We start from the raw sequence: 55,075 nt of genomic DNA on the forward strand, positions 1-55,075 counted from the left end.
CCAAGCCGACCATGCGGTCCACGTCGATGCCTTCCTGACGCAACTTGAACTCGATCTCCCGCGCGTCCTCGAACATGGGATGGACCTCGTTCATCAGACCCGCCGCGACCTGGGACCGGATGGTCGCCAACATCTCCAGTTCGACCTGCTGATCGATCGGCAGGTACTGGTAGGGATTGTCGATGGGCGGGCCTTGGGGAATCAGGTCTTCCCAGGTCAACACCTTGGGCGTTTCCGCCGCCGACAACGGCCCGGCCACGACCAGCAACAGGAACAGCGGCGAGACCAGATGGAACAGGCGCGGCATGGCAACCCTCAAACTGCGGAACATTCGCCGCACCTTAGACGCGCCCCCCGACCGCCGCAATCGGCGACATGCGGAATTTTGATGCAGAACCTGATGGCGTTCAGGAAATTGCGCGCACCCGCGTCGGCGGGAAGCGGACGGTCACCGTCGTGCCCCGGTTTTCGACGCTTTCAAGGCCGAGCGACGCCTGATGCATGTCGGCCAGAATGCGCACCAGGGACAGGCCCAGGCCCGACCCTTGCTGACCCTTGAGCAGATGATTGCCGCGGATCTGGATATAGGGCTCGAACACGTCGTCGAGGGCGTCCTGCGGAATGCCGATGCCCGTGTCCGACACGCGGATGACGATGCCGCCGACCCGGTCCGTGCGCGCCGCCAGGGTGATATGGCCGCGCTTGGGCGTGAACTTGACGGCGTTGGACAACAGGTTGACGACGATCTGGCGGACCCGGCCGGGATCGCAGTAAAGCCCCGGCAGATCCGGCGGCGTTTCGATCACGATATCGACGCCGTTGGCGTCCGCCTGGCCCTGGATCAGGCGCCGGCAGTCGTCCAGGATCACCGGCACGGAGGTCCAGGATTCCCGCATGTCGATCTGCCCGGCCTCAATCTTGGCGACATCCAACAGGTCGTTGACGATGTCGAGCATGTGCGCGCTGGTGGCGCGGATGTCGGTCAGGTATTCGGTATATTTGGGGCTGCCCAGTTCGCCATAAGGTTCCTCGCGCACCAGATCGGCGAAGCCGACCACGGCGTTCAGCGGCGTGCGCAGTTCATGCGTCACCCGGGCGAGAAATTCGGTCTTGCGCTGATCATTGATTTCCGCCCGTTCCTTACCCTTCAACAGTTCCATGTTGACGGCGCGCAGCCCGGCGAGTTCGCGCCGAAGCTGCAGGATTTCCATTTGCAGCTTGGTCTTATCCTTGTCGCGGCGGCGCTTGAAGCCGCGCACCACCCACAGCACGGGCAGAATCGGAAGAAGAAGCAGGCCTTTTAGCGTCGGTTTGACGGGTGCCCCATACCCGGGGACCATCGGCCGACCGGCACCGTAGGGCAAATCTGAATAGTTCTGGGCCATGGTGACTGTCATCTTTCGTTCAAAACGCCGCAGTCCGGTCCCCGAATCATTTTTAATTGCGTCACCTATAACTTTCGTATTAATTGAATCGAACATCAATATTTTTTATTTAAAGTAGTTTTTGTTCAAATTAGTCTAAAATTTTACCAATCCAGGATTTTCGCGCTTTTCCGCCCGCCGCCGTCCGCATCGCGGAATGAAATGGCGTTTCTTGACGGGATGGGCTTCCTCCTTTAAATCCAGCGGATCATCTCTCGCAGTGCAGCAATCAAGGCCGGAGGTCCGCCTGGACCTCACGAGCGGCCGAATAAGAAGGTTTAGCCATGAAAATCCTGGTCGGCGTCAAGCGCGTGATCGACGCCTATGTGAAGGTTCGCGTCAAATCGGACCACACGGGTGTCGAAACCCAGAACGTGAAAATGTCCATGAACCCGTTCGACGAAATCGCCGTCGAGGAAGGTGTGCGCCTGCGCGAAGCCGGCACCGCGGACGAACTGATCGCCGTGTCCATCGGCCCGGATCAGGCCCAGGAAACCATCCGCACGGCGCTGGCCATGGGGGCCGATCGGGGCATCCACGTGGTCGCCGACGGCCGGGTGGAGCCGCTGGCCATCGCCAAGATCTTCAAGGAATTGATCGCCCGCGAAAACCCGGACGTGGTGATCCTGGGCAAGCAGGCCATCGACGACGACAACAACCAGGTCGGCCAGATGCTGGCCGCCCTCATGGGCTGGTCGCAGGGCACCTTCGCGTCCAAGATCGAACTCGGCGCCGGGCAGGCCAAGGTCACCCGTGAAATCGACGGCGGCCTGCAGACCCTGGACCTCAAGCTGCCAGCCGTGCTGACCACGGACCTGCGGTTGAACGAGCCGCGCTATGCCTCCCTGCCCAACATCATGAAGGCCAAGAAGAAAGAGATCGCCAAGCTGACGGCGGATGAACTGGGCGTCGACGTTTCGCCCAGGGTCGAAATCCTGAAAGTGACCGAGCCGCCCGCCCGTCAGGCCGGCGTGAAGGTCGAAAGCGCGGCCGAGCTTGTCCAGAAACTCAAAAACGAAGCGAAGGTGATCTGATCATGGCTGTCCTGGTTTACGCGGAACACGACAACGCGGTCCTGAAGCCGGCGACGCTCAACGCCGTCGCCGCCGCCAAGCAACTGGGCGACGTCACCGTCCTGGTCGCCGGATCGGGCTGCCGCGCGGTCGCCGAGGCCGCCGCCAAGATCGACGGCGTGGCCAAGGTGCTGATCGCCGACGACGCGGCCTACGCCAACGAAATCGCCGAGAACGCCGCCCCCCTGATCGCCAAGCTGGCGGCCGGCTTCGACCATATCCTGGCCGCCGCCACCACCAGCGGCAAAAACGTCATGCCCCGGGTCGCGGCCTTGCTCGACGTGCAGCAGATTTCCGACATCTCCGCCATCGAAGGCCCCGATACCTTCATCCGCCCGATCTACGCCGGCAATGCGCTGGCGACCGTCAAGACGTCGGACGCCAAGAAGGTCCTGACCGTGCGCGCCACGGGCTTCGACGCGGCCAACGCCGAGGGCGGTTCCGCCGCCATCGAGGACGTCGCGGGCGAAGGGGCCAGCGATCTCGCGACCTTCGCGGGACAGGAACTGACCAAGTCCGAACGCCCGGAACTGACCAGCGCCAAGGTCATCATCTCGGGCGGGCGCGGCATGCAGTCGGGTGACAACTTCCACCTGCTGGAAGAGGTCGCGGACATCCTGGGCGCCGCCGTGGGCGCGTCCCGCGCCGCCGTCGATGCGGGCTTCGTGCCCAACGACTATCAGGTCGGCCAGACCGGCAAGGTTGTGGCGCCGGAGCTGTACATCGCCGTCGGCATTTCCGGGGCCATCCAGCACCTGGCGGGGATGAAGGATTCCAAGGTCATCGTCGCCATCAACAAGGACGAGGAAGCGCCGATCTTCCAGGTCGCCGATTACGGCCTGGTGGCGGACCTGTTCACCGCCGTCCCGGAACTGAAGGCCGCCCTGTCTGACTGACGCCGCCCACCCCCCTTTGGCCGACACGTCCCGGCGTTCGCTGGCGCTGGGCATCCTGTGCATGGCGGGGTCGGTCGGGGCGCTGGCGGCCATGCAGATGTTCGTCAAGCTGGCGGGCCCCGAGTATTCGCCGTTCCAGGCCGTGTTCTTCCGCAACGCCATCGCCGCGATGATGGTGGTGCCCCTGATGTTCTACGCCGCCGGGCCGACGTCGTTTCGCACGACGCGGCCCGTCGGCCACTTCGTCCGCGCCCTGTTCGGCGTCGCCGGCAACGCCAGCTTCTATTACGCCTATTCGACGATCCCCATGAGCGACGGCATGTCCATCGCCATGTCCGTGCCCATCTTCACGACCCTGCTGGCCATTCCGTTCCTCGGCGAAAAGGTCGGCCTGCGCCGTTGGATCGCCATCGCCATCGGCTTCGCCGGGGTGATGATCGCCCTCGACCCCACGGGGGATTTTCAGGTCGGGGCCCTCTATGCCCTGTTCGGAACCCTGTGCTGGGCCGCCAGCCTTATCCTGATCAAGCAATTGTCGGCCACGGAAACGCCCTATCTGATCGTGTTCTATTACATGATCACGGGCGTCGCCGTGTCGCTGTTGATCCTGCCCTTCGTCTGGATCACGCCGACGACCGAACACCTGATCTTCTATATCTGCGCCGGGCTGGTCGGCGGACTCGGCCAGATTCTCATGACCTTCGCCATGAAGTTCGCGCCGGCCGCCGTGGTCACGCCCTTCGAATACACGGCGATCTGCTGGGCCGTGCTGTTCGATCTGTTGATCTGGAACGTCCTGCCCGACCTGACCACCGTCCTGGGGGCCGGTATCGTCATCGCCACGGGCCTGTACATCTGGCACCGGGAGACCCGCGTCCGGCCGGCAACATGATATTCATATATTTGAATGTGTTTTGCGACGAACAGCCATGATAAACCTGTCCCATGAACGCCTTTGACCCCATCTCCGCCCTCGCCGGCGGCGCCCTGATCGGCCTGGGCGCGGTGATCCTGGCCTTGTTCAACGGCCGGGTCGCGGGCATCAGCGGCATCCTGGGCGGCCTGTTGGACGGCGAGCGCGCGAACCTGACTTGGCGTGCGGCCTTCGTCGCCGGGTTGATCGGCGCCGGGTTCCTCGGCCTGAAGCTGGTTTCCCCCGACGTCATGATCGCCGCCGACTGGCCCACCCTGGTCATCGGGGGGGTGCTGGTCGGTATCGGCACGCGGCTCGGCAGCGGCTGCACCAGCGGCCATGGCGTCTGCGGCATGGCGCGGGGTTCCATCCGGTCCATCGCCGCGACGGCGGTCTATATCACCGTGGCCGTGACGACCGTGTTCGTCACCCGCCACCTGATCGGAGGTTGAGGGCGATGGCGCGCCTGCTCGTCAGCCTGATCGCCGGGGGATTGTTCGGTGCCGGCCTGATTATCTCGCAAATGGTCAACCCGGCCCGTGTGCTGGGTTTTCTTGATATCGCGGGGACTTGGGATCCGACCCTCGCGTTCGTCCTGGCCGGGGCTCTCGCCGTTTCCGTTCCCGGCCACTGGCTGGCCCGTCGCCTGGGGACACCCGTCCTCGACAGCAAAAGCCACCTGCCCCCGCCGGGCCGCCTGGACGGGCGCCTGATCCTGGGCGCCGTGCTGTTCGGGATCGGCTGGGGGCTTGTCGGGTTCTGCCCCGGCCCCGCCCTGGCCGCCCTCGGCACGGGCGATAACAAGGCCCTCGCCTTCCTCGCCGCCATGGCCGCCGGCATGTGGCTTTACGGGCGCATCGCCCGGCGGTGAGGTAAACTCCCCGCCATGACCGATGCTGTTCTCCTTCTTCCCTCCATCACCGACGTTGACGTGGGCCACCGCGGGCAAGTCGTCGTCTCGGGCTCTCACGGCGGGCTTTATCCGGGATACCTGGCCGCCAAGGCGGGCCTCCGGGCCGTCGTTCTGAACGACGCCGGCGGCGGGCTGGACGGCGCCGGGGTTGCCGGCATCCATGCCCTCGACCAGAGCGGCATGGCCGCCGCCGCCGTGTCCCACCTGTCGGCCCGCATCGGCGATGCCGGCGACATGCTGGCGCGGGGCGTCATCTCCACCATGAACGCCACCGCCGCGGATTTGGGCGTCACCGCCGGGATGACCTGCGCCGAGGCCGCCGAACGTCTGACCCAGGCAATCATTCCGGCCGCCGGCCTGCCCCCGGTCGACGAAGGCCGCCGCGTCATCGCCCGGAACGGCGGCGCCGATGTGGTGCTCGCCGACTCGGCGTCTCTGGTCGGGGCCGAGGATGTCGGCCGGATCGTCATCACCGGCTCCCACGGCGGGCTGGTCGGCGGCGACCCGGCCCGCGCCCTGAAGACGGCGGCATCCCTGGCTGTTTTCAACGACGCCGGCGGCGGCATCGAAGATGCGGGCGTGACCCGCCTGCCCGCCCTCGACGCCCGCGCCATTCCGGCGGTGACCGTCGCCCATGTCTCGGCACGGATCGGTGACGCCGTATCGGCCTGGGAAACGGGCGTGATATCCCACGCCAACGCCGCGGCGACGGCCCTGGGCGCGCGGCCGGGGGTATCGCTTCGGGATTGGGTCGGCGTGGCTTTCCCCGCGCGGCCTTGAAGAATTTCATGTCCGCGCCGTCCGGGCCTTACCTTGACGGCGAAACATCTGCTAGGTTCCCTGGTCCAATCAAGCCATCAAGGGGCAAGGCAGAATTTCATGGCCCTGGAACATTCCTTCCGGAACCTTACCGACGACGAACGCGAGACCCTGATGCAGGTCGCGGCCAGCCATACCTATGGCAGCGGCGACACGGTGATCGGCCAGGGCGACCGGGTTGAAAACCTGATGGTGGTGGCGCGCGGGATGCTGCGCGTGACCCATGTGTTCGAAGGCGGGCATTTGAGCGAATTCGTCGGCCCGCTGGGCCCCGGCGACGTGGTCGGCGAGATGTCGTTCGTCGACGGCCAGGGCGCCAGCGCCACCCTGATCGCCGACGGCGACACGGAAGTCCTGACCATTCCCCGCAATGCCATCGACGCGCTGATGTCGGGAAATTCAACCTTTACCGGGCGATTGTACAAGGACCTGCTGCTGCACCTGTCCCGGCGTCTGCGCGCAACCAACCTCAGGGCCGACCCGGGCCCGGCCGCGACGGGCTGACCGGCCCCCCGCCGGCCCCCGCCGCCCGTCCTCCGATGAACCAAGCCAGCTTCAATCGCCGCGTCTGGGCGCTCGCCCTGCCGATCATCGCGACCAACGTCACCGTGCCGTTCCTCGGCCTTGTCGACACGGCCGTGGTCGGCCGCCTGCCGGGGGCCGAATACATGGGGGCGGTCGCCATCGGCGCCGTCATCATGAACGTGATCTATTCGTCCCTGAACTTCCTGCGCATGGGCACCACGGGCCTGACGGCGCAGTCCTTCGGGGCCGGGGACGCGGATCAGATGCGCTCCTGGCTGGCCCGGGCGTGCCTGCTGTCCGCCGTCCTGGGCCTGGGCCTGATCGCCCTGCAACTGCCGATCCTCGGCATATCGCACTGGCTGATGGGGGCAAGCGACGCCGTCTGGCCGCTCACCGAAAGCTATTTCCAGATCCGCATCTGGGGGGCGCCGGCGGCGCTGTTGAACTTCGCGCTTCTGGGCTGGTTCTTCGGCGTGCAGAACATGCGGGCGGCCCTGTTCTCTCAGGTCTTTCTCAACGGGCTGAACATCGTGCTCGACGTGTGGTTCGTGCTGGGCCTCGGCTGGGGCGTCGACGGGGTCGCCTGGGCGACCATCATTTCCGAATACTCGGCCGGGGCGCTGGGCCTGTGGCTGGCCGTCCGCCAACTGGCCAAACTGGGCGGGCGCTGGCGCTGGGAGCGCATCCGCGACACCTCGCGCATCCGCCGCATGCTGGGCGTCAACCGCGACATCTTCATCCGCTCCATGTGCCTGCAGGCGGCCTTCGTCGTGTTCACCTCGGCCGGCACGCGCATGGGCGACGAGGTCCTGGCCGCCAACGCATTGCTGCTGCAATTCTCCATGTTCACGGCCTATGCGCTCGACGGGTTCGCCAACGCGGCCGAAGCCATGGTCGGCCAGGCCGTGGGCGCCCACGACCGCACCCTGTTCCGCCAGGCGGTGAAGATCACGACCGGCTGGGGCGTGATGTTCGCGCTGCTGTTCATGGTCGCCTATTGGCTGTTCGGTTATGCCATCATCGATACGCTGTCGACCGTGTCAGGGGTCCGCGAAACGGCTTATGCCTACCTGCCCTGGATGGTGGCGTTGCCGGTCATCGCGGTCTGGAGCTTTCAGTTCGACGGCATCTTCATCGGCGCCACCTGGACCCGCGAGATGCGCAACAGCATGGCGATTTCCTTCGCCGTGTTCGCCGCCGCCGTGCCCTTCGTCACGGCAACCTGGGGCAATCACGGCCTGTGGGCGGCCTTCACCGTATTCATGAGCCTGCGCGGCCTGACCATGGGTCTGATGCTGCCGAAGCTGGCGCGCCGCGTCGGTGTCGGCCCCCGGCCCGACGGTTCCGGCGACGGTCCTTGACCTTCGCCCCGGAAGCGCCGATTTTGTGCCCATATTCCCGACAATAGATACAGACCCATAACCCTATGACCGACCTCCGCAGCCGTCCGCTCATCGAAAAGCTCGTGGGCTTCGACACCACCAGCCATTATTCAAACCTGGAACTCATGGCCTTCGTTCAGGACTACCTGAAGGGCCACGGCGTCGCGAGCCAGCTGGTGCCCGACGCCACGGGGACCAAGGCCAATCTTTACGCCACACTGGGGCCGATCGACCGGGGCGGGATCATGCTGTCCGGCCATACGGACGTGGTGCCCGTGGATGGCCAGGACTGGGCCACGGACCCGTTCAAGGTGACGGAAAAGGACGGCAAACTGTACGGGCGCGGCACGTCGGACATGAAAAGCTTCATCGCCATCGCCCTGGCCTATGTGCCCGAATTCCTCAAGCGCGGCCTGTCGACCCCCATTCATCTCGCCTTTTCCCATGACGAGGAAGTGGGCTGCATCGGCGTGCGCTCGCTGATCAAGATGATGAACGAACAGCCGATCCGCCCCATCATGGGCATCATCGGCGAGCCGACCAGCATGCAGGTCTGCGTCGGGCACAAGGGCAAGCGCAGCTTCCGCGCCATCTTCAAGGGCAAGGAGGCGCATTCGTCGCTCACCCCCATGGGCGTCAACGCCATCGACTACGCCGCCCGTCTGGCCGTGTTTCTGCGCGGCATGGCCGACCGCATCGCCGGCGACGGCCCGTTCGACGAACTGTACGACGTCGCCTATACCACCGTGCACACGGGCGTCATGAAGGGCGGCGAGCAATTGAACATCGTGCCCGGCCATTGCCGCATGGATTTCGAATTCCGCCACCTGCCCAAGCATGACCCGGACGCCCTGCAAGCGGAAATCATGGCGATGGTCGGCGAACTGGAGGCCGAGATGAAGGCCCATTCGCCGGAAACGGGCATCGAGGTCGAGGAACTGTCGGGCATTCCGGCCCTCGATACCGACCCCACGGAAGAGGTCGTGACCCTGGCCAAGCAACTGGCCGGGCGCAACGACCACGCCGCCGTCGCCTTCGGCACCGAAGCCGGCCTGTTCCAGCAGTCCGCCGGGGTGCCCTGCGTCATCATCGGCCCGGGGTCGATCAACGAAGCCCACAAACCCAACGAATTCATCACCCTGGACCAGGTTGCCAAGGGCGAGACCTTCATGGCCCGTCTGGCCGACAAGGTCTGCGCCAGCTGATACACGCATCCTAGCCCCCTCACCCCGACCCTCTCCCCCAAGGGGAGAGGGAGAATTTATGGTGTCCTTTCTCCACAACGGGGAGCGGAAGATTGGCGCGCCGAGAGTCCCCTCGCCCCGGCACGGGGAGAGGGACAGGGTGAGGGGCCTTGGGCCGTGATCCGTGGCGTCAGGGTTCCTGCTGCCGCTGCGCCGGCGGCCGCCGGAGAGACCGCACCAGCATGCGCGCCGGATGCAGGGCCGTGGCGACCTCGCGGTCCACAGGGCTGGGCGCCCCCGCCATCAGGGACGCCAGCACCTCGGCCCCCAGGAAGGCGGTCTGATAGCCGCGCGAGCCCAGGCCCGAGAGCACGAAGGCGTTCTGCTGATAGGGCGCCGTCGGCCAGTCGCCCCGCCGTCCGTGGTGCAGGCCGCCGTAGGCCGATCCGTAAGCGGCGGCGTCGGCCAACGGCCCCACGAAGGGCAGGTGATCCGCCGTGGTCGCCCGCAGGCCCGCCCAGCCTTTGATCGGCGCGGCCTGCCAAGCCTCCGCCAGGTCGGGGAACACCCCGGCCAAGCCCTCCAGGGCCGAGGCCATGTCGCCTGCGTCGAGCCCGCGCCAGCCGTCCCCCTGCCCCATCAGGTTCCAACGTCTGTAAGACGACCCCAGCACATGCGCGGCCCCGTCCCCGGCCCCGGTCAACGGTGTTATATGCCCGCCGAAACTGACCGGCAGGCGCAAACGGGCCGAGGCCGCCGTGGCCGGCAGGTGACACAACTGCCCCCGGTTGGCGCGCAACCCCGGAATGCCGCCGGGAACCAGCGCCCCCGACCAGGGCCCCGCGGCCAGGACCACGGCGTCGAAGGTTTCCGTGCCGCCGTCCTCCAGGCCGACGCGCCATCCCCAATCCGTGGGCGTCAGCGAGGCAACCTGCGCCGACTGCGTTTCCGTCGGCAGAACGGCGGCGGGCGGCGCAAACCGTGCCGCCGGATACCACAGACCGCCGCGCGAGGACTTAAGTCCGGCAAGGTCCGAGGCCGCTTTCGCATCCACCGGCTGGGCAAGCCCGCCGTCCCAGCCCAGGCGGGCCGCGAAGTCTGCAAGGCGAGGCACCTCAGCCGCCGCCGGCAGATGCAGGGCACCCGACGCGGGCGGCAATCCGCCCTGCCCTTCGGCGTGCAGAAACGCCTGGGCCATGAAGCGGCCGTAGGCATCGTCCGGGCCCGCCAGGCGGGGCGAAATCAGCACCCGTTCCGGCTGCGCCGCCGCGTCGCCCACGTCGAACAGGACCGGGCGGAACCCTTCCTGGACCAGGGTCCGTGCCGCCGCCCGCCCGGCAATGCCGCCGCCGACCACGGCGACCGAGGCGCCGGGATCAAGAGGAACCGGGGGTGCGTACCAAGGGGGCGTATCATCGCCAGGGGGCAGCCCGTCGAAGCGGCCCGCCAGACATTCCAGTTTACCGGCGAACCCCGGGCGCTTTGTCATGACGAACCCGGCCGCGCCCAAGCCCCGGCGCACGGCGCCGGCGGCGGAAAAGGTCGCGACGCGGGCGCCCGGGGCGCTCAGGCGCGCAACCTGACGGAACACGGCGTCGGCCCACATGTCCGGATTGCGCCGAGGTGCGAAACCGTCGAGAAACCAGGCATCGGCCCGGGCCGACAGCCGTTCCAGCATCTCTGCGACCGGGCCGAACAGCAGGGTCAGGACGACCCGGCCGCCGTCGAGCCGAAGGCGGTGAAACCCCGGCACGCGGCGCGGATAGGCCGCCCGCAGTTCCGTCGCCAGGGGTCCGAGTTCGGGAAACGCCGCATGGGCGGCGGCCAGATCGCCCGGTTCCAGGGGAAAGCCTTCGACCGAGACGACATGCAGGCGCGCGTCCGCCGGGGCCGTGCGCCGCCAGGCGTCCCACAGAGCCAGCACGTTCAACCCCGTGCCGAACCCCAGTTCGCCGACCGTGAACCGGGACCGATGCCGCCAAATATCGGGCCCACCGATGCCGTCCAGGAACACGTGCCGCGCCTCGCCCAGGCCATCGATCGGTGAAAAATAGATGTCCCCGAAGTCGGCGGAACACAGCGCGCCGTCCCGCCAATCGAGCCGAACAGCACCAAAGGGGGGGGAAATCATATCGGGGTGGTCCTGTTTCATGCCTTTTCTATATCAGGCACGCGCCACGCGGGTGTTGATTTCCAGCCCCGCGACCAGGATAAATATCAGACTGAAACACCCTCCAAGGAGTATGCACATGAACCGGGTTTCCTCGATTTTCCGCCGCCTTCCTTTTGCCGCGGCCGCCGCCGTCCTTGCGGTCAGCGTTTTCACGGCCTGTAGCCCCGAAGTCGGCAGCAAGGAATGGTGCGAAGACCTGAAGGCGAAGCCCAAGGGTGAATGGACCGCCAACGAGGCCGGCAACTTCACCAAGCATTGCGTCCTCTAACCCTCCGCGACCGCGGTTTTCAAGGCAAACCTTAAGGCTTTTTAACCAGTTGGTAATTCCTGGCGATTTATCCTGCGCGAGGTGGTCCCAGAAGGGGGCTGAAACGCGGACGGGAGAACAGGTCCATGGGAATTATTTCGAATACGCGGCTCCGACCAGGGAGCCCGCAAAACGAACGGTTCGCACGGCTATCGGTGGTCGTCGGCGACAGTCAGGATTTCTTCCTGCACCAGACGCGCCGCACCCTCGCCCAGCTTGGCGTGCGCGACATGCACCTGGCCCGTGACGGGGCCGAGGCGCTTGGCCTCGTTCGCACCCAGGAGCCGCACCTGGCCATCATCGATTGGGACCTGAAGGCCATTCCGGGCCTGGAATTCACGGCCTTTTTGCGCCGCGCCGAAGGCAGCCCGGCGCCCAACCTGCCGATCATCATGACCATGGCCTCGGTCGACCGCATGAAGATTTCCCGCGCCATGAACGCCGGCGTGAACGAAATCCTGATCAAGCCGGTGACGGCGGATGCCCTGCTGCGCCGCATCGTCTCGGCCATCGCCGCCCAGCACAAACCGCAGGTCGCCGCCGGCGCCTACATCGGCCCCGACCGGCGTCAGACCAGCGAGCCGATCACCGAGGAGCGGCGCGCCGGCACCTGAGCCGCTCGCCCGACCACGGCATACGGAATCAAAAAGGCGCCCCCGACCTGGGGGCGCCTTTTCATTTTGGCTGGGGTGCTAGGACTTGAACCTAGAATAACGGAGTCAGAGTCCGTCGTGTTACCAATTACACCACACCCCATTGGAAAGTCCGGCGTGCCGCCCCATATGCAAGGGCCGGGTCGCGCCAAGGCGGTTATATACCGATTGGCTTTCGGGAACGCAACTGACGAGACGCGGTTTTCGTCGCATATGCCAAAACCCTAATTACGATATAGATTTGATGGACCCAGGGCCGCCGATCACTAGAATGGGCGGTCAAGCGGGAACAACCCGCAGTGAACCGTTGGAAGTCTTCATGGCCAAGTGGCCCCAAGCACATTCGCCGCACCGGCACCGCCGCCGCAGCAAGGGCACTGCGCCCTGCTTTGCGGCCATCGACCTGGGCACGCACAATTGCCGCATGCTGATCGCCGAGCCGTCCGAGGACGGCCCCGTGGTGATCGACGGGTTTTCCCGCATCGTGCGCCTGGGCGAAGGTCTGGGCAAATCGGGCAACCTGTGCGAGGACGCCATCCAGCGGACCATTTCGGCGCTGCGCGTCTGCGCCGGCAAGATCCGGCGCCACAACGTCGTGCGGTCCCGCCATGTCGCGACGGAAGCCTGCCGACAGGCCATCAACTGCAAGGACTTCTTCCACAAGGTCGAGGCGGAGACCGGCATCCGGCTGGAAGCCATCCCGGCCGAGGAAGAGGCGACCCTGACCCTCGCGGGCTGCCTGCCGCTGCTGACCGGCGGCCATTCCCGGGCCCTGATGTTCGACATCGGCGGCGGCTCGACGGAACTGAGCTGGATCGACCTGACGACCTGCGTGCCGCATCCCATCGGCATCCTGTCCCTGCCGATCGGCGTGGTGAACATGATGGAAAAGAACGCGTCGCCCGACTGCACCGCCGACCGCTTCCAATGCCTGGTGGCGGAGGTCGACTCCCTGCTGGCCCCGTTCGACGCCGAATACGGCATTTCCGAGACCTTCGCCCGCGAAGGGGCCCTGATGCTGGGCACCTCGGGCACGGTGACGACCCTGGGCGCCATTCACCTGGGCTTGACCCGCTATGACCGCTCCCAGGTCGACGGACTGACCCTGGACTTCACCGATATCGAACGGCTGGCCGACCGGGTCTCGGCCATGCCCTGCGAGGCGCGCAAGGCCCTGCCGTGCATCGGGCCGGAACGCGCCGACCTGATGGTCATGGGCTGCGCGATCCTCAAGGCGATCACCAAACGCTGGCCCGCCGGACGGCTGCGCATCGCCGACCGCGGCGTGCGCGAGGGCCTGCTGGTCCGCATGATGCAGGACGCCGCCAAGCAATGAGCACGGGTTCGGGAAAGTCAGGGTCCGGACGGTCCGGTTCGGGCCGCCCCGGCACGACGAAAACGCGCACGACGCGGTTTTCCGGGCGCGGCCTGCATAATCGCGTGAAGACCGCCAAGGGCCGCAAGACATCGTCCAAGATGTGGCTGGAACGCCAGTTGAACGACCCCTACGTGGCCGAGGCCAAGGCGCGGGGATATCGCTCCCGCGCCGCGTTCAAGCTGTTGGAACTCGATTCCATGTTCGGCCTGCTGAAGAAGGGCGGCCGGGTGGTCGATCTGGGCGCCGCCCCCGGCGGCTGGACCCAGGTCGCCGTCGATGCCGTCGGCGCCGGCAAGGGCCCGAAAGGCGGGCAGGTCGTGGCCATCGACATTCAGGGCATGGACCCGGTCCAGGGCGCCACGGTGATCCTTCAGGACTTCATGGATCCGGACGCCCCCGATCGCATCAAGGACGCCCTGACCGGCCCCGCCGACCTGGTGCTGAGCGACATGGCCGCCCCCGCCACCGGCCACCGGCAGACCGACCATCTGCGCATCATGGGGCTGTGCGAGGCGGCGTTCGACTTCGCCTGCGAGGTTCTGGCCCCCGGCGGCGGCTTCGTCGCCAAGGTGCTGAAGGGCGGCACGGAAAACGAGCTTCTCGCCCAAATGAAGCGGCGCTTCGCCGTGGTCAAGCACGCCAAGCCACCGGCCAGCCGCGCCGATTCCGCTGAAAGCTATGTCGTCGCGACCGGATTCCGCCCCGAAAATCAGAATTAACAAAACACTATCCCCACGTCCGCACGTGCAAACCTACGGGAATTATCAGTTGCAACGCGCATAATTTTTATGTAAAAATCCTTAATCGTGCAACATCAGATCGAGGGTTCTATGACCGCAGAGGAAATCAACGCGCAGATTGTTGGTACTTTTCCACGTGACCTTCCGATTGACCTATTGGACGCCGTTGTTGCACGGGCGCGTCTTGCTCATGAGCTTGTCCGTGACAACACAGATCTGACCGGAAGAAGTGCTCGCGGGCTTGAGGGACAAGCTCGCTTCCGCTTGATGGAGAAAGGCTTCCAAGACGTTTGCGAACGGCACGGTGGTTTGCGGTTGGATGGTGACATGATCCCAGGGACAGACCTCCGTTGCTTCCAGCCTTTTATGCGTTTCGGAGGTGATCGTCCCGGGGTTATTCTCGGCCTCGCATCGATACCTGAACGGGCAGAATTGCCGTCCAAGAACCAATCCCGACTTGCTGGCGTCACGCTGAATTATCACCTGACTCCACGCTTGGATTTTGAAAGAGATGGCCGCACGGCCAAACCGGGTGACATATTTGTTTTACTTCTCTGCGCGCGCGACCCCTCACGAGGTGGTAGCCTTCAAGAAGTTGCAATTGGGGTTATTGATGCCGATTACCAGGGCTTCCTTGTGTACAAATCGGTTGAAGCATTTCTAGCAGAATACGCACCAGACCCTGACGGACCGGAGTCGGCGAATTCACCGCCTCTTGTTTCGTTGAAAACAGTCCGCAAAGAGTTTAAGCCTCCGGAACAACCGGATATCGAAGAGAGTGCCGACGGTCCGGCTAAATAATCGGATACGGTCATGGCAATCGCTACACTAGGCTTTGTGCCCGGTCGGCTTAAGGAGGCCAGGGCAGCTAGACGGATTCCAAGCATGTCTGCGCTTGCACGCAGTATGAGCATAAATCCTAGTACCGTGTCGCGGTGGGAAGATGGGAGTTCCGTCCCCGACCTGGACACTCTGGCTAGCTTGGCTTCCCACTTGAATGTGCGGCCGGAGTTTTTCTATCGCCCCGTTTTTGAGTCCGCACGCCCCACGTTCTTGCGTTCGCTTTCCTCTACGCTAGTTCGAGATCTGCAATATCAAAGCGCTCAGATGCGCTGGCTACAAGAAATCAGTCACGCGGTCGAACATTACGTGGACCTGCCGACCGTTAATATTCCCGATGTGATGGACGGCGCCAGTTATCATCAACTTCGCGACGAAGACATAGAAAAAATTGCCCTGGAGTTGCGGCGCCATTGGGGTCTCGGCGAGGGACCATGCGGCGACATGGTGGCACTGCTTGAGCGATTTGGTTTCGTCGTCAGCGTGATTGAGATGGGAACAGTTAAGCTTGATGGACTTTGCAGTTGGTCCCCTGCGGATGACAGACCACATATATTGCTCGCGAGCGATAAGATGTCATTTGCGCGCCGACAGATGGATGCTGCGCACGAGATGGCGCATGCGATCCTCCATCGGCACGTCACAGAAGAGCAACTTAAACGCGACTTAAAACTGATCGAAACACAGGCATTCCGTCTGGCCAGCGCGTTCCTTCTCCCCTCGACTACTTTCCCGGTTGAAATGCAGTTTCCTTCTCTTGCAGCAATGGTGACAGCCAAAGAACGCTGGCGTGTTGCGATTAAGGCGCAAATCAAACGATTGGCAGATTTGGATGTTATCCCGAAAGACTTCGCCACCCATTTGTACAAACTGTACTCCGCCAAAGGGTGGACGAAAGAGGAACCATTTGATCGCCAATGGGCACCGGGAGAGCCTCGAATCCTACGAGATGCACTTCATTTAATCGTTGATGAGAGCGTTCGATCAAAGGCGGATTTGTTAGCACTCGAATTTTCAGTATCTGCTGGCGATATCGAAAACCTAACCGGCCTACCTCATGGGTGGTTCATGCGTGAAGCTGCAACAGTGGTTCGCCTCAAGTCTGGCTCTCACGAACCAACAGCAGAATCGGGTAAAGGCGAAGTCATTTCGTTTCCTAAGCCACGCTAACCTGATTTCAGACTTTAGTCAGCCGCGTCGATTTCACCCAAAACTACGTTGCCACCACCGGATTCCGGTTGGAAACAAGGGCCTGAGACACCACGAAACCCGGGGTTTTTGCAGGTGCGCAAAGGTGCTTGGCAAGGCCATGCGCATGTGTATGATGGGCCGCCAACTCGAACCCACAGACGAGGATGGCATGGCCGACCTGAGAGAAGCGCTGACGTTTGACGATGTTCTCCTGGTCCCGGCTGCGTCCAATGTTCTTCCCAACACCGCCGATACGACGACCCGCCTGACCCGCGAGATCACGCTGGGCATTCCGCTTGTGTCCGCCGCCATGGACACGGTGACGGAAAGCGCCCTGGCCATCGCCATGGCCCAGGCCGGCGGCATCGGCGTGCTGCACAAGAACATGACGCCCGAGGATCAGGCCGCCGAGGTCCGCAAAGTCAAAAAATTCGAAAGCGGCATGGTCATCAACCCGGTGACCATGTTCCCCGACCAGACCCTGGCCGACGCGCTGCGCATCAAGGAACATACCGGATTTTCCGGCATGCCCGTGGTCGAACGCGACACGGGCAAACTGGTCGGCATCATCACCAACCGCGACATCCGCTTCGCCGAGAACCTGAAGCAGCCGGTCAGCGAACTGATGACCCAGAACCGGCCGGACCTGCCGCTGATCACGGTCAAGGAGAACGTGTCGCGCGACGAGGCCAAGCGGCTGCTGCACAAGTTCCGCATCGAACGCCTGATCGTGGTCGATGAGGCCTATCGCTGCGTCGGCCTGGTCACGGTCAAGGACATCGAGAAGGAACAAGCCCATCCCAACGCCTGCAAGGACGACCAGGGCCGCCTGCGCGTCGCAGCTGCCACCGGCGTCGGCGACGACGGCCGGGCGCGGGCCGAGGCGCTGATCGACGCCGGGGTCGATGTGGTCGTCGTCGACACCGCCCACGGCCATTCGCAGGGTGTTCTCGACGCCGTCAACATCATCAAGAAAATGTCCAACCGGACCCAGATCATCGGCGGCAACGTGGCCACGCCGGAAGGCGCCAAGGCGTTGATCGACGCCGGGGCCGACGCCGTGAAGATCGGCATCGGGCCGGGCACCATCTGCACCACGCGCATGGTCGCGGGCGTCGGCATGCCGCAATTGTCGGCGATCATGGAATCGGCGGAAGCCTGCGGCAAGGCGGGCGTGCCCTGCATCGCCGACGGCGGCATCAAGTATTCCGGCGACATCGCCAAGGCCATCGCGGCGGGGGCCGAGGCAGTGATGATCGGATCGCTGTTCGCCGGCACGGACGAAAGCCCCGGCGAGGTGTTCCTCTACCAGGGCCGGTCGTTCAAGTCGTACCGGGGCATGGGGTCGCTGGGCGCCATGGCGCGCGGATCGGCCGACCGCTATTTCCAGGCCGAAGTCTCCGACAGCCTGAAACTGGTGCCCGAAGGCGTCGAAGGCCGCGTGCCTTACCGCGGGCCGCTCGGCACCATCGTGCATCAACTGGTCGGCGGCCTGCGGGCGGCCATGGGCTACACCGGCTGTGCCACCATCCAGGAACTGCGCACCAAGCCGGAGATGCGCCGCATCACCGGGGCCGGATTGCGCGAAAGCCACGTCCACGACATCACCATCGCCCGCGAGGCGCCCAACTATCGCTCGGAACCCTAAAAGGCAGGCCCCATGGCGCGCATCGAAACCGGACAGCAATTGCGTGAACTCTATGCCGAGCCCAAGGGCCGCGCTGTCACCAAGGTCTTCCATCGGCTGGAAGAACAATCCCGGCGGTTCATCGCGCTTTGCCCCTTCGTGGTGATCGCGACTCAGGGCCCGGGCGGCGCCGACGTGTCGCCGAAGGGCGACCTGCCCGGCTTCATTCAGGTGCTCGACGACGTCACCGTCGCGATTCCCGACCGCCCCGGCAACAACCGCCTCGACGGCTACGAAAACATCCTGGCGAACCCCGCCGTCGGCCTGATTTTCCTGATTCCCGGCGTGAACGAGACCTTCCGCATCAACGGTACGGGAGAAATCCGCGACGACGCGGACCTGCTCGCCAAGTTCGAGGTTTCCGGCAAACTGCCCAAAAGCTGCCTGGTGGTCACGGTGCAGGAAGCCTTCATGCATTGCGCCAAGGCGTTGATGCGGTCCCGCCTGTGGGACCCGGAGGCCCGCGTCCCGCGCGACGCCCTGCCGACCGCGGCGCAGATGATGTGCGCCCAGACCGGCGATCAGACCATCGCCGACGAAACCAACGAAGAAGCGGCGGCACGCTACAAGGAAGTGCTGTACTGAGCCTGCCTAGCGCGGCCAGCGCGGCAACTGGTCCAACCCCATGTAGGTGATGACCGCCCCCAGGATCACCACGACAATCATGAACGCCAGCAACGTATAGCGGTGGAAATTGCCTTCCGTCGGCGACTTGATCGCATGGATTTTCTGGAACGTGGCGCTGAAATGGGTGGCCACGGCGTGAATGCGCGCAAGCTCGTTATGCTGCCAGAACTGATAGATCACCAGCATGAAGACGCAGGCGCAGGTCATGAGAATGATGAGGCCGGTCAGCGCGCTGACGTATCCCGCCTTGGCCCCGACCAGCTTGGCGATCACCAACAGTCCCATGAAAACCGCCAAGGTCGAGCCCACGGTCCACCATTGCTGGGCCTTGACGAACAGCAGGGCGTCGTTGGCCTTGGTATAAATCAGGGAGAGCTCCGCGCGGATCTCGTCGTCGATGGGATCGGGAACGGGTTCGTCCAGGTCGTCCGATTTGCTGTCAGCCATGATGTGCTCCTTTGCAACTGACGCTTGATCCCGATTATCACGCAAAACCCGTGCCGATACCTCTATGACTTACGTATAGGGTATTGAATCTGTTTAATTTCTTCCGGGGGTCAAATTTTGAATTCCCGGGGATCGATAATGCGCGGCGGCACCTGCGGCGCCTTCAGGGGCGGCTGCGGCGGCGGTTGGATTTCCACGTTGAGGTCGCCCAGGTCTTCCGGCCCCTGCCTGGAAAACGGATTGGTGATGATCAGCACCGAATTGCGCCGGACGGCGTCTTCCAATCCGTCCTGCAACTGTTCGGCGAAACGCGGGTTCCACGGAATCGAATAGTACCGGGGGGCGGTCTCCTCAGGCAGGCGAAGCCACAGGTAGATGGCCTGGCCCTCGTCGAAATCGACGCCGAGCACGATGGCCTTGTCCCGCGTCCGTTCGTACCAGGCGTATTCCATGGGCTTGGGCCGCGACAAAAGCTCAATCAGCTGGACATAGGCCAGCGGCAGGAACAGCGAGACGGCGGCGACCGCGACGAAGCGCACCCAGGTCCGGCGCGGCGCCCATACGGCGAGCGCCCCCAGAACGAAAGCCGTCAGGGTCATCGCCGCGAAGATATAATAGATGATGTCCATGGCCGGTTTCCTTGCCTGGGCCTCAGTGCAATTCGGTGATCAGGGGCTTGCGCAGCTTACTAACGCTGCCTTCGACCAAGTGCCCCTCGCCGTCCAGGCGAAACCGGAAGGCTGTCTCCTCCTGGTTCTTGCCGCGCAGTTCGACCGTGGTTGCGGCGATCTGTTCCGCTTCCTCCAACGGCCGCTTGACGCTCACGACCACCCGCACCGGCACCGTCACCCCCCTGGGCAGCGGGCCGTACATATGAACGTTGACCACGTATTCGCCGGCGGGGACGCCGCGGCTGTAGGTCATTTCGTAATTGCGGTCCGTGGCGTCGCCTTCGATCCCAAGGTCGTCGCGCAGCAGGTTGAAGGTCAGGCCCGACTGGTTCCAGAACCCGACGGGCAGTTCGTTCGGCGCCTTGACCCACAGATCGACGTCGTAGGGCATGTCGTTCGGCCAATGCATTTCGACCATCACGTTGCCGGGCGCCTTGGCCTCTTCCCGCTGTTCCTGGGGTGGCTGCAAATGCGGCAGCAGCATCACCACCATGGCGACGAAGCCGATCAGGGCCAGCAGGATGACGTCCCGGAAAACGGTGCCGGCGGTATCTTCGTCGTCGAAAGTATCGAGTTCTTCCATGACGCTGTGTGGCGGCGTGCCGCCCCTTCCCCCGTCTATTCGGCGGCCCGGCGCCGGGTGGCGGCGGCAGGCAACGGGGCCTGCAAGGCGGCGGTCAGCAGCCGCACCGTGCCCGTGGTCAGAATGCGGTGATTGACGATGAGCCAGACATAGAGGATCGAGCCGACCAGCGTCGTGTTGAGCGCCACGGACATACCGCTGATCAGGGTCGCGACCATGGCGCCGACCTTGTTGGCGTCGGACGCGGCCGTCGGATCGACGCCCGACAGCGCGATGATGAAGCCGATGACCGTGCCGATCAGGCCCAGCAGGACCAGGGAATTGGCGATGTGACGGACCACGACGATGCGGTTGGACAGGGTCAGGCGCAGGATCTGCGCCGCGCGGTCGGCCTCCCGATCGTCGTCGGCGGCAAGGGCGGCCATGTAGGCCACGGCCGGTGACCCGGCCGACAGGCGGCCGTCCTCGACCTCGACCGTCTGGCGGCTGGTCTGCCACACCTTCCACGCCGCCAGCGCCGTGCCGTAGGCGAACACGGCGCAGATCACGCCGGTCAATTCGAGAAGCGGAGCATCGATGATGGGATCGAGCCAGCCCTGAAGATAAGCGGCCCCGACAAACCCGAGGGCGATCACGTTGACCAAAAGGAAATGCGCGACAAGCAGATATCGGTACAGCACCGTCAGACCACTCCCCTGCATCGGGGGTGCGGTCATCCGCACCCGGGAACGCCGCCCTTATACCACGATCTTCTCATGCAGATCGCGATTTCAAACGCACCTCACGCAATTGCGATCCGCCGTCGTCCTTTCCCCCGCCGATGGAAATCCTTGGCCCCCGGGCGGGGCGGCGGGTAATCTCTGGCGCAAAGAAGAACACGTCAACAATCCAGCGACACCAGGGAGCGCGATCCATGACGCCGGGCGCCCGCGTACAGGCCTGCATTGAACTGTTGGCGCAGATCGCCGCCGAGGCGCAGGACGCCAGCGCCGTCATCGACGCTTATTTCCGCACCCGCCGCTATGCCGGGTCCGGCGACCGTCGCACCGTGACACACCGCGTCTATGAAAACCTGCGTCATCGCGCGCGTCTGGACTGGTGGATTCAGCGCACGGGCGTGGCCCTCGATTCAACACCGCGCACCCGCGTGCTGGCCCAGATGGCGGTCTACGAGCGGGTGTCGCCGGACGAGTTGGCGCGCCAGTTCTCGGGCACCCGGCACTGTCCGCCGACCCTCAACAACCGGGAACAGGAACTGGCGGAATCCCTTTACGGCCGCCCGCCCATGCACATCGACATGCCCGACTGGGTGCGCCTGGAATACCCGTCCTGGATGGGGCCCTCCTTACGCGCCATCTTCGGGCCGCGGCTGGAAATGGAACTCCAGGCGCTGAGCCAGACCGCGCCCGTGGACCTGCGCGTCAACACCTTGAAGGCGACGCGGGAACAGGTGCAGGCCGCCTTGACCGGCGACGGCATCGAGGTCGAACCGACGCCGCTGTCCCCCCTTGGCCTGCGCTTGCAATCCCGCGCCCGGCTGGGCGGCACCCATGCCTTCAAGCACGGCCTGTTCGAGGTTCAGGACGAGGGCTCGCAGCTCATCGCGCTGCTGGCCGGCGTGCGTCCGGGCATGACCGTCATCGACTATTGCGCCGGGGCCGGCGGCAAGACCCTGGCCATGGCGGCGGCCCTGGGCCCGGCCGCCAGGTCGGAGGCGGAGGCCGGCGCGCCGCGCGGCCGCCTGATCGCCTGCGACGTATCGCGCTACCGCATGGACCGCATGGCGCCGCGCCTGAAACGCGCCGGCGCCGACATGGTGCGCCGGCAGGTCGTCGCGGCACGCGACGACAGCTGGGTCAAGGCCAACCACGAAATGGCCGATCGGGTGCTGGCCGACGTGCCCTGCACGGGCACGGGGGCCTGGCGGCGCAACCTGGACGCCAAATGGCGGTTCCGCCCCGACGACCTGGAACACCTGATCGAAATGCAACGCCTGATCATGGTTCAGGCGGCATCCCTGGTGGCGCCCAAGGGCCGGCTGATCTACGCGACCTGCTCTCTCCTGCGCGAGGAAAACGAGGAACAGATCGACTGGTTCATGGCCGAGGTTCCCGGTTTCCGGGTTCTGCCGCTGGCCGAGGTCTGGACGGAAACCGTCGGCGGGCCGCTGCCCAACGAAGGCGATTTTTTACGCCTGTCACCGGCATCAACGGGAACCGATGGATTTTTCTGCGCAGTTCTGGGAAAATCAGCTTAACATTGTATACAAAACTAGTCTGCCGGAGAGGAAACCATGCCCACCACGACCAACGACAACCTGCAACCCGCTCAAGGTGCTTCATGTTGGACCGGCCCGCAGTTGGCCGGATCCCGTTCCTGGATCGTCGAAATGTCCGACGCGGACCGCACCGCCGTCATGGGTGCGCTTGACGCCAGCGCCGGCTGCGATCCCTTGACGATGACCGCCGATGATTTTCCCGTCGGCGCCTTTGCCGAGAACCTGGCCGACCTGCGCCGCGAGGCCGCCTTCGGCACCGGATTCTTCCTGTTGCGCACCGGACTGGGGAATTTGGACGAGGAACAGGCCCGGCGGATGATCTGGGGCATGGGCCAGTATCTGGGCATTCCGCAAATCCAGGACGCCCGCCGCACCCTGCTGCACGATGTCCGCGACACCGGCGCCAACCTGCAAAAGCAGGCCGACGTGCGCACCTATCAGACCAACGAGGCACAGCCCTTCCACAACGACGGCGGCGACATCTTCGCGCTGCTGTGCCGGCGTCAGTCGACGGGCGGCGGCAAGTCCCTGATCGTCAGCGCCCATACCGTGTTCAACGAAATCCTCCGCCGCCGGCCGGACCTTGCCAAGGTGTTGACGGAGCCGTTCTATTTCGACGCCCGCGGCCAGGCCCTGCCCGGCCGGCCCTGGTATCAGGCCCTGCCGATATTCCAATTCCATGGCGGGCACTGGTTCGTCATGTACAAGCGCCATTACATCGAACTGGCCCAGCGGTCCGACGAAATCCCGCGTCTGACCGACGCCCAGATCGAAGCCATGGACCTTTTGGACGCGCTTTGCGACGACCCGGCGTTCCATCTGTCGTTCGAAATGTCGCCGGGTGACCTGGTGGTCGGCAACAACTTCACCACCCTGCACGCCCGCACCGCCTTCACGGACCCCGATCCGGCGTCCGGCGAGAAACGGCACATGTTGCGCCTGTGGCTCGGCATCGAAGACGGCCTGGCCTTGCCCCCGGCCTTTGCGGAAACCCGGGAATTCGGCCCCCTTTTCGAAACGACACATCGCATCGCGATATAAAATTTCTTCCGTTGACACAATACCGGAACTTTATTATCGAGATTAACGGTTCGTTATGGTATTGTTGCTACGCTACCAGAAGGTGGAAACGCCTTGTGTGGCGGAGACGTCGGACGAGGCATCGGCGCCAGGGTTTGGAACCTTGGCCCGGGTTGTTCGTTCATCGGGAGAAGACAGATGAAACAGGCCCAGCACACGCAAGCCCCCCGCGAAAGCGATCATCCGTTGGAAGGCCCGCACCCGACCGACTGAGGCCGGGGCCGTTCTTTCCGGATGTTCCCACGTCCGGGCTGCGCTTTAACCGATTCCGGCACGCCGCTTCAACGCTGACGTCAACCGGACAAGTGGGTTCATCACGGGGCCACCGCCGCATCGTCCGCCGGTGCAGACATTCTCCCGCCTTTCCGCTAAAAATCTCAAACGAGGCCCAACACCCAGGGAGCACGCCATGAGTTCCTTCGAAGACGACCTGCGCCGCCAGCAACAGTTCCTGCGCAAGGCGGAGATGCTGATTTCCCAGGCCAACCGCGAAATCATCGGCCCGATGATTCCCGAAATCACCGAGGCCCGGGTCATCAACTTCGCCCGCGCCGTCGCCCATCTGCGCGGGCGCTACCTCCAAGCGGCCTTCAATATCTCCAACGTCGCCGACGGCGAAGCGCCCTCCGACGCCGAGATCACCAACCTGCGCAAGTACCGCGACATTTACGAAGAAGCCAAGAAGGCTTATGAGGAACTCACCCACGCCATCGAACGCGGCTACATCCACATTGCCGAATAAGACCAGCCCGAAAGACTGAATTCTCCCATCATGGACCACGCAGCCCTTGCCCAAGACGTGGCGGCCCTCGCCGCCAAAGCCCAACGCCTGGAAACCCCCGGCCCCAACGGCCCCGCGGTCTGGCACCGCTGGGAAGGCGGCGGCCCGACCCTCGTGCTACTGCACGGCGGATGGGGGTCGTGGACCCACTGGTACCGCTCGATCCCCCTGCTGACCCCCCATTTCACGCTGCTCGCTCCGGACACCCCCGGCTTCGGCGACAGCGGCGCCCCGCCCAAGCCGACCGCGCCGGACGACATCGCCGATATCCTGGTCGCCGGCCTGGACCAGCTTGTGCCGGCGGGCGAGACCTTCCATCTGGCCGGGTTTTCCTTCGGCGGCCTGATCGGCAGCGTCGTCGCGTCGAAGACGCCCGGCCGCTGCCGCAGCTTCGTCATGGTCGGCGCCAGCGGCTTCGGCGTGCTGCACGCCCCGCCCCAGGGCACGGCCCTGGCCGAGGACGGCATGACCGACGACGAGATCGACGAATTGCAGCGCCGCAACCTGCAAATCCTCATGATGCGCGACCCCGCCAACATCGACGATCTGGCCGTGCACATTCATCGCCGCAACCTGGAACGCGGGCGCATCCGCTCGCGACCGATCTCGCTGACCGACCGGCTGCTGCGCGCCCTGCCCGACATCAAGGCATCCATGGCCGGCATCTGGGGTGAATACGACATCACGGTGATGGGCCAGGAAGGCCTGGACAAGCGCCGGGAAATCATCCGCAGCTTCCAACCCGAGGCGCCCTTCCACGTCATCAAGGGCGCCGGCCATTGGGTGATGTACGAAGCGGCGGAGGAATTCGCCGACACCCTGACGGGCACCCTGAAGACCCTCGCCCCCTACTGACCCGCCCTTAAGCCGTTGCGTCGTCCCCGTCCTCGGCCAATAATCGAGGCGAGGGAAGCAACGGAGGCATTGGGCGATGGCGGGCGTGCTCGACACCCTGACGGATTTGTATCGGGAGCAGATGGCGCGTCATCAGAACCGCCCATTCCTGGAGGCCGTGATGTCGGCCGCCGCCCTGGTCTGCGCCGCCGACGGGCAGGTCACCTTTCCCGAACGCATGCGCCTTGACCAGATCGTCGAGGCGATCAAGCAGTTGCAGGTGTTCGACCCGCATGAGGCCGTCGATCTGTTCAACGACTACACGGCGGACATCCAGGACGATCCCAAAACAGGGCGCGAGGCCGCGTTCCGGCGCATCGAACCCGTGGCCGACAACCCCGAAACGGCGTCGCTCATCCTGCGCGTCTGCATGGGCATTCTGGAGGTCGAGGGCGAAGACAACCTGACCGAACAGATCGAGGTCGTCAGCCTGTGTTCGCGCCTCGGCATCGACCCGAAGGACCTGGGCCTCTACGTCGACGACCTGCCGCACATCCCGGACGAAAAGGCGTAATCCGCCCATGGAAGCGATAACGTGGAACCGTTGACCGCCCTCGCCGTCGCCCTGGGCTCCGCCTGGGGCAGCGGGCTGAACCTTTACGCCACCGTGCTGGTGCTGGGCGGGCTCGACGCCTTCGGCGTGATCTCCCTGCCCGACAGCATGGCCGTGCTGTCCTCGACCTGGGTGCTGGCGGCGGCGGCGCTGTTGTATTTCATCGAGTTCTTCGCCGACAAGATCCCCGGCCTGGATTCCATCTGGGACCTGATCCACACCTTCATCCGCATCCCGGCGGGCGCGCTCATGGCGGCGGGCGCCGTGGGCGGGCTGGATTTCATGAACGACGAATTGCAGACCGTGGCCGCGTTGCTCGGCGGCGGCATGATCGCCGCCGGGACCCACGCCGCAAAGGCGGGGGCGCGGGCCGTCATCAATACGTCGCCCGAACCTTTTTCCAACTGGGGCATGAGTCTGTTCGAGGATGTCCTGGTGTTCGGCGGCCTGGCGCTCGCCCTGTTCAACCCGGTCGCCTTCCTGATCGGGCTCGGCCTGTTCGCCCTGCTGGTGATCTGGCTGGTGCCCAAGATCTGGCGCGGCATCGCCCGGTTCTTCGGCGGCTACAAGGACCCGGAAAGCCTGCGCCATCCGAAGGAAAGCATGGCGGGCATGGGATCGGCCGGGTTTTCCGGCGGCCCCGGCGACTGGGCGCCGCCCGATGGCAGCGGTCCCGGGGACGCGCCCACCGCCGGCACGACAGACATCGCCAAGCGGCCCGGAACGGATCCTGCGCCTTAAACCACGTTGGTCGGCGATCCCTTTTTGAAATTCTCGATGTTCTGGATCAACTGTTCCGCCATGGCCGCGCGGGCCGTGTTTCCGGCCCAGGCCGTATGCGGCGTCAGGATGAAATCGGGCCGCCCGACCAGGGCCATGAAGGGGTGATCGGCGGGCGGCGGCTCGCTTGACACCACGTCCATCCCCGCCCCTGCGATCAGGCCGTCGGTCAGGGCCCGGACCAAGGCGTCCTCGTCGATCAGCCCGCCCCGGGCCGTGTTGATGACCAGGGCCGTGCGCTTCATGCGCTTGAATTCATCCAGCCCGATCATGCCGCGCGTTTCCGGCGTCAGGGGGCAATGCAGGGTCAGCACGTCCGCCGTCTCGATCGCCTCGTCCCAGGGGATCAGGGGGGCTTCCGGCGCCGCCACGCCCTTGCGGCCGACGAACACGATCTCCATCCCGAAGCCCTTTGCAATCGTGGCGACGCCCTGGCCGAGCGAGCCCCGCCCGACGACGGCGAGCCGCGTGCCGTACAGGTCGCGCAGTTCGTGGGTGAAAAAGGTGAAGGTGCCGGCGTCCTGCCACTTGCCCGCCTTGACGTCGGCGAGATAGCCGATGATCTGGCGCCGCAGGGTGAGGATCAGGCCGAAGGCGTGTTCGGGCACCGAATGTTCCGCATAGCCGCGCACGTTGCACACGGTAATGCCCCGCGCCTTGGCCGCCGCCAGATCGATGATGTCCGTGCCCGTGGCGCAGACGGCGATCAGCTTCAACCCCGGTGCCGCGTCCATGTCGGCGGCCCCCACCTTGACCTTGTTGGTGACGACGATGGCCGCGTCCTTGATGCGGTCCGCGACCGCGCCCGGCCTGGTTTCGTCGTGATCCACCCATTGATGGGGAAAACCGGGGGCGCGTAACGTCGTGCCGGGGGCAAGGGACCCGTGGTCGAGAAAGACGATGGTATCGGTCATGGCGGGGACTTTCAGGCTGGGAATCACACCCCGTACTTATCGACGGCCCGGTCGTTCCATTCAATGCCGATGCCGGGTTTTTCCGCAGGGTGGCAATGGCCGTCGACCACCGGCAGCCCCTCGACCAGGACCGGTTCAGCCCAGTCCACGTATTCCAGCCAGTGGCGGGTCGGCGTCGCGGCCAACAGGTGCACGCTGACTTCGGGGTACAGATGGCTGGAGATCGGCAGGTGGGCCGCCGCCGCCAGCTTGGCCGCGCCCAGCCAGCCGGTGACGCCGCCGATCTTGCCCGCGTCGGGCATGAAGTAATCGCAGGCGCCGGCGGCCATGCATTTCGCCATTTCGCCGGGGAACCAGCAGTTCTCGCCGGTCTGGATTTTCGTCTTCACCACCGCGCGCAGCGCCGCATGGCCGTAGAAGTCGTCGTAATGGACCGGCTCCTCGACCCAATAGAGCCCCTCACCGTCCAGCGCCTTGACCCGGCGGATGACCTCTTCCACGTCCTGGCTTTGGTTGTAGTCGCTCATCAGGGGCGCGTCGGGGCCGATCGCGGCCTTGACCGCGCGGGTCACGGCGACGTCTTCCGCCAGCGTCGGATAGCCCAGGCGCAGCTTGACCGCGTTGAAGCCTTCGTCGAGAAGCGCCCGCGCCTCCACCGCCGCCGCCTCGGCCCCGATCATGCCGAGGCCCTTGGAGTTGTAGGCGGGGATCGCCACCGCCTCGGCCTCCAAAAGCCGATAGAGCGGCAGGTTCCGGGATTTCCCGAGAGCATCCCACAGCGCCATGTCGAGGCCGGAGATCGCCTGCCCCGCCACCCCCTTGGCGCCCAACAGGCGGAAGGCGGCCCAGAGTTCCGCCTGAACCGCCCGAGGGTCGAGCGCCTTGCCCGTCACCTTGTCCGCCAGCACCTCGTACATGGCCATGATCGGTTTCAAGGCCCAGGTGTGATAGGCGAAGGAATAGGCGCGACCGACGATGCCCGATGCCGTTTCCACGTCGACCAGCACCAGAGGGGCCTCCGACACGGCCCCGCCCGCCGTCGCCAGCGGCCGGCGCATGGGCACGACCACGGGCCGGGCGGTCAGGCGTGCGATGGTCTCGGTCATTGGTCGGTCTCCTGAAAACGATCAAGGCGCAGGCGATGGCGCGGATCGGTGATACGCCAGACGGCGGCATAGATCGCCAGGGTGGCGCCGATGCCGGTCGCCCCGCCGATCAGGAACATGACCAGCAATTGATACTTCACGGCCTCGACCGGGTCGGCGCCGGCCAAAATCTGGCCCGTCATCATGCCCGGCAAGGCCACCACCCCCGTCGCCGCCATGGAATTGATGGTCGGCATCAGGGCCGTCTTGAGGGCCCGGCGAACGAAGGGCCGAAGCGCCACCTCGCGCGGGAAGCCCAGGGCGATCTGCGCCTCGACCGCCCAACGTTCGCGCACGACCGTGTTGAACAAGGTGTTGAGACCCAGGCTGATCCCGGTCATCGCGTTGCCCAGGATCATGCCCAGGATGGGCACGGCATAACGCGCATCCCACCAGGGGTCGGGCTTGAGCTGCGTCGTCAGCGCCAGGCAGGTCACCGAAATGGCGGCGAAGGTCATGGTCGAGACGCCGATGCCGTAGGACCACCAGCCGGTCAGCTTGCGGTCCTGGCGGTTCATGATCTCGTAGCCGGCGAAGCCGACCATGATCGCCACCACGCCGAGCGTCAGCCAGGGCGACTGCTGCGCGAACAGCGCCTTCAGGACCAGGCCGACCAGCAGCAGCTGCACCGTCATGCGGAGCGCCGCGATGGCCAGGGAGCGGGTGATGCCGAGGCCGAGCCACAGGGAGATCCCGCCGTTGAGAACCAGCAGCAGGGCCGCCAGGGCGAGGTCGAGCGCCGACAGGGGAATGGCCTGGCTGGTCATGCGGACAGCCTGCCTTCCTTCATGGTCAACAGCCGCTTACCGAGCCGCGCCGCCTGTTCCTTGGCATGGGTCGCCAGAATGACGATGCCGCCGTCCATCAGGAAATCATGGATCACGCCTTCGACCAGGGCCGTCGCTTCCTGGTCCAAGGCTCCGGTGGGCTCGTCCATCAGCAGCACCCGGGGCCCGCGGTCGAAGGCCCGGGCGATGGCCAGGCGCTGGCGCTCGCCGGTCGACAGGCGCGACACGGGCCAGGTCAGGGCGTCGGCCTTGAAGCCCAGGCGTTGCAGCACGCCGGTGACCGCCTCCGGATCCTCGAAATGGTCGCCGACCCGGTCTTCCCACCAGCCCGATTCCGGGCCGACGTACATCACCTGGCGGCGCCACTCGGGCCCGGTCATGGACATCCGTTCGCGGCCGTCCAGGGTGATGTCGCCCTCCGCCGGGTCGAGGTCGGCAAGCGCCCGCAACATCAGGCTTTTGCCCGAGCCGGACGGCCCCATGACGGCGATGCAGTCGCCCGCGTCCAGGTCCAGGTCGTCGACCTGCACCAGACGCGCGCGGAGATTTCGGATCGACAGCATGGGAGGGATATTAGGGGGCGGCCCGGAACGTGGCGACAGAATAATCGGCGCGGTTTATCTGGCGCCCGTCTCCCACAGGCCGCGGCGCTGGGCCTTGGCCTGCGCCTCGTGGCCGGTATAGCGTTCGGTCGCCAGGGCATCGGCCCGGGCAAAGCCGTGGGCGACCATGTACTGGCCGATGTCCTCGTCGCCGAGGAAGCATTGCGCCGAGATCACGCCGCCGAATTTGCTTTCCTTCTGCTCACAGCGGATCTCTCCCGTCTTCACTTTTTCCTGCAATTGCGCGGCGGCATACAGGCCGCAGCGGATCATCCGGCCCGACGGATGCGGGCACAACTGGTCCAGGCCGAACGCCGTGATGCCCCAAAGATCGACGATCTGGCCGTCGACGCATTTCGTGTGGCGGCGCGTGCCGCCGATCATCAGGGTGTCGCCGTCCATCACGCAGGCGCGCCCCTTCAGCCCCCCGTCGTCGCCGTCGGGCGAACAGGCGACCACCAGAAGCAACAGGCAACCTGTTACGGCCAAAGCATTTTTCATGGCGGACATATTACCAGAATCCGAAATAATCGGCGATATGACCGAAGGCCAGCCCCATCCGCGGGCGGAATTCCTTGACCTCGCCCACGTTAACCCCCAGATTCCCCCTGTTCCGACGGGGGGCCCCGATAGGGGGCTGAGATTCCGACGGCCGCGCCGTAGCCAAACTGGCGAAGGCGGGCAACGCGGTGACCCTTCGAACCTGATCCGGAGCAATGCCGGCGTAGGGAACGGAACCCCCAAAGGGGCTCTTCTATTTTTTCTCCCACGCGCCGTTATTCGCCGGACCGTTTGAGCGACCATTCGATAACGCGACCTTGGGAGTCCTGATCCATGAACGTCATCCGCAAACCCACCACCGGCGATGTCACCACCGGGCCGCTGCCCGCGTCGAACAAGATTTTCGTCGAAGGCACCCTGCCGGGGGTCCAGGTGCCCATGCGCGAAATCCACGTCCACGAAAGCGCCATGGAAGCGCCGACGGTGGTCTACGACACCTCGGGCCCCTACACGGACCCCAAGGCCTATATCGACATCGAGGCCGGCCTGCCCAAGGTCCGCCAGGAATGGATTTTGGCGCGCGGCGACACGGAACCCTATGACGGCCGCGACGTGAAGCCGGAAGACAACGGCAACGTGGACGACGACCACCTGGTCCCCGAATTTCCCGTGCGCAACGCGCCGCGCCGCGCCATCGGCGACACGCCGGTGACGCAGATCGCCTACGCCCGCCAGGGCATCATCACCCCGGAAATGGAATACATCGCGATCCGCGAGAACATGCTGCGCGAACGCCTGCCGGCGGACGTCCTGCGCAAGGCCAAGGACGGGGCGGAAAGCTTCGGCGCCTCGATCCCCGATTTCATGACCGCCGAATTCGTGCGCGACGAGATCGCCCGCGGCCGCGCCATCATCCCCAACAACATCAACCACCCGGAAACGGAGCCGATGATCATCGGCCGGAACTTCCTGGTTAAGATCAACGCCAACATCGGCAACTCGGCCGTGACGTCGTCGGTCGCGGAAGAAGTGGACAAGATGGTGTGGGCCATCCGCTGGGGTGCCGACACGGTCATGGACCTGTCGACCGGCCGCAACATCCACAATATCCGCGAATGGATCATCCGCAACTCGCCCGTGCCGATCGGCACCGTGCCGATCTATCAGGCGCTGGAAAAGGTCGACCGGGCCGAGGACCTGACCTGGGAAATCTACCGCGACACCCTGATCGAACAGTGCGAACAGGGCGTCGACTATTTCACCATCCACGCCGGCATCCGCCTGCGTCACATCCACCTGACCGCCGACCGGGTCACGGGCATCGTCTCGCGGGGTGGCTCGATCATCGCCCAGTGGTGCCTGGCCCATCACAAGGAATCGTTCCTCTACGACCATTTCGAGGACATCTGCGACATCATGCGGGCCTACGACGTCACCTTCTCCCTCGGTGACGGCTTCCGCCCCGGCTCCTCCGCCGACGCCAACGACGCGGCCCAGTTCGCCGAACTGGAAACGCTGGGCGAGCTGACCCAGGTCGCCTGGAAGAAGGACTGCCAGGTGATGATCGAAGGCCCCGGCCACGTGCCGATGCACAAGATCAAGATGAACATGGAAAAGCAGCTGAAGGTCTGCGGCGAGGCCCCGTTCTATACCCTGGGGCCGCTGGTCACCGACATCGCCCCCGGCTACGACCACATCACGTCGGGCATCGGGGCGGCCATGATCGGCTGGTTCGGCACGGCCATGCTGTGCTACGTGACGCCGAAGGAGCACCTCGGCCTGCCCGACCGCAACGACGTGAAGGAAGGCGTGATCACCTACAAGATCGCGGCCCATGCCGCCGACGTGGCCAAGGGGCACCCGGGGGCCGCCGCCCGCGACGACGCGCTCTCCCGTGCGCGCTTCGAATTCCGCTGGGAAGACCAGTTCAACCTCGGCCTCGACCCGGACCGGGCCCGCGACTTCCACGACCAGACGCTTCCGAAAGACGCGCACAAGACGGCGCACTTCTGCTCCATGTGCGGACCCAAGTTCTGCGCCATGGAAATCACCAACCTGGTTCGTGATTATGCGAAAGAAGGCATGGACGAGATGTCGGAGAAGTTCAAGGAAGAGGGCGCCGAGCTCTACAAGGAAGACTATCTCGACAAGAAGGCAGCGGCGGGCGACGACGACTGACCGCCACCCCCCTCCTCTCCACCGAATACGAAAAGGCCGGGCATTGCCCGGCCTTTTCCTTTGCCCACTCTCCGCATGACCTCGGTCAATGCGGTTTCCCTCGCTCCGGGCGATGCTGCGCGCTCCATCGAAGCAAGAGACGAGGCCCCGAGGACATGTCCGCATCCGAACAAGCGAAGAAGATCAGCCGCTATCCCGTGCCCGAGGTGATCGACCTGCCGGACGACCTGCGCGAGATGATCCTCGCCGTGCAGGAAAAGGCTGGGTTCATCCCCAACGTGTTCCTGGCGCTGGCCCACCGGCCGGAAGAACTGCGCGCCTTCATGGCCTACCACGACGCGCTGATGGAAAAGGACGGGGGCCTTTCCAAGGCCGAGCGCGAGATGATCGTCGTCGCGACCTCGGCCAAGAACGATTGCCTGTACTGCGTGGTCGCGCACGGTGCGATCCTGCGCATCCGGGCGAAGAACCCCTTGATCGCCGACCAAGTCGCCGTGAACTACCGCAAGGCCGACATCTCGCCGCGCCAGCGCGCCATGCTGGATTTCGCCATGAAGGTCTCGCAAGACGCGGGTGCGATCGAGGACACAGATCTGGCAGCCCTGACAGCCCATGACTTCGACGACGAGGACATCTGGGACATCGCCGCCATCGCCGCGTTCTTCGCGCTGTCAAACCGCATGGCAAATTTCACCGCCATGCGACCCAACAATGAATTCTATACCTTGGGGCGCGGGTGATCGCGGCGCGCTAAGCCCCCAAATACGCCCTCCGAAACGCGATCCGGCATTCCGCCGGGTTGAAGTTGCGTTTGAAGGCCGTGGGGTCACCGGGCAGGACGCGGCACCACAGGAAGCGGGGGCCGGGGGCCGTGCGGATGAAATCGTGGGCGTCGGCGATCTGGTCGGCGGAGGTGATTTCCTTCACGCTGGGGAAGCCCGCGCCCTGGGCGATCAGGCCCAGATTGGTGCGGTGGACCGTGTGGCCTTCCTGGCCGCCCGTTTCCCCATGCGTGCCGTTGTCGATGCAGACGACGGTGAGGTTCGCGGGCCCCTGGGTCGCTACCGTGTTGAGAGAGCCCAGGCCCATCTGCAATTCGCCGTCGCCGGTGATGACGGCGACCTGCTTTTCCGGGGCCGAGAGCGCCATGCCGAGGCCGGTGGCGACGGCGGAGCCCATGCAGCCGGCCATGGTGAACAGGTTGGGGCCGTCGTTGGTCAGCCCGGCCGCGTCCTTGGACGAGCCCGCCAGGCCCGAGACGAACAGCCACTTGTCCTGATCCGGAAACAGGGGGGCCAGAAGCGCGCGGCGGTCGAGGGTGATGCTTGCCATGATATGTCTCTCCCCGATCAGAACGCTTTGGCGCCCAGAAACTTCTGGGTCAGGATCAGGGCGGCGCCCTGACAGTTGCGGAAGGCGGCGTTGATGGCGGCCTGGGCCGCGCCCTCGAGCTCGTCGCGGCGGTCGACGCGGAAAATCGCCACGCCCATGGCTTCCAGGATCTTGTCCACGGCCTGGCCCATGGGGTACTGCCAGGGGTTCTGTTCGCCATAGTCGCCGCGCATGGACACCATCATCAGGCAGGGAAAGTTCCCGCCCTTGGAAAAGCTGAGGTAGTTGGGGCAGTTGCCCACGCCCGACGACTGCATCATCAGGACCGACTTCTTGCCGACCAGATCGGCGCCCGCCGCCATGGCGACGCCCTCTTCCTCGGTGGTCAGCAGGACCAGGCGGGTTTCGTTGTCTTCCTCGGCCAGTTCGGCCAGGCGCGCGTTGCCGGCGTCGGGGATATAGGTGAACAGGTCCACGCCCGCGTCCTTGAACTGACGGAACAGAACCTGCGACCACTCGTCGTGGGGATGCTTGGACATCTCGATTGTTTCCTCCCTAGTCCGGCGTTGCGCCGGTCGCGGGCGTTATGGGCCGCCCTTCGAAGGTTATTGTATACAATCCCTGCGGGCGGCGCGGAACCCCCCTCGTGGCCCGCATCACCTATCCGGTTTCCGCCTGCGCACACCCGCGCTACCATGGGGCATTGATGACATTGAAAGACGGGAGCCGCCCCATGAAACGCCTGTTCGCCGCCCTGGCCGTCGCCGCCCTGATCTTCGCCCTGCCCGCCACGGTCAGCGCCCATGACACGGGCAAGCTGCACTTCCACGGCGAACAATTGGGCCAAGCCCCGGGCCATGTCTGTTTCAGCAACTGCATCGAACAGAACGGTGCGGACGCCAAGGCCTCCTGCGCCATGCAATGCGGCGTTGCAGGTAATTCGGGATCGGGCATGGGCCAGGGGCAGAAGGACTGCGGGGCATTGTTCAAGCAATGCCGCAAGGCCTGCGGGTCCGACAAGGCCTGCCAGACCCAGTGCCGCGACGCGCGCAAGCAGTGCTATTAGGCTGAGGCGAACGCCCGCCGATCACTTCCCGCCGGAGAGTATCTCTTTGCAGATCACCGCCATCTCGCCCATGGCGGCGTCGTTCAACGGCTGGCCGTTGAAGGTCATGGCGCCCGTGTTGATGTTGAAGCGCACGGTGCCGACGTTCAATTCCATCCCGGCACTTTTCGCCACGGTTTCCCGCGCCGCGAGCGCCGCCGCGTCGGCGGTGGCCGAGGCCGAAGCGGCGGTTGACGCCTTCGTGCTGGCCGACTGAGCCGTGGCGTCGGGGGTGTAGCCGGCGGCTTCGGCCGCCGTTTTGGCCGCGTTGGCGCCGGACAGCGCCGCCGACACATCGTTGGCGGCGGCGGCGTTCTGGGTCGCGGTGTAATAGGTCTGCGTCGCCGCAAGACTGGTCTGCGCCGATGCGGCGGTCGCGGTCGCCGTGGCGGCGGCGGCGGCCAGGGCCGCGTCATTGGGCGCGGCGGCGGCGGCGGCGGTGGCGGCCTCGGCGGCGGCGGCGGCCGTGGTATAGGCGTCCTGCGCCCCCGACACGGACAATGCCGCCGAGGACACGGCGGCATCGGTCGCGGCGGCCGATTTCTCGGCGGCCAGGGCGGTGGCCTTGTCGGCGGCCAGTTGGTCCTCGGCCCCGCCCAGATAGGCGGTCAGGTCCTTGGTCACGTTGAATTCGAACACGTCGGGCAGGACCATCTTGAACCCGCCCGACAGGTCCGCCGGAGCCACCGCCTTGCCGCGCGCGTCGACCCCGGGTTTGTAGGCGACGTCGCCGCTGGGCTGATGGCGAAGCAGCCGGCGGCAGTCCCGTTTCGAGATCCTCGCCTTCGCTTCCGCCGGGGCCGCCGGGGCCGCCGCCGGAGCCTGCGCCGGGGACTGTGTCTGCGCGGCGGCGGGGCCGGCCAGCAGAACCGCCGCCAGCACGGCGGCGGCAGGCGCGCAGGTGGTGAATGTCGATGTCGTCATGGCTATGGTTCCGTTCCCGGCAGGGTCTCGATCATTTTCAAGGGCGCCGGTGTCGATTCCGTTAACGGCCGGCCCCGGGCCGCGCTGCTCGGCACAAGATATATGGGCGTGAATTCAACAATTTACATCACTGAGCAATTCCTTAGTTCAAAAGTGAACAGCACCGCATATGATTGAGTGATAATATTAACCATATCCCTCCGTTGGATGCGGGGGGAGGGCATTGGATAAGGGGAGCATCGGTGAACCTTTATTTTGCAGGGGCCGCCCTCGGCACAACGATGTCGGCGGCCGTTACGGCCGTCTGGATTCTCGGGCCTGGCGGCTCGATTGACGGCGTCGGCGCGCAATCGGCGGCGCGCACCGGTCAGGTCTATGACATGCAGGTCTCACCCTATTTGGCGCGGGTCGATTACCAGGGCGGATCGTCGGCCCTGGTGCCCATTTCCATCGCCTTCCGGGTGACCGACAAACAGGCGGGCGCGGAGTTCTGCCGCGACCTTGCGCGCGTCCAGATGGAAGTGAAATCCTTCATGCAGGCCAACGTGCGGGGGCCGTTCTCCTGGCCGAACGTCGCCGCCTCGGGCCTGGACAAGCAGTTGGCCGACCGCATCAACGGCGTGCTCGGCCGCCACGTGATCGACCGCGTGTTCATGGCCGCCGGCGACCAGGGCGTGGGCGACCGCCCGACCAGCTGCGCCCGCCTGGCGCGCATGTAGGCCGGACACGGCCCGCCGCCGTTTTTCCTGCGAATTTTTCCGATGTATCGGGACATCTCCGGGCGTGACTCAGGGGTGGGTTCGCGATAGAAGCACCCCATGTCTCAAGCGTCACACAACGATCTTCACGCGGAAAAAATCCTGATCGTCGATTTCGGCTCCCAGGTGACGCAATTGATCGCGCGCCGGGTCCGGGAATCGGGCGTTTACTGCGAGATCCACCCCTTCAACACCGTCGACGAGGCCTTCATCCAGGCGTTCGCGCCCAAGGGCGTTATCTTGTCGGGCGGGCCCGCCTCCGTGCACGAGCAGACGACCCCCAGGGCGCCCCAGGCCCTGTTCGACGCCGCGTCCGCCGTGGGCACCCTGCCCGTGCTCGGCATCTGTTACGGCGAGCAGACCATGGTCGCCCAGACCGGCGGCGAGGTGGAGCCCTCCAACCACCGGGAATTCGGCCGCGCCTTCATCCAGGTGACCGAGGACTGCCCCCTGTTCGCGGGCGTATGGGCCAAGGGCGAAAAACACCAGGTGTGGATGAGCCACGGCGACAAGATCATCCGCGTGCCCGACGGCTTCCGCCCCGTGGCCGTATCCGACGGCTCGCCCTTCGCCGCCATCGCTCACTCTTCGGGCCGCATGTTCGGCGTGCAGTTCCATCCCGAGGTCGTGCACACCCCCGACGGGGCCAAGCTGCTGGCCAATTTCGTGCACAAGATCGCGGGCTGCGCCGGCGACTGGACCATGGCCGCGTTCAAGGACGAGGCGATCCAGAAGGTCCGCGATCAGGTCGGCGACGGCCGGGTGATCTGCGGGCTGTCGGGCGGCGTCGATTCATCGGTCGTCGCCGTGCTGCTGCACGAAGCGATCGGCGATCAGCTGACCTGCGTGTTCGTCGACCACGGCCTGATGCGCGAGGGCGAGGCCGATCAGGTCGTCTCCCTGTTCCGCGACACCTACAACATCCCGCTTGTCCACCGCGATGCCTCGGACCTGTTCCTGGGCGAACTGGACGGCGTGACCGACCCCGAGATCAAGCGCAAGACCATCGGCAAGCTGTTCATCGACGTGTTCGAGGAAGAGGCCAAGAACGTGGGCGGCGCCAAGTTCCTGGCCCAGGGCACGCTCTATCCCGACGTCATCGAAAGCGTGTCGTTCACGGGCGGACCCAGCGTCACCATCAAGTCCCACCATAACGTGGGCGGCCTGCCGGAACGCATGGACATGGCCCTGGTCGAACCCTTGCGCGAACTGTTCAAGGACGAGGTCCGCGCACTCGGCCGCGAACTGGGCCTGCCCGAGACCTTCGTCGGCCGCCATCCCTTCCCCGGCCCCGGCCTGGCGATCCGCATTCCCGGCGCCATCTCGCGCGACAAGCTCGACATCCTGCGCAAGGCCGACGTGATCTACCTGGACGAGATCCGCAACGCCGGGCTGTACGACACCATCTGGCAGGCCTTCGCCGTGCTGCTGCCGGTGCAGACCGTGGGCGTGATGGGCGACGCCCGGACCTACGATTTCGTCTGCGCGCTGCGCGCCGTGACCTCGACCGACGGCATGACCGCGGACTACTACCCCTTCGACCACGAATTCCTGGGCCGCACGGCCAACCGCATCATCAACGAGGTCAAGGGCATCAACCGCGTCGTCTACGACGTGACGTCCAAGCCGCCCGGCACCATCGAATGGGAATAGCCGAGCGCGACCGGCCCGCCAACCGGAGCGAACAGTCTTGCCAACGCCCCTCAGAAAGGCCTACACCGCCGCACCGTTCTGGTTTTTTTCCGCCTGCATAAGCGGTGCCGCCGCAATCGCCGTCTTCGTTTTTCGCGGCGATCTCCTGTGGCTTGAATATCAGCCTGCGACCCTTGGCGAGATTTACGCCCCGCCCCCCTCAGCAGGGGCCCGCATTTCCGGTTTCGACAAAAACGGCCACCGCCTGACCGTCCTTCTGACCAACGCCGGCATGTGCGGGCGTTGGCGGGTTGTCCGCAGCGACGGCACAACGCAAACCATCGACAGTCCGGTTCCTGTCATCACCCTCGTGCCGGGCCGCCACATATATCGGGTTGATCCCCAGGGTTGCCCGGGTTTGATCATTCCGCACCCCCTGGAATTCGATATCGCCTTTACGCCGCAGGCCGATGCACCGACAGATGCGCCGCACCCGGATTTGATCAATCTATATCGCGCGCCTCTGGAGGTCGCACAACAGGCCGGCCCCGATTTCACACGCTGGATACCACCGCTTGAGGATTATCCCGCCGCTGACACGGCACAGGCCCAACAGTTCCTCAAACGCATTGGTGTCACGCCGAACATGACATCGCGTGAGAAAATAACCGCCGTCTCGGTCGGCCTTACTGCGCGCATAAAATCAGGCCAACCTCCCGCCGATCTGGACACCATGTCGCCGATGCAGGTTCTGAATGTGGCCGAGGGGAAAGGAATTCCCCTGTTCTGCCGTCAACGCGCCTTGATGAAAGCCTTTCTGTTGAACGTTGCCGGGGTTCCAACACGACTGGTGTGGTCCGGGAGGACCATCGACGGCGTCCTCATGAGCAGCCATGCATTCACCGAAAGCTTCGTTGCAGAACAAGGCCGCTGGGCCTATTCGGATTTGAGCCACAACATCGACTACCTGACCGATCCCGACGGCCGCGTGCTGAATGCCGCCGACATGCTGTTCCTGGTATCCGGCGGCGCCCTATCCGCAGCAGCCGCGAAATGGCCGACCCATCAAGCCGTCCCCGGGGAAGTCCGCCTCCCGCTTTCCGCCGATGCGCGCCACAGCCTCGCAGGCGTATTCACCCGCAATGCAACCCTGCAGTATTGGGGTGCGCACGACCGGTTCATTCATCAAATGAACCCGCCGTTTGCGACAAAAATTGCATACCGCCTGCGGCGTTATCTGCTTGAACCGACGCTGTATATCGGATTGCAACGGGGCTACACGTTCCATTGGCTGCGCTGGGCAACCATCTTGGCCGCGTTTCTCAGCGCCGTCATGGTGCTTGTCCGGACTCTCCGTCGATGACCCTCGCTTCCGTGTATCATCGCCATTTCCGACCGTATTATCTAAAGTCTTTCAATGACATCTATTGAACGGCTTTTAATATTAGGCATCCTGTTCCTCGGCGTCCTGCGGGTGCTTCTCGGCATCATCGTCGACCATCCGGCCGTCGTCGGCCCCCAAGTTGCGGCGGAGCCCACCATGGACGGGCCGGAAACCGCTCCGGGCGGAGATTACGACTGGAACCCGGCCGCGTTCACCCGGCGCGGCATTCCGGCCAAGCTGACCCTGACGGCGGACGGGCGGGTGCCCGACGCCATGCGCCTGACCGACACGCAAAAGGCCTTCGTCTACGCCGCGATGATCGACAGCTACGACAGCCTGCTGACCCGCGCCAAGCGCGATTGCGCCACCGACATGCGCCGCGACATCGTTCGCTGGCAGGCACGCAACGCCGCCGTCATCGCCGACGCGGCGCATATCCTCGACCGCCTGACCCCCGGCCGGAACAGCGCCCGCCAAGCCCACGACGGCATGCCGCGGGATGCCTTCGTCACGCGGCTGTGCCCGACCATCGAGCATTACATCCGGACCGGCGCCTATGACCCTCATCCGGAAGCCGTCGGCCGCCTGGTCCACGCGGCCCGTAGCGCCGCCCAGCAATAGGCGACAAGCACGAATCGGGTCTCTTCGGCCGGGTTCCGCTCACTCATCCGCATCCGCACGACGGACCGTCGCGGCGCGCGGCCATGCAGTCTGGGCAGACCTCATGCCCACCAACCGCATAAACACAACATATTGTGATGGATCCGTCATATTTGGGCCACATACACCCTATACTGAGGATATACATACTTAAGGCCTATTGAATATGTGGCCTCGCAAGCGTAGTTATCCACAGGCTCTTGACTTAAGAACAAAAAGAGAACATTTTAAGAGTCAGATTGGAGTTTGCCATGAACGCCCACCGCCATGCCCAAGCCCTCCCGCAGCCGGATACCGGCTTCGACACCGATATCGCCCAGCCCGACCGGGAAACGGTCGAGGTTACCTACTATCCCGTGCTGAAGAACCGCGCGCTCGGCCGCCGCATGACGCGGACCTTCGCCGCGCGGCGGGGCGAAAACCCCTTCAAGGCCGCCGAACGGGAACTGGCGCGCCGCTACAAGGTGCGCGACTACCTGATCTTCGACGCCCATCTGGCGCAGACCGGGTTTCTTGAACGGGCTGAATTCTAAGAAATACTCTTGAGGATGCGGCAGCAGGCCGGTGTCAGCCGGCCTGCTGTTGCGCGACCTTGGCGCGGAACATGCTGAGAAGCTCGTGCAGTTCCTTGCTCAGGGCGCCCTGATGGCCTTTCAGGCCCTGCCGGAACACGGCCTTCATGGCCATGATGTGCACGCGGATCACGTCGAGGTCGCGGGCCTTCAGGCGCGGCCGCCCCTCCAGATACTTGCACATCGAATCACCGACCACGGAAATCAGGGGAAAGCCGAAGCTGCCGCCCTGGCCGCGGGCCTCGTGGGTCATGTCGTAAAGCTGCTTGAGCCTGAGCGGGTCGGCCCGCCCGGACCGCGAGGTCTCAACAAAGGACTGCCAGAGCTTTTCCAGGTCATCCACCGCCCAGCCCTGGTACTGGCCGATCAGGTCGTCGGCGGCATTCACCGCCCGTAAGATGGCCTGTTCCATGGATGGTCCGCCGGGGCGAACCTTCTGGCTGATGTGTTTCTGCGGTTTCAGGAAGCGGGTTTCTGACATGGCTGTTTCTTATTCTCTGGCGCGCCGTTCCTTGCCGCGGAATTCCCGCCGCTTGGGCGACCGGCGGTCGGGCCCGAAATAGCCACCCGTGGATTCCACGTACTGGCGCTTGTCCTGCACCGACGTGACCAGTCGTTTGTACAGCGACGCCGCCGAGATCGGTTTGGCCAGGAAGGAATTGATGCCGGCGTCGCGCGCTTCCTCGACCCGCTTCATTTCCGTGTAGCCGGTCAGCATGATGATCGGCACGAACCGATTGGGCACGTTGGCGCCCTTGCGGATACGTTCAACGAACTCCAGCCCCGACACGGGCGCCATGTTCCAATCGGTGATGATCAGGTCCGGATCCATATTGACCACAAGGTCATAGGCTTCCTCGGCATCCGACGACACCGTGACTTCCTTGATCCCGAATCCCTCAAGGAACGTGCGCACGAGTTCCCGCATGTGGAAACTGTCGTCCACCACCAAGATCCGCAATGCGCTGAAATCGTATCCGTCGCTCATCGATGCTTTGTGACCGGCGGATGCCGGGGTGTTTCCCCAATTCGTTTCAAGGCTCATAGATCACTATCCAAACTTTTACCCCCAAGAGCAATCCTACAGCTTAAACTGACAAAAACCTGAACACCGGGGCACGATTTCGAGCGCGTTATTTGCCGCTTGGTGCATTTGATCCGGCTTATACACGGATTGTTCGATGTCCCTTATATGACTTAAGTCGACATCGCCGCTTGCGATCCGCCCCCGCAATCCCAACTATATGAACCGATTTCTTTTTCAGGATGACACTGCCCATGCGGCGCGATCACGCGGACCCCGCCAACAGTCCCCGCCGGAACGACTGGCAAACCATCAAGACCTTGGCGCCCTACCTGTGGCCGGCCGGGGAACAGGCGCTGCGCCTGCGCGTCGTGCTCGCCATGGTTTTCCTCGCCGCGGCGAAAGGGGCCAGCGTCGCCGTTCCATACGTCTACAAACAGGCGATCGATGCCCTGGACATGAAGGGCGGCGCGGTGATCGCCGTGCCGGTCACGATCCTGATCGCCTACGGCGTCGCCCGCGTGCTGTCCCAGGCCCTGGGCGAACTGCGCGACGCCGTGTTCGCCAAGGTCGCCCAACGCGCCATCCGCCAGGCCGGGCTCAAGACCTTCCGCCACCTGCACCGGCTCAGCCTACGCTTTCACCTGGACCGCAAGACAGGCGGCGTCAGCCGCGCCGTGGAACGCGGCACCAAGGGCATCGAATTCCTGCTCCGCTTCATGCTGTTCAACGTCGTGCCGACCCTGGTCGAGGTCGTCCTGACCTGCGGCATTCTGTGGTACCTGTTCGGTATCTGGATGGCGCTGGTCGCCTTTCTGACCATCGGCATCTACATCTTCTGGACGCTGGCCGTCACGGAATGGCGCATCCAGTTCCGCCGCACCATGAACGACACCGACAACGAGGCCAACACCAAGGCCATCGACAGCCTGCTGAACTTCGAGACGGTCAAGTACTTCGGCAACGAGGATCACGAGAGCAGGCGTTTCGACAAGGCCCTGGCGCGGTACGAAGACGCGGCGGTGAAGTCCAACACCTCCCTGGCCCTGCTCAACATCGGCCAGGGCGCCATCATCGCCGTCGGCCTGACGGCGATCATGTGGATGGCGGCGGACGGCGTGGTCGCCGGTACCATGACGCTGGGCGACTTTGCCATGGTCAACGCCTACCTGATCCAGTTGTACATGCCGCTCAACTTCCTGGGCTTCGTTTACCGCGAAATCAAACAGTCGCTGATCGACATGGAACAGATGTTCCGCCTGCTTGACGAAAACCCCGAAGTCGCCGACAGCCCCGGCGCCCAGCCTCTCGCGATCAACGGCGGCGAACTGCGGTTCGAAGACGTGTCCTTCGCCTATGACGCCCGGCGCCAGGTCCTCAACGACATTTCCTTTACCGTGCCGGCGGGCAAGACCGTCGCCATCGTCGGCCCTTCGGGTTCGGGCAAGTCGACCATCTCGCGATTGTTGTTCCGGTTCTACGACGTGTCCGGTGGGCGCATCACCATCGACGGCCAGGACGTCCGCGACCTGACCCAGGTGTCCTTGCGCGCCGCCATCGGCATGGTCCCCCAGGACACGGTGCTGTTCAACGACACAGTGTTCTACAACATCGCCTACGGTCGCCCCGGCGCCAGCCCGGCCGAGGTCGAGGGCGCCGCCCGCACGGCGCAGATCCACGACTTCATCATGGCTCTGCCCGACGGCTATCAATCCACGGTCGGCGAACGGGGGTTGAAATTATCCGGCGGCGAGAAGCAGCGCGTGGCCATCGCCCGCACGGTGCTGAAGGCGCCGGCGATCCTGATCTTCGACGAAGCGACCTCGGCCCTCGACTCACGAACCGAACAGGACATCGTCAAGGCGCTGAAGACCGTGTCCAAGGACCGCACCACGGTGACCGTGGCGCATCGCCTGTCGACCGTGGTCGATGCCGACGAAATCCTCGTGCTGGAAGCCGGGCGCATCGTCGAACGCGGCAGCCACCCGGACCTGCTGAAGAAGAACGGGCGCTACGCCGACATGTGGGCCCGCCAGCAACAGCAGGAAAAGGCCCGCGAGGCCCTGGCGGACGACGACATGGGCATCAGCGTGCGCGCCGCCGCCGAAAACCCGGCGGAGTAACTCCGCCTGTCCTGCAATGGTTCGGTGGAAACCGAACCATTGGCTCTTTATCCCCCGCCCGTTCCCCGTTAAGCCTGAGCCTCCATCCTCCCGACCGATACGGAACACCATGGGCATTCTGGAACTCACCATCCTGGCCGGCGCGCTTGCGGGCGGCTTCGTATCGGGGCTGACCGGGTTCGGAACCGGCCTGACGGCGCTGGCGGTCTGGCTGACGGTGATCGAGCCGGCGGTGGCCGCCCCTCTGGTCGTGATCTGCTCGCTGATCTCCCAGTTCTTCACCCTGCCCGCGATCTGGCATGCCATTTCCTGGCCCCGGGTTCTGCCGTTCATCGTCGGCGGCGTGGTCGGCGTGCCGCTCGGCACGATGATCCTGCCGATGGTTTCGGTCGAAGGTTTCAAGCTGTTCTTCGCGATTTTCCTGGTCCTCTATTGCGCCTTCACCCTGGCCCAGCGGTCCGCGCCCAAGCTGGCCTGGGGCGGCAAACTGGCCAACGGTATCGTCGGCCTGGGCGGCGGGGTGTTGGGTGGCCTGACCGGCCTTTCGGGACCGCTGCCGACCATCTGGGCGACCTTGCGCGGCTGGTCCAAGGACGAAAAGCGCGGCGTGTTCCAAGGCTACAACACGGCCATTCTGTTGCTTGCCGTGGTTACCCAGGCGATCGGCGGCTTCATGACGCTGGAAGTCGGGCGGGTGGCCCTGATCGCCTTCCCGGCCACCGTCGCCGGTTCCTGGATCGGGCGCAAAATCTACAATCGCCTGGGCGACAGTTCGTTCAACCAGATCGTCCTGGCGCTGTTGATGTTTTCCGGCCTGTCGATGATCGTCGCCATCGTCTGGCTGGGCTGAGCCACCGACCTGGTGCCTCGCATCCGATAGGCTCTAACCTAGATCCAGCTTGGCCATATCCTCCGGGCACAGCTCGCATCTGAACTGAAACGCCCCAATCACGTGCCGGTCCGGCTGGTCGTCGCCGTCCAGGCGCAGGAAAACGCCCTCGAAGAAATTCAGTTCGGATTTTTCCACGTACCCCAGATTGCCGATCAACCGCACCGGCCGCTCGGAGGCCAGGGTCTTGCGGTAGATTTCCAGAGTATTCCTCACACCCGAAGGCGGATAGGTCTCGGAAATTCGCTTGCCGGTGCAGTCGACGCCGTACAACTCGGTCAGCCGCGTCCCCCAATAACGGCAAAGAAAGTCGTCCTCGCCCGGGATGACGTCCCGCACGCAGAGGTACGGCACGATGCCGCGGATATCCATGAGGTTGATGTCCCGCCAACGCGGGCGAGGACGCTCACCGCGTTTCAACTTCCAGTATTCATATAGCTTGATCGTATTCGGAAACGTGAAGTCTTCCGATGTTTCGGCATGTAAGGTCATGCCCGTCAGTATGAGCCGGTTTGCCTGCATAGCAGCCAACCTATTGATATTTATACTGAATTATAAAATATGCCCACAAATTCAACCATTCTGAAGTATTTGGCCAGATACTTGCCCGTAGTGCAACGAACAGATTCCGGGCGCATGCCGATCAACAGGCCGTCTGAAAAGGGATATGCCGACCGCGTTGCGGACTAAGAAGCCGTGTTCCGCGCGATCCAGCCGCCGCCAAGCACCCGGTCGCCCTGATAGAACACGCAGGCCTGGCCGGGCGCGACGCCGTTCTGGGGCGCATCGAAGGTCACGGCGGCGGTATCGTCGCCGGTGCCGAACAAGGTGGCGGACACCGGCTTGAACATCGACCTGATCTTGACCTCGACCCGATGCGCCTTGGCTCGCAGCGGGCCGTCGCCCAGCCAATTGACCTCGTGCACGTTCAGGCTCTCGCGGCCCAATGCCGCCTTGGGCCCGACAACAACGCGCCGGGTTTCGGGCTCCAGCCGAAGCACGTAAAGCGGGTCGCCCATCCCGCCGATGCCGATGCCCTTACGCTGGCCGACGGTGAAATGGATGATGCCGTCGTGGCGGCCCAACACGGTGCCCGCCTGATCGACGATGTCGCCGGGGTCATGGGCTTCCGGGCGCAGGCGCTCGACGATGCGCGCATAATTGCCGTCGGGCACGAAGCAGATGTCCATGCTTTCCGGCTTGTCGGCCACGGCAAGCCCTAGGCGCGCCGCATGGGCGCGGGTTTCCGCCTTGTCCATCGACCCTAGGGGAAAGCGCAGGAAATCGAGTTGTTCGCCCGTGGTCGCGAACAGGAAATAGCTCTGGTCTTTCGTGGCGTCGGCGGCGCGGTGCAGTTCCGAGCCGGAGCCCCCCTGCACACGGCGCACGTAATGGCCGGTCACCAGGGCGTCGGCGCCCAGTTCGCGGGCCTGGCCCAGCATGTCCTTGAACTTCACCGTCTGATTGCAACGCACGCAGGGAATGGGGGTTTCGCCGCGCAGGTATGTATCGGCGAAGTCGTCCATGACCTGGTCCTTGAACCGGCTTTCATAGTTCAGGACGTAATGGGGAAAGCCCAATTGGTCGGCGACGCGCCGTGCGTCGAAGATGTCCTTACCGGCACAGCAGGTCTTCTGCCCCGGGCTGGGTTCGCCCTGATCGTAAAGCTGCATGGTCATGCCGACCACGTCATAGCCTGCTTCCCGGACGAGCGCGGCCGCGGTCGAGCTATCGACGCCGCCTGACATGGCGACGACGACGCGGCAGTCCTTGGGATCCTTGCCCAGGCCCAGATCGATCACGGGGGTGCTCATGGGGCGGAATATAGGGTTTTCCCCGGGCGACGCAAGGTAGGCACGCCTGGGACCTAGGCCAGCGGCGGCGTGCGCTGGGCCTTCGCGTCCGCCGCCGCATCGTCGGCCGCGCCCAGTTCCGCCAGAGTCTTCAGCGTCACGGAGCGGAAATCCCGGCGGTAGAGCACCAGCAGCACCCAGACGGTCGTGCCAAACAGCATCAGCGGATGGATGAACCAGGGCAACAGGGCCAACGCGAAATAATAGGACCGGAGGCCCCGGTTGAAGTTGTCCTGGGCACGGGACAGGATCGTCGCCGCGCGGGGCGGAAACTGGGTCGTGATCGCCGCATCGCATTGCCCCGCATGGGGCGCCGCCCCGATCATGACCAGGGTGTAGTTGAACTGCCTGAGGCACCACGCGAACTTGAAGAAGGCATAAACGAACACCAGCACCAGGATGAACACGCGGAACTCCATCAGCCGCCGGGACGCCGGCTGGGCCATGGAGATGTCGTGAATGATGACGCGCAGATCCTCGATCTGGCCCAGCAGGGCCACGATCCCGGCCAGCACCAGCAGGGTCGTGGAAATGAACAGGCTGCCCGAGCGGATGTAGGAATTGACGATCTGCACGTCGGCCATGCGGTTGTCGCGCTCCAGCATGCGTTCCATCCAGCGCAGGCGGTAATCGTGCAACACCACCGCCATCGGCCGTTTGCCCCAGGCAATCTGGTCGGCGAGGGCCGTATAGAGCGCCGCCCCGGCGAGAAACCAGGCAAGCGCCAGGGCGTCCAGCAACGGAATGGACGTGTTGAACAACATGGTCTCGCTTAGCGACATGAAACCCCCTCATCAACTGGAACGTCGACCTGCACTATCGGTCTATGTCATTCGGTCTGCAAATAGGTTACATACGAATTCGGCCCGATGCAGGTCTAAGAGGCCTTTATGCCAGGGAAGAACGAGCTCCGGAGCCTGACAAAAGCCGCGCTGATCGACAGGGTCCAGGCCCTGGAGACCGAACTTGCGCGGATTCGCGCCCATGCCAGTTCACAAAGCACTCCCCCGCCCGCCACGGGCCGCCCCGACGGGCATACCGTCTCCGCCCTGATCGACGCCCTGGAACGGGTCGATGACGGGGTCGTGCTCTATGACGTCGAGGATCGCCTGGTTTTCGTCAACAAGGCCTACCTGCGACACCTGCCCGAGGATCTAAAGGCGCTTTATGTCCCGGGTGCTGTGTTCGAGGACCTTGTCCGCGCCCATACGGACCGCGGCCTGATCGATCAGGCGATCGGCCGCGAGGAGGAATTCATCCGCATCCGTCTGGACCGCCATCACAACGCCATGGGACTGCCGGCCCATCGGTTCTCCAATGGAACCTGGTACGAACTCATGGAGTACCGCCTTCTGGACGGGGGCATCCTGACCATCCGCCGCGACGTCAGCGAATGGATCGCCGTCACCACGGCGCTGCGCGAAAACGAGGAACGGTTCCGCGATTTCGCCGAGGCGTCCCAGGACTGGCTGTGGGAGATGGACGCGAACTTGCGGTTCTCCTACTTCTCCGACCGCTTCTATTGGGCGTCCGGCGTGCGCCCGGAACAACTGCTGGGCCGGTCGCGCCGGGAAACCCTGTGGGACAACCCGGACGAGGAACCCTGGAAAAGCCATATCGCCGACCTGGAGGCCCATCGCTCGTTCCGCGACTTCATTCATTCCCGCGTGCGGCCCGACGGCGAGATCAACTATCTCGCCATCAGCGGCAAGCCCGTCTACGACAAGGACGGCGTCTTCAAGGGATACCGCGGCACGGGACGCAACATCACCAAACAATGGCACGCGGACCGTGACCTGGCCCTGGCCAAGGACGCGGCCGAACGCGCCAACCGCGCCAAGACCGAATTCCTCGCCAACATGAGTCACGAGTTTCGTACGCCGCTGAATTCGATCATCGGATATTCGGAACTTATCGGCATGGGCACTCTCGGCCCCCTGGGCAACGAGAAATATGCCGAGTATATCGCCAACATCAAACAGTCGGGCCGCCATCTGCTGGAATTGATCAACGACGTACTGGATATTTCCCTGATCGAGGCCGGCGAGGTGCAGTTCCAAGAGGAACTTTTCGACATCGGGGCCGCAGTAAAGGCCTGCGTCACCCTGATGGAGGAAGAGGCCAAACAGGCGAACATCACCCTGGAATCCCACCTGACGGCGATGCCCCCGTTCATGGGCGACGAGCGGCGGTTGCGTCAGATCGTCATCAACCTGCTGTCGAACGCGATCAAGTTCACGCCCGACGACGGCACGGTGCGGGTCGATCTTGAAAAGACCGCCGAGGGCGGCCTGCTCGTCCGGGTTTCCGATACAGGCATCGGCATCGCCAAAAAGGACCGGGAAAAGGTCCTGAGCCCCTTCGGCCAGGCCGAAGGCCCCTTTGCACGGCGCTTCAAGGGCGTCGGCCTGGGATTGCCGCTGGTCAAGAACCTGACGGAAATGCATGACGGCACGTTGGAATTGGACAGCACCCCCGGCAAGGGCACGGCGGTCACCATCCGCTTTCCGCCGGCGCGCCTTCGGATCATGGAAAGCGGCTGACGGTCAGTCCCGTTCGTCAAGCCAGGCCATCTGGATGGCCTCCAGGACTTTTTCGTTGGATTTCTGCGGATCATCGTCAAAACCGGGCAGTTCCTGAACCCATTTCCACAGGTCCGTGAACCGCAGATTGACCACGTCCGCGTCGGGATGGGCCTCTTCCAGTTCGATGGCGATGTCGACGGTGTCGGTCCAGCGCAGTCCCATGGCCGTTCCCTCCCTTAAACTTTCCGGTCGACCATCATGTTGCGGGTCGCCTTCGGCAGCGTCACCTTCAGGCCGTCCAGGTCCTCGCTCATGACGATCTGGCAGCCGAGGCGCGAGGTATGGGTCAGGCCGAAGGCAAGGTCGAGCATGTCCTCTTCGTTCTCGCTGGGTTCGTCCAGCTTGTCGAAGTAGCTCTGATCGACGATCACATGGCAGGTCGAGCAGGCCAGAGAGCCTTCGCAAGCTCCCTCCAGGTCGATGCCGTTGCGGTGCGCGACCTCAAGGACGGACAGGCCCTCCGGCGCGTCGACTTCCTTGGGCGTGCCGTCGGGCAGCACGAAGGTCATCTTGAACATCTTGGTCATGGTTTTTTTCGTTCCTCGTTCCGTCAGTCGCCGACGTCGGCGGACTTGCGCGCATGGTTGTAATCGCGCACCACATCGTCCCGTTCGTGAGCAGCCTCATCCAGGCGGTCGACGTCGACACCGCGCAGGGCCGCGCGAATGCCGCGGTCCATGCGTTTTTCGGCGAAGGGCCTGGTACCTTCTTCCAATTTCTCGACCGCGCCGTTGATGGCGTCGCGGTCGTCGCCGGCGATCGCCGCCTCCGTCGCCGACAGAAGCGCCGTGATCTCCGCGCGCTCGCCGTCTTCCAGAAGGTCGCCGTCGATATCCATCGCCGCCTTGACCGCGCCCACGGCGCGCCCGGCCTCGACCCGCGCCTCGGCGATCAGGCGTTGGGTCATGTCTTCCTTGGCGTTCTTCATGCTGTCGTAGAGCATCTGCGACATCTCGTCCTCGGACAGGCCATAGGACGGCTTGACCTCGATGCTCTGCTCGACCCCGGTGGTTTCCTCGCGGGCACTGACCGTCATCAGACCGTCGGCGTCCACCGCGTAGGTCACGCGGATACGCGCCGCACCCGCGACCATGGGCGGGATGCCGCGCAGGGTGAAGCGGGCCAGGGACCGGTTCTGGTCGACCATTTCCCGCTCGCCCTGGACCACATGCACCGCCATGGCGGTCTGGCCGTCCTGATAGGTCGTGAATTCCTGTGCCTTGGCCACGGGGATCGGCGTGTTGCGGGGGATGATCTTTTCCGTCAGCCCGCCCATGGTCTCGATACCAAGGGACAATGGCGTGACATCGAGCAACAGGGTGTCCGAGCCGACGGTCAATGCCTCGGCCTGTAATGCCGCGCCCACGGCAACGACTTCGTCCGGGTCGATGTCGGCCAAGGGCTCGCGCCCGAACAGGTCGGCGACCTTGCGGCGGACCAGAGGAACGCGGGTCGAGCCACCGACCAGAACCACGCCCTTGACGTCGTCCGGCGTGACCTCGGCATCGTCCAGCACGTCCTCGCAGATGCGCAGTGTCCGCGCCACCAGGGGGGCGATCAGGGATTCGAAAGCCGCGCGGTCGAGAGAGAACGACTGCTGCTCGCCGCCCAGCTCCAGCGCCCAGGTGCCGCCTTCGGCCGTGCTCAGGTCTTCCTTGACCTGACGGGCGATGGCGATGGCCTGCTTGACGGCACCGGCACCCGGCGTCTCGCCGGTCCAGTCCTTGAGGAAATGTTCGGCGATGGCATGGTCGAAATCGTCGCCGCCAAGCGCCGCGTCGCCGCTTGTCGCCAGCACCTGGAACACGCCCTTTTCCATGCGCAGCAGCGAGATATCGAAGGTACCGCCGCCCAGGTCGTAAACGGCGTAAAGCCCCTCGGCCTCCTTATCCAGGCCGTAGGCCAGCGCCGCCGCCGTCGGCTCGTTGACCAGGCGCAGAACCTCGAGCCCCGCCAAGCGGGCCGCGTCCTTGGTCGCCGTGCGCGCCGCGTCGTCGAAATAGGCGGGCACGGTGATGACGGCGCGGGTGACCTCGCGGTCGAGCACGCCTTCGGCCCGTTCCTTCAGGGCCGCCAGGATATGTCCGGAAATCTCCACCGGCGTCAGCTTGCGGCCGCCGACATTGATGCGCACCATGGCGGCGCCGTCTTCCGACGGCTCGACCTGGAACGGCAAATGTCCGGCCACGGCCTTGATGTCGCCGATACCGCGGCCCATCAGGCGTTTGATGGAGCTGACGACGCTGTCCGGGCGCATGGCGATCAGGCTTTTCGCCAGCCCGCCGACGATGGGTGAGCCGTCAGGCGCGTAGGCGACGACGGAAGGCACCAGGGCCTGTCCGTCCTCGTCGCGCAGCACTTCCGCCTTGCCGTCGACGGCAACGGCGGTCACGCAATTGGTCGTCCCCAGGTCGATGCCGACGGCGACGGTAGCGTCGCCTTCATGGGGGGCCGGGGTTTCGCCGGGCTCGTGAATCTGCAACAGCGCCATGGCTCAGCCCCTTCCCCGCAGTTCGGCGCGGCGGGCGCGCGTGTCGTCGGCCAGCTTGCGCAGGTATTTCAGGCGCGTGATCAGGGCCGCCGCCTGGTCCAGGTCGTCCGCGGCAAAGGCGCCGGACAGTTCGCTTTCACAGTCGGCGATCTCGCCCTGGGTGTGCTTGGTCATGGCGGTCAGGTCCTCGGCGGTTTCCGCTTCGGCCAGGGCTTCGCGCATTTCCATGGCTTCCATCAGGATTACCGGATCGCTCAGCGTGTTGCAGCCTTCCTTCAGAACGTCCAGCCCCTTCAGGTGCGCCAGATACACGGCGCGGTCCAGCGGGTCCTTGAGAGTTTCATAGGCATCATTGAGGCTGGTCGCCTGTTGCTGGCTCAGAATCTTCTCCTTGGGCGTTCGGGTGGCGAAGCGGTCGGGGTGCAGCAGGCGTTGCATCCGGAAATAGGACGTCTCAAGCGCCGCCGTATCGATCTCAAACCCGCGCGGCAGGCCCAAGCGTTGGAAGTGATCCGCCTGACCGGGCGCTTGCACGGCCTTGCAGCTTGGGCAGAAAGGGTCGCCCGCCGCCACCGGCCCCTGACAGGACCAGCAGGCCTCGACGATCCGTTCTTGGGCGGCCTCTTTGACATCACGTCGGGCCGCGCCGTCTGCTCTCGCTTGCACCAGCGTTACTTTCCTTTTCGCCAATATTCCGAAGTTGCATTCATGCGCCGGGGATGGCCCCGGGCGGGCGATCACACGTGGAACGACTCGCCGCAGCCGCAGCGCCCCTTTTCGTTCGGGTTCTGGAACACGAAGCCGGATTCCAGCTTGTCCTCCACGAAATCCATCTGGGTCCCGATGATGAACATGGTGGCCTTCGGGTCGATGAAGACGCGCACGCCCTTGTCCTCGACGATTTCGTCGAACTCGTTCTTGTCGTCCGCGAACTCGAGGGTATAGGACATGCCCGAACAGCCCTTCGTCCGGATGCCGATGCGCACCCCGGCGGACGGTTTGCCACGGCTGGCCAAAAGCGCTTTCACGCGCTCGGCGGCCTGATCCGTGATGGTCATCATTTGCGGTCGTTCAGTCATGGTCGCCTGCTTCTTTCTGGGCCGTTTCCTTAACCCCGCCGGCGTGCAGGAGGCAAGCCCCCCTGCCGTCCCGGCGGATCGGATTAAGCGCCCTTCTTGGCCTTGTAGTCGGAGATCGCCGCCTTGATGGCGTCTTCCGCCAGCACGGAGCAATGGATCTTCACCGGCGGCAACGCCAGTTCCTCGGCGATCTGGGTGTTCTTGATCGACCCGGCTTCCTCGATGGTCTTGCCCTTCACCCATTCGGTGATGAGCGACGACGAGGCGATGGCCGACCCGCAGCCGAAGGTCTTGAACTTGGCGTCTTCGATGATGCCGTCCTCCGAGACCTTGATCTGCAGCTTCATGACGTCGCCGCAGGCGGGCGCGCCCACCAAGCCGGTGCCGACGCTGGTGTCGTTCTTGTCCAGCGTGCCGACGTTGCGCGGCTTTTCGTAATGGTCGATGACTTTTTCGCTGTAGGCCATTTTAGTCTCCTGTTCCTAAGAACTTATTCTAGTTGGTTATTGTGGTCGTTTGTGGGCGGATCAATGTTCCGCCCATTCGATGGAGGAGATGTCGATCCCCTCGTTGTGCATGTCCCAAAGCGGGCTCATTTCCCGCAGACGTTCGACCTCGCGGATGATGCATTCCACGGCCTCGTCGACTTCTTCCTCGGTCGTGAAGCGGCCGAAACCGATGCGAAGCGAGGTATGGGCCATTTCGACCTCGACGCCGAGGGCGCGCAGCACGTAGCTGGGCTCCAACGAGGCCGAGGTGCAGGCCGACCCCGACGACACGGCCAGATCCTTGATCCCCATCATCAGGCCCTCGCCTTCGACGAAGGCGAAGGAGATGTTCAGGTTGCCGGGGATGCGCTGATCCATGTCGCCGTTGAGATACACCTCCGGCAGGCGGCCGACGATCGACTGATACATGCGGTCGCGCAGACGGCGCAGGCGTTCGTTCTCCGCGCCCATTTCCTTCTCCGCGATGGCGCAGGCTTCGCCCAGGCCGACACACAGCGGCGTCGGCAGGGTGCCGGACCGCATGCCGCGTTCCTGGCCGCCACCGTTGATCATCGGCACCAACCGGACCCGTGGGCGGCGGCGCACGTAAAGCGCGCCGATGCCCATCGGGCCGTAGATCTTGTGGCCCGAGATCGACATCAGGTCGATGTTCATCTCTTCCACGTTGAGCGGAATCTTGCCCACGGCCTGGGCGCAGTCTGTGTGGAAGAAGGCCCCTTTCTCGCGGCAGATGGCGCCGATTTCCTTGAGCGGCTGGATCACGCCGATCTCGTTGTTGACGCCCATGACCGACACGATCGAGGTGTTGTCGGTGACCGTCTCGCGCAGCACGTCCAGGTCGATCAGGCCGTTTTCCTTGACCGGCAGATAGGTGACTTCGAAGCCTTCCTGTTCCAGGTGGCGGCAGCTGTCGAGCACGCATTTATGTTCGGTCACCACGGTCACGATATGGTTGCGCTTTTCCTTGTAGAAATGCGCCACGCCCTTGATCGCCAGGTTGTTCGATTCCGTCGCCCCCGAGGTGAAGATCACTTCCTTCGGGTTGGCGCCGATGATCGAGGCGACCTGTTCGCGCGCAATCTCAACCGCGTCTTCCGCTTCCCAGCCGTAAAAATGGCTGCGCGAATGCGGGTTGCCGAACTGCTCGGAGAAGAACGGCAGCATTTTTTCCACCACCCGAGGATCGGTCGGCGTCGTCGCCTGGTAATCCAGATAGATGGGCGCTTTCCGATTCT

The 55,075-nt window shown here is 64.5% G+C and carries 61 protein-coding genes, 1 tRNA gene and 1 riboswitch (2 of these 63 only partly in view); of the genes, 34 read left to right on the forward strand and 28 right to left on the reverse strand.

Annotation, left to right across the window (positions count from 1 at the left end):
- A protein-coding gene (locus tag RJ527_00540) for a DUF3299 domain-containing protein (GenBank protein WND76244.1) crosses the window boundary here: on the reverse strand, positions 1-307 show its 5' end (the start). The gene continues 368 nt to the left of window position 1, outside the view; only the first 307 of its 675 coding nucleotides appear in the window; the start codon lies at positions 305-307; its stop codon lies off the left edge, out of view.
- 100 nt (positions 308-407) lie between these two features.
- Positions 408-1,397, reverse strand: a complete 990-nt coding sequence (locus tag RJ527_00545; protein WND76245.1) for a HAMP domain-containing sensor histidine kinase — start codon at positions 1,395-1,397, stop codon at positions 408-410.
- A gap of 311 nt (positions 1,398-1,708) precedes the next feature.
- Here RJ527_00545 and RJ527_00550 point away from each other — a divergent pair, with 311 nt between their 5' ends.
- The 9 genes from RJ527_00550 (at position 1,709) to argE (ending at position 9,150) form a co-directional block, all read left to right on the forward strand.
- Positions 1,709-2,458, forward strand: coding sequence for an electron transfer flavoprotein subunit beta/FixA family protein (locus RJ527_00550; GenBank protein WND76246.1), 750 nt, complete (start codon positions 1,709-1,711; stop codon positions 2,456-2,458).
- A gap of 2 nt (positions 2,459-2,460) precedes the next feature.
- The gene (locus RJ527_00555) at positions 2,461-3,393 is read left to right on the forward strand and encodes an FAD-binding protein (GenBank protein ID WND76247.1); all 933 of its coding nucleotides are present in this window, start codon (positions 2,461-2,463) and stop codon (positions 3,391-3,393) included.
- A gap of 16 nt (positions 3,394-3,409) precedes the next feature.
- A complete protein-coding gene (locus RJ527_00560) occupies positions 3,410-4,285 on the forward strand; it encodes a DMT family transporter (protein WND76248.1) in 876 nt (291 codons plus the stop codon).
- 53 nt (positions 4,286-4,338) lie between these two features.
- Positions 4,339-4,758 carry a YeeE/YedE thiosulfate transporter family protein gene (locus RJ527_00565; protein ID WND76249.1) on the forward strand — a complete coding sequence of 140 codons (420 nt, stop codon included), beginning with the start codon at positions 4,339-4,341 and terminating at the stop codon, positions 4,756-4,758.
- A 5-nt stretch (positions 4,759-4,763) separates the two neighbouring features.
- Positions 4,764-5,177, forward strand: coding sequence for a YeeE/YedE family protein (locus tag RJ527_00570; GenBank protein WND76250.1), 414 nt, complete (start codon positions 4,764-4,766; stop codon positions 5,175-5,177).
- A 15-nt stretch (positions 5,178-5,192) separates the two neighbouring features.
- Positions 5,193-5,999 (forward strand): hypothetical protein, encoded by an 807-nt coding sequence (locus RJ527_00575; GenBank protein ID WND76251.1) that lies wholly within the window; start codon positions 5,193-5,195, stop codon positions 5,997-5,999.
- Between the two features lie 99 nt (positions 6,000-6,098).
- The gene (locus RJ527_00580) at positions 6,099-6,542 is read left to right on the forward strand and encodes a cyclic nucleotide-binding domain-containing protein (protein ID WND76252.1); all 444 of its coding nucleotides are present in this window, start codon (positions 6,099-6,101) and stop codon (positions 6,540-6,542) included.
- Positions 6,543-6,577: 35 nt separating this feature from the next.
- On the forward strand, positions 6,578-7,924 hold the full coding sequence (locus RJ527_00585; GenBank protein ID WND76253.1) for an MATE family efflux transporter: 1,347 nt from the start codon (positions 6,578-6,580) through the stop codon (positions 7,922-7,924).
- Positions 7,925-7,989: 65 nt separating this feature from the next.
- Positions 7,990-9,150, forward strand: a complete 1,161-nt coding sequence (gene argE, locus RJ527_00590) for an acetylornithine deacetylase (protein WND76254.1) — start codon at positions 7,990-7,992, stop codon at positions 9,148-9,150.
- A 169-nt stretch (positions 9,151-9,319) separates the two neighbouring features.
- Here the strand turns inward: argE and mnmC are convergent, their stop codons facing one another.
- Positions 9,320-11,281, reverse strand: coding sequence for an FAD-dependent 5-carboxymethylaminomethyl-2-thiouridine(34) oxidoreductase MnmC (mnmC, locus tag RJ527_00595; protein WND76255.1), 1,962 nt, complete (start codon positions 11,279-11,281; stop codon positions 9,320-9,322).
- Between the two features lie 97 nt (positions 11,282-11,378).
- Here mnmC and RJ527_00600 point away from each other — a divergent pair, with 97 nt between their 5' ends.
- Entirely contained in the window at positions 11,379-11,570 is a 192-nt protein-coding gene (locus tag RJ527_00600; protein ID WND76256.1) for a DUF3012 domain-containing protein, read from the forward strand.
- A 125-nt stretch (positions 11,571-11,695) separates the two neighbouring features.
- Entirely contained in the window at positions 11,696-12,223 is a 528-nt protein-coding gene (locus RJ527_00605; GenBank protein WND76257.1) for a response regulator, read from the forward strand.
- Between the two features lie 67 nt (positions 12,224-12,290).
- Here the strand turns inward: RJ527_00605 and RJ527_00610 are convergent.
- Positions 12,291-12,365, reverse strand: a tRNA-Gln gene (locus RJ527_00610).
- 216 nt (positions 12,366-12,581) lie between these two features.
- Here RJ527_00610 and RJ527_00615 point away from each other — a divergent pair.
- The 6 genes from RJ527_00615 to RJ527_00640 all read left to right on the forward strand — a co-directional run bounded on the left by RJ527_00615 (position 12,582) and on the right by RJ527_00640 (position 18,683).
- A complete protein-coding gene (locus RJ527_00615; GenBank protein ID WND76258.1) occupies positions 12,582-13,598 on the forward strand; it encodes a Ppx/GppA phosphatase family protein in 1,017 nt (338 codons plus the stop codon).
- Complete coding sequence (locus tag RJ527_00620; GenBank protein ID WND76259.1) at positions 13,595-14,359, forward strand: RlmE family RNA methyltransferase; 765 nt, start codon at positions 13,595-13,597, stop codon at positions 14,357-14,359. The genes RJ527_00615 and RJ527_00620 overlap by 4 nt, the downstream gene beginning before the upstream one ends.
- A gap of 87 nt (positions 14,360-14,446) precedes the next feature.
- Positions 14,447-15,181, forward strand: a complete 735-nt coding sequence (locus RJ527_00625) for a hypothetical protein (GenBank protein WND76260.1) — start codon at positions 14,447-14,449, stop codon at positions 15,179-15,181.
- Positions 15,182-15,265: 84 nt separating this feature from the next.
- Positions 15,266-16,390, forward strand: a complete 1,125-nt coding sequence (locus RJ527_00630) for an XRE family transcriptional regulator (protein ID WND76261.1) — start codon at positions 15,266-15,268, stop codon at positions 16,388-16,390.
- A gap of 190 nt (positions 16,391-16,580) precedes the next feature.
- Positions 16,581-18,059 carry an IMP dehydrogenase gene (gene guaB, locus RJ527_00635; protein ID WND76262.1) on the forward strand — a complete coding sequence of 493 codons (1,479 nt, stop codon included), beginning with the start codon at positions 16,581-16,583 and terminating at the stop codon, positions 18,057-18,059.
- 12 nt (positions 18,060-18,071) lie between these two features.
- Positions 18,072-18,683, forward strand: a complete 612-nt coding sequence (locus tag RJ527_00640) for a pyridoxamine 5'-phosphate oxidase family protein (protein WND76263.1) — start codon at positions 18,072-18,074, stop codon at positions 18,681-18,683.
- Positions 18,684-18,689: 6 nt separating this feature from the next.
- On the opposite strand, the gene RJ527_00645 is transcribed toward RJ527_00640, so the two are convergent.
- From RJ527_00645 to RJ527_00660, 4 genes are all read right to left on the reverse strand, one after another.
- Positions 18,690-19,172, reverse strand: coding sequence for a hypothetical protein (locus tag RJ527_00645; protein ID WND76264.1), 483 nt, complete (start codon positions 19,170-19,172; stop codon positions 18,690-18,692).
- 110 nt (positions 19,173-19,282) lie between these two features.
- On the reverse strand, positions 19,283-19,801 hold the full coding sequence (locus RJ527_00650) for a hypothetical protein (GenBank protein ID WND76265.1): 519 nt from the start codon (positions 19,799-19,801) through the stop codon (positions 19,283-19,285).
- 22 nt (positions 19,802-19,823) lie between these two features.
- Positions 19,824-20,426 carry a hypothetical protein gene (locus tag RJ527_00655; GenBank protein WND76266.1) on the reverse strand — a complete coding sequence of 201 codons (603 nt, stop codon included), beginning with the start codon at positions 20,424-20,426 and terminating at the stop codon, positions 19,824-19,826.
- 35 nt (positions 20,427-20,461) lie between these two features.
- On the reverse strand, positions 20,462-21,142 hold the full coding sequence (locus RJ527_00660) for a MotA/TolQ/ExbB proton channel family protein (GenBank protein ID WND76267.1): 681 nt from the start codon (positions 21,140-21,142) through the stop codon (positions 20,462-20,464).
- Positions 21,143-21,339: 197 nt separating this feature from the next.
- Between RJ527_00660 and RJ527_00665 the strand changes: the two genes are divergently transcribed.
- The 6 genes from RJ527_00665 (at position 21,340) to RJ527_00690 (ending at position 26,753) form a co-directional block, all read left to right on the forward strand.
- Entirely contained in the window at positions 21,340-22,683 is a 1,344-nt protein-coding gene (locus RJ527_00665) for an RsmB/NOP family class I SAM-dependent RNA methyltransferase (protein ID WND76268.1), read from the forward strand.
- Positions 22,684-22,719: 36 nt separating this feature from the next.
- Positions 22,720-23,745 carry a TauD/TfdA family dioxygenase gene (locus tag RJ527_00670; protein ID WND76269.1) on the forward strand — a complete coding sequence of 342 codons (1,026 nt, stop codon included), beginning with the start codon at positions 22,720-22,722 and terminating at the stop codon, positions 23,743-23,745.
- 448 nt (positions 23,746-24,193) lie between these two features.
- A complete protein-coding gene (locus RJ527_00675; protein ID WND76270.1) occupies positions 24,194-24,526 on the forward strand; it encodes a hypothetical protein in 333 nt (110 codons plus the stop codon).
- 30 nt (positions 24,527-24,556) lie between these two features.
- Positions 24,557-25,420 carry an alpha/beta hydrolase gene (locus RJ527_00680; GenBank protein WND76271.1) on the forward strand — a complete coding sequence of 288 codons (864 nt, stop codon included), beginning with the start codon at positions 24,557-24,559 and terminating at the stop codon, positions 25,418-25,420.
- A 76-nt stretch (positions 25,421-25,496) separates the two neighbouring features.
- On the forward strand, positions 25,497-25,973 hold the full coding sequence (locus tag RJ527_00685; protein ID WND76272.1) for a TerB family tellurite resistance protein: 477 nt from the start codon (positions 25,497-25,499) through the stop codon (positions 25,971-25,973).
- A gap of 21 nt (positions 25,974-25,994) precedes the next feature.
- On the forward strand, positions 25,995-26,753 hold the full coding sequence (locus tag RJ527_00690) for a DUF4126 domain-containing protein (GenBank protein ID WND76273.1): 759 nt from the start codon (positions 25,995-25,997) through the stop codon (positions 26,751-26,753).
- On the opposite strand, the gene RJ527_00695 is transcribed toward RJ527_00690, so the two are convergent.
- From RJ527_00695 to RJ527_00715, 5 genes are read right to left on the reverse strand one after another with little or no spacing between them, the layout of a single operon-like run.
- Positions 26,750-27,706, reverse strand: coding sequence for a D-2-hydroxyacid dehydrogenase (locus RJ527_00695; GenBank protein WND76274.1), 957 nt, complete (start codon positions 27,704-27,706; stop codon positions 26,750-26,752). The genes RJ527_00690 and RJ527_00695 overlap by 4 nt on opposite strands.
- Positions 27,707-27,729: 23 nt before the next feature.
- Positions 27,730-28,812: an enolase C-terminal domain-like protein gene (locus RJ527_00700; protein ID WND76275.1), complete on the reverse strand. Its 1,083-nt coding sequence runs from the start codon at positions 28,810-28,812 to the stop codon at positions 27,730-27,732.
- Positions 28,809-29,618, reverse strand: coding sequence for an iron export ABC transporter permease subunit FetB (gene fetB / locus RJ527_00705; GenBank protein ID WND76276.1), 810 nt, complete (start codon positions 29,616-29,618; stop codon positions 28,809-28,811). Before fetB ends, RJ527_00700 begins: the two co-directional genes overlap by 4 nt.
- Positions 29,615-30,202: an ABC transporter ATP-binding protein gene (locus RJ527_00710; protein ID WND76277.1), complete on the reverse strand. Its 588-nt coding sequence runs from the start codon at positions 30,200-30,202 to the stop codon at positions 29,615-29,617. The genes fetB and RJ527_00710 overlap by 4 nt, the downstream gene beginning before the upstream one ends.
- Before the next feature lie 54 nt (positions 30,203-30,256).
- On the reverse strand, positions 30,257-30,751 hold the full coding sequence (locus tag RJ527_00715) for a thermonuclease family protein (protein ID WND76278.1): 495 nt from the start codon (positions 30,749-30,751) through the stop codon (positions 30,257-30,259).
- 97 nt (positions 30,752-30,848) lie between these two features.
- A riboswitch (TPP riboswitch) is annotated at positions 30,849-30,989 on the forward strand.
- Positions 30,990-31,075: 86 nt separating this feature from the next.
- On the opposite strand from RJ527_00715, the gene thiC reads away from it, so the two are divergent.
- Positions 31,076-32,920 carry a phosphomethylpyrimidine synthase ThiC gene (gene thiC, locus RJ527_00720; GenBank protein WND76279.1) on the forward strand — a complete coding sequence of 615 codons (1,845 nt, stop codon included), beginning with the start codon at positions 31,076-31,078 and terminating at the stop codon, positions 32,918-32,920.
- Positions 32,921-33,075: 155 nt separating this feature from the next.
- On the forward strand, positions 33,076-33,660 hold the full coding sequence (locus RJ527_00725; protein WND76280.1) for a peroxidase-related enzyme: 585 nt from the start codon (positions 33,076-33,078) through the stop codon (positions 33,658-33,660).
- A 10-nt stretch (positions 33,661-33,670) separates the two neighbouring features.
- On the opposite strand, the gene RJ527_00730 is transcribed toward RJ527_00725, so the two are convergent.
- Both RJ527_00730 and RJ527_00735 read right to left on the reverse strand, forming a co-directional pair.
- A complete protein-coding gene (locus RJ527_00730; protein WND76281.1) occupies positions 33,671-34,252 on the reverse strand; it encodes a thiamine pyrophosphate-dependent enzyme in 582 nt (193 codons plus the stop codon).
- 17 nt (positions 34,253-34,269) lie between these two features.
- Complete coding sequence (locus RJ527_00735) at positions 34,270-34,791, reverse strand: thiamine pyrophosphate-binding protein (protein WND76282.1); 522 nt, start codon at positions 34,789-34,791, stop codon at positions 34,270-34,272.
- 194 nt (positions 34,792-34,985) lie between these two features.
- Between RJ527_00735 and RJ527_00740 the strand changes: the two genes are divergently transcribed.
- Positions 34,986-35,318: a hypothetical protein gene (locus tag RJ527_00740; GenBank protein WND76283.1), complete on the forward strand. Its 333-nt coding sequence runs from the start codon at positions 34,986-34,988 to the stop codon at positions 35,316-35,318.
- A 21-nt stretch (positions 35,319-35,339) separates the two neighbouring features.
- Here RJ527_00740 and RJ527_00745 read toward each other — a convergent pair whose 3' ends face one another.
- Positions 35,340-36,281 carry a hypothetical protein gene (locus RJ527_00745; protein WND76284.1) on the reverse strand — a complete coding sequence of 314 codons (942 nt, stop codon included), beginning with the start codon at positions 36,279-36,281 and terminating at the stop codon, positions 35,340-35,342.
- A gap of 242 nt (positions 36,282-36,523) precedes the next feature.
- Between RJ527_00745 and RJ527_00750 the strand changes: the two genes are divergently transcribed.
- The 5 genes from RJ527_00750 to RJ527_00770 all read left to right on the forward strand — a co-directional run bounded on the left by RJ527_00750 (position 36,524) and on the right by RJ527_00770 (position 41,248).
- Positions 36,524-37,000, forward strand: a complete 477-nt coding sequence (locus RJ527_00750; GenBank protein ID WND76285.1) for a hypothetical protein — start codon at positions 36,524-36,526, stop codon at positions 36,998-37,000.
- Positions 37,001-37,099: 99 nt separating this feature from the next.
- A complete protein-coding gene (gene guaA, locus RJ527_00755; protein WND76286.1) occupies positions 37,100-38,692 on the forward strand; it encodes a glutamine-hydrolyzing GMP synthase in 1,593 nt (530 codons plus the stop codon).
- A gap of 37 nt (positions 38,693-38,729) precedes the next feature.
- Positions 38,730-40,034, forward strand: coding sequence for a hypothetical protein (locus tag RJ527_00760; protein ID WND76287.1), 1,305 nt, complete (start codon positions 38,730-38,732; stop codon positions 40,032-40,034).
- 54 nt (positions 40,035-40,088) lie between these two features.
- Positions 40,089-40,676 carry a hypothetical protein gene (locus tag RJ527_00765; GenBank protein WND76288.1) on the forward strand — a complete coding sequence of 196 codons (588 nt, stop codon included), beginning with the start codon at positions 40,089-40,091 and terminating at the stop codon, positions 40,674-40,676.
- A 290-nt stretch (positions 40,677-40,966) separates the two neighbouring features.
- Complete coding sequence (locus RJ527_00770) at positions 40,967-41,248, forward strand: hypothetical protein (protein ID WND76289.1); 282 nt, start codon at positions 40,967-40,969, stop codon at positions 41,246-41,248.
- 34 nt (positions 41,249-41,282) lie between these two features.
- Here the strand turns inward: RJ527_00770 and RJ527_00775 are convergent, their stop codons facing one another.
- Together RJ527_00775 and RJ527_00780 are read right to left on the reverse strand one after the other, a co-directional pair.
- Positions 41,283-41,768 carry a hypothetical protein gene (locus RJ527_00775; GenBank protein WND76290.1) on the reverse strand — a complete coding sequence of 162 codons (486 nt, stop codon included), beginning with the start codon at positions 41,766-41,768 and terminating at the stop codon, positions 41,283-41,285.
- Positions 41,769-41,777: 9 nt separating this feature from the next.
- Entirely contained in the window at positions 41,778-42,275 is a 498-nt protein-coding gene (locus RJ527_00780) for a response regulator (GenBank protein WND76291.1), read from the reverse strand.
- Positions 42,276-42,565: 290 nt separating this feature from the next.
- On the opposite strand from RJ527_00780, the gene RJ527_00785 reads away from it, so the two are divergent.
- Both RJ527_00785 and RJ527_00790 read left to right on the forward strand, forming a co-directional pair.
- Positions 42,566-44,434, forward strand: a complete 1,869-nt coding sequence (locus tag RJ527_00785) for an ABC transporter ATP-binding protein/permease (protein ID WND76292.1) — start codon at positions 42,566-42,568, stop codon at positions 44,432-44,434.
- Positions 44,435-44,543: 109 nt separating this feature from the next.
- Complete coding sequence (locus RJ527_00790; GenBank protein ID WND76293.1) at positions 44,544-45,284, forward strand: sulfite exporter TauE/SafE family protein; 741 nt, start codon at positions 44,544-44,546, stop codon at positions 45,282-45,284.
- Positions 45,285-45,317: 33 nt separating this feature from the next.
- Here the strand turns inward: RJ527_00790 and RJ527_00795 are convergent, their stop codons facing one another.
- The 3 genes from RJ527_00795 to RJ527_00805 form a co-directional block, all read right to left on the reverse strand.
- Entirely contained in the window at positions 45,318-45,845 is a 528-nt protein-coding gene (locus RJ527_00795; protein ID WND77995.1) for a PAS domain-containing protein, read from the reverse strand.
- 164 nt (positions 45,846-46,009) lie between these two features.
- Positions 46,010-47,137, reverse strand: coding sequence for a tRNA 2-thiouridine(34) synthase MnmA (gene mnmA / locus RJ527_00800; protein WND76294.1), 1,128 nt, complete (start codon positions 47,135-47,137; stop codon positions 46,010-46,012).
- Positions 47,138-47,190: 53 nt separating this feature from the next.
- Entirely contained in the window at positions 47,191-47,958 is a 768-nt protein-coding gene (locus tag RJ527_00805; GenBank protein WND76295.1) for a DUF599 domain-containing protein, read from the reverse strand.
- 108 nt (positions 47,959-48,066) lie between these two features.
- On the opposite strand from RJ527_00805, the gene RJ527_00810 reads away from it, so the two are divergent.
- The gene (locus RJ527_00810; protein WND76296.1) at positions 48,067-49,719 is read left to right on the forward strand and encodes an ATP-binding protein; all 1,653 of its coding nucleotides are present in this window, start codon (positions 48,067-48,069) and stop codon (positions 49,717-49,719) included.
- Between the two features lie 3 nt (positions 49,720-49,722).
- Here the strand turns inward: RJ527_00810 and iscX are convergent, their stop codons facing one another.
- The 7 genes from iscX to RJ527_00845 form a co-directional block, all read right to left on the reverse strand.
- On the reverse strand, positions 49,723-49,923 hold the full coding sequence (iscX, locus tag RJ527_00815; GenBank protein ID WND76297.1) for a Fe-S cluster assembly protein IscX: 201 nt from the start codon (positions 49,921-49,923) through the stop codon (positions 49,723-49,725).
- Between the two features lie 14 nt (positions 49,924-49,937).
- A complete protein-coding gene (locus RJ527_00820; protein WND77996.1) occupies positions 49,938-50,279 on the reverse strand; it encodes a ferredoxin family 2Fe-2S iron-sulfur cluster binding protein in 342 nt (113 codons plus the stop codon).
- A gap of 32 nt (positions 50,280-50,311) precedes the next feature.
- On the reverse strand, positions 50,312-52,252 hold the full coding sequence (hscA, locus tag RJ527_00825) for a Fe-S protein assembly chaperone HscA (protein WND76298.1): 1,941 nt from the start codon (positions 52,250-52,252) through the stop codon (positions 50,312-50,314).
- A 3-nt stretch (positions 52,253-52,255) separates the two neighbouring features.
- A complete protein-coding gene (gene hscB, locus RJ527_00830; protein WND76299.1) occupies positions 52,256-52,918 on the reverse strand; it encodes a Fe-S protein assembly co-chaperone HscB in 663 nt (220 codons plus the stop codon).
- A 71-nt stretch (positions 52,919-52,989) separates the two neighbouring features.
- Positions 52,990-53,331 (reverse strand): iron-sulfur cluster assembly accessory protein, encoded by a 342-nt coding sequence (locus RJ527_00835; protein WND76300.1) that lies wholly within the window; start codon positions 53,329-53,331, stop codon positions 52,990-52,992.
- 83 nt (positions 53,332-53,414) lie between these two features.
- Positions 53,415-53,798, reverse strand: a complete 384-nt coding sequence (iscU, locus tag RJ527_00840) for a Fe-S cluster assembly scaffold IscU (protein WND76301.1) — start codon at positions 53,796-53,798, stop codon at positions 53,415-53,417.
- A 60-nt stretch (positions 53,799-53,858) separates the two neighbouring features.
- A protein-coding gene (locus RJ527_00845) for an IscS subfamily cysteine desulfurase (protein WND76302.1) crosses the window boundary here: on the reverse strand, positions 53,859-55,075 show its 3' portion. 40 nt of this gene lie beyond the right edge of the window; 1,217 of the gene's 1,257 nt are visible here — the last part of the coding sequence; the start codon falls outside the window, past its right edge — the gene reads right to left on this strand; its stop codon occupies positions 53,859-53,861.

The organism is Thalassospiraceae bacterium LMO-SO8 (genome assembly GCA_031655335.1).
Lineage (GTDB): Bacteria > Pseudomonadota > Alphaproteobacteria > Rhodospirillales > Casp-alpha2 > UBA1479.

What these genes read in the sequence shown, in the direction of transcription:
- RJ527_00545 (WND76245.1), bottom strand. Translation starts at nt 1,397, where the DNA reads ATGACAGTCACCATGGCCCAGAACTATTCAGATTTGCCCTACGGTGCC.
- RJ527_00550 (WND76246.1), top strand. Translation starts at nt 1,709, where the DNA reads ATGAAAATCCTGGTCGGCGTCAAGCGCGTGATCGACGCCTATGTGAAG.
- RJ527_00555 (WND76247.1), top strand. Translation starts at nt 2,461, where the DNA reads ATGGCTGTCCTGGTTTACGCGGAACACGACAACGCGGTCCTGAAGCCG.
- RJ527_00565 (WND76249.1), top strand. Translation starts at nt 4,339, where the DNA reads ATGAACGCCTTTGACCCCATCTCCGCCCTCGCCGGCGGCGCCCTGATC.
- RJ527_00570 (WND76250.1), top strand. Translation starts at nt 4,764, where the DNA reads ATGGCGCGCCTGCTCGTCAGCCTGATCGCCGGGGGATTGTTCGGTGCC.
- RJ527_00575 (WND76251.1), top strand. Translation starts at nt 5,193, where the DNA reads ATGACCGATGCTGTTCTCCTTCTTCCCTCCATCACCGACGTTGACGTG.
- RJ527_00580 (WND76252.1), top strand. Translation starts at nt 6,099, where the DNA reads ATGGCCCTGGAACATTCCTTCCGGAACCTTACCGACGACGAACGCGAG.
- RJ527_00585 (WND76253.1), top strand. Translation starts at nt 6,578, where the DNA reads ATGAACCAAGCCAGCTTCAATCGCCGCGTCTGGGCGCTCGCCCTGCCG.
- argE (WND76254.1), top strand. Translation starts at nt 7,990, where the DNA reads ATGACCGACCTCCGCAGCCGTCCGCTCATCGAAAAGCTCGTGGGCTTC.
- mnmC (WND76255.1), bottom strand. Translation starts at nt 11,281, where the DNA reads ATGAAACAGGACCACCCCGATATGATTTCCCCCCCCTTTGGTGCTGTT.
- RJ527_00600 (WND76256.1), top strand. Translation starts at nt 11,379, where the DNA reads ATGAACCGGGTTTCCTCGATTTTCCGCCGCCTTCCTTTTGCCGCGGCC.
- RJ527_00605 (WND76257.1), top strand. Translation starts at nt 11,696, where the DNA reads ATGGGAATTATTTCGAATACGCGGCTCCGACCAGGGAGCCCGCAAAAC.
- RJ527_00615 (WND76258.1), top strand. Translation starts at nt 12,582, where the DNA reads ATGGCCAAGTGGCCCCAAGCACATTCGCCGCACCGGCACCGCCGCCGC.
- RJ527_00620 (WND76259.1), top strand. Translation starts at nt 13,595, where the DNA reads ATGAGCACGGGTTCGGGAAAGTCAGGGTCCGGACGGTCCGGTTCGGGC.
- RJ527_00630 (WND76261.1), top strand. Translation starts at nt 15,266, where the DNA reads ATGTCTGCGCTTGCACGCAGTATGAGCATAAATCCTAGTACCGTGTCG.
- guaB (WND76262.1), top strand. Translation starts at nt 16,581, where the DNA reads ATGGCCGACCTGAGAGAAGCGCTGACGTTTGACGATGTTCTCCTGGTC.
- RJ527_00640 (WND76263.1), top strand. Translation starts at nt 18,072, where the DNA reads ATGGCGCGCATCGAAACCGGACAGCAATTGCGTGAACTCTATGCCGAG.
- RJ527_00645 (WND76264.1), bottom strand. Translation starts at nt 19,172, where the DNA reads ATGGCTGACAGCAAATCGGACGACCTGGACGAACCCGTTCCCGATCCC.
- RJ527_00650 (WND76265.1), bottom strand. Translation starts at nt 19,801, where the DNA reads ATGGACATCATCTATTATATCTTCGCGGCGATGACCCTGACGGCTTTC.
- RJ527_00655 (WND76266.1), bottom strand. Translation starts at nt 20,426, where the DNA reads ATGGAAGAACTCGATACTTTCGACGACGAAGATACCGCCGGCACCGTT.
- RJ527_00660 (WND76267.1), bottom strand. Translation starts at nt 21,142, where the DNA reads ATGACCGCACCCCCGATGCAGGGGAGTGGTCTGACGGTGCTGTACCGA.
- RJ527_00665 (WND76268.1), top strand. Translation starts at nt 21,340, where the DNA reads ATGACGCCGGGCGCCCGCGTACAGGCCTGCATTGAACTGTTGGCGCAG.
- RJ527_00670 (WND76269.1), top strand. Translation starts at nt 22,720, where the DNA reads ATGCCCACCACGACCAACGACAACCTGCAACCCGCTCAAGGTGCTTCA.
- RJ527_00675 (WND76270.1), top strand. Translation starts at nt 24,194, where the DNA reads ATGAGTTCCTTCGAAGACGACCTGCGCCGCCAGCAACAGTTCCTGCGC.
- RJ527_00680 (WND76271.1), top strand. Translation starts at nt 24,557, where the DNA reads ATGGACCACGCAGCCCTTGCCCAAGACGTGGCGGCCCTCGCCGCCAAA.
- RJ527_00685 (WND76272.1), top strand. Translation starts at nt 25,497, where the DNA reads ATGGCGGGCGTGCTCGACACCCTGACGGATTTGTATCGGGAGCAGATG.
- RJ527_00695 (WND76274.1), bottom strand. Translation starts at nt 27,706, where the DNA reads ATGACCGATACCATCGTCTTTCTCGACCACGGGTCCCTTGCCCCCGGC.
- RJ527_00700 (WND76275.1), bottom strand. Translation starts at nt 28,812, where the DNA reads ATGACCGAGACCATCGCACGCCTGACCGCCCGGCCCGTGGTCGTGCCC.
- fetB (WND76276.1), bottom strand. Translation starts at nt 29,618, where the DNA reads ATGACCAGCCAGGCCATTCCCCTGTCGGCGCTCGACCTCGCCCTGGCG.
- RJ527_00710 (WND76277.1), bottom strand. Translation starts at nt 30,202, where the DNA reads ATGCTGTCGATCCGAAATCTCCGCGCGCGTCTGGTGCAGGTCGACGAC.
- RJ527_00715 (WND76278.1), bottom strand. Translation starts at nt 30,751, where the DNA reads ATGTCCGCCATGAAAAATGCTTTGGCCGTAACAGGTTGCCTGTTGCTT.
- thiC (WND76279.1), top strand. Translation starts at nt 31,076, where the DNA reads ATGAACGTCATCCGCAAACCCACCACCGGCGATGTCACCACCGGGCCG.
- RJ527_00725 (WND76280.1), top strand. Translation starts at nt 33,076, where the DNA reads ATGTCCGCATCCGAACAAGCGAAGAAGATCAGCCGCTATCCCGTGCCC.
- RJ527_00730 (WND76281.1), bottom strand. Translation starts at nt 34,252, where the DNA reads ATGGCAAGCATCACCCTCGACCGCCGCGCGCTTCTGGCCCCCCTGTTT.
- RJ527_00735 (WND76282.1), bottom strand. Translation starts at nt 34,791, where the DNA reads ATGTCCAAGCATCCCCACGACGAGTGGTCGCAGGTTCTGTTCCGTCAG.
- RJ527_00740 (WND76283.1), top strand. Translation starts at nt 34,986, where the DNA reads ATGAAACGCCTGTTCGCCGCCCTGGCCGTCGCCGCCCTGATCTTCGCC.
- RJ527_00745 (WND76284.1), bottom strand. Translation starts at nt 36,281, where the DNA reads ATGACGACATCGACATTCACCACCTGCGCGCCTGCCGCCGCCGTGCTG.
- guaA (WND76286.1), top strand. Translation starts at nt 37,100, where the DNA reads ATGTCTCAAGCGTCACACAACGATCTTCACGCGGAAAAAATCCTGATC.
- RJ527_00765 (WND76288.1), top strand. Translation starts at nt 40,089, where the DNA reads ATGACATCTATTGAACGGCTTTTAATATTAGGCATCCTGTTCCTCGGC.
- RJ527_00770 (WND76289.1), top strand. Translation starts at nt 40,967, where the DNA reads ATGAACGCCCACCGCCATGCCCAAGCCCTCCCGCAGCCGGATACCGGC.
- RJ527_00775 (WND76290.1), bottom strand. Translation starts at nt 41,768, where the DNA reads ATGTCAGAAACCCGCTTCCTGAAACCGCAGAAACACATCAGCCAGAAG.
- RJ527_00780 (WND76291.1), bottom strand. Translation starts at nt 42,275, where the DNA reads ATGAGCGACGGATACGATTTCAGCGCATTGCGGATCTTGGTGGTGGAC.
- RJ527_00785 (WND76292.1), top strand. Translation starts at nt 42,566, where the DNA reads ATGCGGCGCGATCACGCGGACCCCGCCAACAGTCCCCGCCGGAACGAC.
- RJ527_00790 (WND76293.1), top strand. Translation starts at nt 44,544, where the DNA reads ATGGGCATTCTGGAACTCACCATCCTGGCCGGCGCGCTTGCGGGCGGC.
- RJ527_00795 (WND77995.1), bottom strand. Translation starts at nt 45,845, where the DNA reads ATGCAGGCAAACCGGCTCATACTGACGGGCATGACCTTACATGCCGAA.
- mnmA (WND76294.1), bottom strand. Translation starts at nt 47,137, where the DNA reads ATGAGCACCCCCGTGATCGATCTGGGCCTGGGCAAGGATCCCAAGGAC.
- RJ527_00805 (WND76295.1), bottom strand. Translation starts at nt 47,958, where the DNA reads ATGTCGCTAAGCGAGACCATGTTGTTCAACACGTCCATTCCGTTGCTG.
- RJ527_00810 (WND76296.1), top strand. Translation starts at nt 48,067, where the DNA reads ATGCCAGGGAAGAACGAGCTCCGGAGCCTGACAAAAGCCGCGCTGATC.
- iscX (WND76297.1), bottom strand. Translation starts at nt 49,923, where the DNA reads ATGGGACTGCGCTGGACCGACACCGTCGACATCGCCATCGAACTGGAA.
- RJ527_00820 (WND77996.1), bottom strand. Translation starts at nt 50,279, where the DNA reads ATGTTCAAGATGACCTTCGTGCTGCCCGACGGCACGCCCAAGGAAGTC.
- hscA (WND76298.1), bottom strand. Translation starts at nt 52,252, where the DNA reads ATGGCGCTGTTGCAGATTCACGAGCCCGGCGAAACCCCGGCCCCCCAT.
- RJ527_00835 (WND76300.1), bottom strand. Translation starts at nt 53,331, where the DNA reads ATGACTGAACGACCGCAAATGATGACCATCACGGATCAGGCCGCCGAG.
- iscU (WND76301.1), bottom strand. Translation starts at nt 53,798, where the DNA reads ATGGCCTACAGCGAAAAAGTCATCGACCATTACGAAAAGCCGCGCAAC.